This is a genomic window from Alteromonas sp. ABV4_515 (genome assembly GCF_056160345.1).
The window spans coordinates 230,686-288,356 of sequence record NZ_JBSWWZ010000005.1 but is presented as its reverse complement, the minus strand read 5'-3'; the positions used below and the strand labels follow the sequence as shown (position 1 = coordinate 288,356).

Here is a 57,671-nt window from a genome sequence, read left to right as displayed (position 1 = left end):
CCTGAGGCACATTTGGTGTTGTGGCACCTGGTTGGCTCACCACCACCTTGGTCGCAATATCGCGAATTTCATTTTCCATACTGGTTAATCGGCTAGCTAAGCTGGCGTTACGATTTTCCAACACGGAGATTTTATCGGTAAGATTTTTCACTGTTTGCTGTTGAGATGATTTGTCACTGGTGGCTTGTTCAAGCTGCAAATTCAATGCAAGAATTTCATCTGCAATGCCGCTTAATTGATTGTTCAGCGACGCAAGTTTGGTCTGCTCGGCGGTGACATCTTCAGTCACTGTGGTAATTGATTTCTTCAGGCTGTTTTCAGTGGCGTTGAGTTTGTCGCCCAAATCAGTAATTTCTTTCTGATTACGACGCCAGGCCGACGCCCAAAGTTTGTCCATTTGATCCCACAACTCTTCAGATTTATCGGAAAGTTCGCCTACCTTCACCTGCAGCGCAACGGTTGATTCACCCATTTCTTCGCCTGTCGCAGATAACTTACGCTCAAGTTGTGCAATACGCGATTCAGCATCGGCAGCGACTTCTTTTTGTAATTGAAGTTGCTGGAATAAATAATAACAACCGCCAATACCAGCCAATGCAACGACAGCGACCAGTGCAATCCATAAGCCGTTATTGCCACCGCTCGTCTTCGCCGGCGCTGATGTAGATTTGCCTGAAGTACTCTTGGAATCGCTCATTGGCGCTTTAATCGTATGACTGGAAGGCTGTTTTTTATGCTGGTAGTCGCGACGATCTTCCTCGTCTAATCGGATAGTCGGAAAATCATCGTTTCTGGAATCGTTGGACATACTTACTCTTTTAGATAACTAAACTACTGGACTCAGGTACGTATTCAAAGAATGGTACTCTCTACCTCATACCAATACCATTCTCTGGCTCAAATAACAATAAACAACTGCATAGAGCGGGCCAGACATTGTCTTTTCCGCTCTTTTTGTTGGTTTATACGGGCTATTTGTCTCCGAGCCACTGTACCCGATACAAATCTCTACGTCGATCCAGATAGTTTCTTACCGAACCTTCGTTTTGCAGTTTGGTAAGCTTATCGAGGTCAAGATCGACAATTAGGGTCATTTCTGTGTTAGGCGTGGTCTCAGACACAATAGCATCGTGTGGGAACGAAAAATCTGACGGAGAGAACACCGCAGTTTGCCCATACTGGATGTCAACGTTATCCACTTTCGGTAAGTTACCCACACTACCGGCAATGGCCACGTAGCATTCGTTCTCAATGGCACGGGCTTGTGCGCATCGACGCACACGCAGGTAGCCATTTTTGGTATCGGTCCAGAACGGCACAAACAGGATTTGCATTTCTTGCTCAGATTGCAAACGGGCCAGTTCCGGGAATTCCACATCGTAACAAATCAAAATACCGATTTTGCCGAAGTCAGTATCGAACACATTGAGGTCGTTACCTCCTTTCATGATCCAATCTTTTTTCTCATGAGGCGTCGGGTGAATTTTGTATTGGCTGTCGATAGTCCCGTCGCGGCGACACATGTAGCTCACGTTATACAGTTCTTCGTCTTCTACAACCGGCATAGAACCCGCAATGATGGTGATATTGTAACTCAACGCCAAGTTCGAAATGGCATTAAGAATTTCTTCGGTATAGCTGGCGAGGTGCCAAATGGCATCGATTGATTCCTGCGATTCACTCAATCCCATGAGTGGTGCGTTGAAGAATTCAGGGAACAATGCCACATCACAGCCATAGTCGGATAGGGCATCAACGAAATATTCTACTTGTTGCAGCAGTTCTTCAACATTTTCAAAATAACGCATCTGCCATTGAATACAGCCGATACGGGCACTGGATTTCTTGCCGCCGAACAAGCGCGGTTTGCCTGGCTCGTAGTAAATGTTGTGCCACTGCAATAGGGTGGCGTAGCCGCGAGACGCTTCATCCTCGGGTAAATACGCTTTGAGGATCTGTTTTACTTCGAAGCCATTAGACAACTGGAAGGTGAGAATAGGATCATAAATGTCTTTAGACTTCACCGCTTCGATATATTCGTACGGCGTCATTTCATGACTATGCTTGCCGTAGTTAGGTATCCGGCCGCCGGCCATAATGGACTGCAGATTGAGATTTCTGCACAGTTCTTTCCGGGCTTCGTACAGGCGTCGTCCAAGGCGTAAACCGCGGTACTCAGGGCAAACAATTACTTCAACACCGTAAAGAACATCACCGTTTGGATCGTGGGTTGTCAGGTAGGCATCACCGGTGATTTCATCGTAGGTGTGTTTGTCATCAAACTGGTCGTAATCGACGATAACAGAAATAGCAAAAGCCACTACCTTGCCTTTATCTTCAATACAAATCTGTCCGTCTGGAAAGGTGGTAACTTGCGCCTTGTAGTTTTTAAACGGCCAGGCGCCACCTACATTCGCATAAACCTTATCCATCAACTCTTTAACGTCGTTGTAGTCGTCGAGGGTTAAGTTGCGTAGTTCAAGGTGGTGTTCTGTTTCTTCAATATGATTTGGGTCGTGACTCATTAATGTGCCTATATAACGGGGTTTTACTTCTGACAGTGTATACACAATGACAGAAAGAAAAGATCCTTTCTAGCTACCTGTCGACGACGGTCAAACATGATGCGAATAGTGATTGCGCAGATGGCGGTTTGGGCGTATAAAGCGGCCAGTTTTTTTCACACCAACAATTCATCAATGAGTGCACTTTTAGCAACCCATCTTCCCACCGACACGAGCTTGTTTGCTCGCATCGCAGACGACATTTACCAGCAAGGATTCAGTGTTCAGGAATATGCCTTACCAGAAAGCCTGGCCAATGGCCTGTGGGAATATAATCGGGCCATGTCGGAGAAGCAGTTTCAGCAGGCTGGCATTGGTCGTAAAGACGATTTTCAGGAAAATGATTTTGTGCGTCGAGACGAAATTTGTTGGATTGATGGCACCAGCGAAGCAGGGGCTGACTGGTTGCACTGGACCAGTGAGCTGAAAACGTTTTTGAATCGAAGATTGCTACTAGGCTTGTACTCTTTTGAAAGCCATTTCGCGATGTATCAGGAGGGCGCATTTTACAAGCGGCATCTTGATGCATTTAAGGGCCAGGCAAACCGCGTACTTTCATTGGTAACGTACCTCAACCGTGACTGGCAAGAAAGCGACGGCGGGCAATTGGTGATGTACATGAATGAGAATGACACCACCGGCATTAAAGTGCTACCGCGGTTTGGCACTGTGGTTGTGTTTCTAAGTGAGGAGTTCCCTCACGAAGTGTTACCCGCCAGCCGTTGTAGAAATTCGATTGCCGGCTGGTTTCGGGTGAATGGCACTATTGGCGATATTATAGATCCCCCTCAATAGCCATCAATTTGGTGGCTGTTTTATAGTCGAGGTTCATCACCGCGTTAATAATTAGGGTGCTGTTTTCTTGTCCATAAGTGGCTTCCAGTAAGCCCCGATAAGGTTCGATATCACTGAGTCTCAGGTACTGGTGGCTTTCAATTTTTTCAACCAGCTCATGCAAGCTTACGTTTTGCTGCACCGGCTCCGTTTTCAAATGGCGTTCGCAGATTTTCAGGGCCTTTCCAATATGGCGATAGACCAGGTTAAATTCATTCTCCAGTTCCCGGGTTGAAGGTAAATTGCCGGCAATCAGCAAGTGTTCAGCCTCTTTTACCAGTGTTTCTAAGCGTACGGCTCCTATCGACATCGACATGCCTTTCATCGTGTGCAGACGGCGTGCTAGGGTTTCTGTGTCGTCGGGGGCTGAAATTTCACGTTCAAAATCACTAAAATGCAGATGGAAGTTTTTGAGCAAACCTAGGTAGGTATGTACGTCGTTGCCCAATCGTCCGATTGCGACATCAAGGTCGAAACCAATAAGTGTTGTTGCCAGCCCACGAAGAAGCGCTTCATCATCGGCGGCTTGCTCTTCATCATGTGGTTTTTGAATGGGTAAAGGCGATCTTTTCTTACCCAGTACGCGTTCGAGCAACGCATATAAATCCTCACGCACAACGGGTTTAGCGATATGTCCGTCCATGCCAACAGCCGTCACTTTTTCTCTGTCTGCATCCATAACGGCGGCGGACATGGCATAAATCGGTACCGTCTTACCTACAGCCAATTGGCGAATTTTTTCTGCCGCGGTATAGCCGTCCATATTCGGCATCTGTAAGTCCATCAACACCAGATCGAATGGATGTTTTTGAAATACCGTGATGGCTTCGTAACCATCTTCGGCCACCTTCACATCCAGACCTACTGCACTGAGTAACTCAATGGCAACAAATTGGTTTGTCGGGTGATCTTCAACAACTAACACCGACGCGTTGTTAAAAATGGGCATGGTCGATTTCGAATGGGTAGCGTTTAACGTTTGTTGCCTTTCCTGCAGACTAATGACAGAAGCCTCGAGATCAGACAAGAAAAATGGCGTAAGCAGCCAGGCAGAAGCCGTGTTAAGAATAATCTCGCTGGCGTTTTGGTGGTAATAGCCCTCTGTACTCAAAAAAATGATACCGCACCTGATGTTCGCGGTAGAGTGGGTGAGTAATGTTTCTACTAGGCGGGTTTTATCGACGTCGGTGAGTATGGTGGTGTCGACTATCACGATATCCCAGGTTTCAACCCCACTGGGCTCGAGACGATTAAGGTTATTATCCAGCGTTACTGTAGCTCGCATCGACTCAAAAAATTGTATCATCAATTCGATTTCGGGCGACATACTGCCAATCAATAAAATATCTTGATCATCCAATTCGCCATCAACAGGGGATTTGAGCGTTTTATCTGTGGTGAGGGGCAATACGAGATTAAATTGGCTTCCTTGTTCCACAACGCTATCAACGGTTATCGAACCATTCAATAGCTTTGACAAGTGTTGCGATATGGCAAGGCCCAAGCCCGTACCACCGAATCGGCGGCCGATGGAGCCATCTGCCTGAGAAAATGATTGAAACAATGAATCCAATTTAGCTTCTTCTATACCAATGCCTGTGTCAGCAACGGTGAAAGCCACTTTGTGTGTGCCAGAAATAGTACTCTGTTGGCTGGAGACCGTAAGTGAAACTGTGCCTTTTTCGGTAAACTTGATTGCATTCCCTAACAGGTTATTCAGTATTTGTGCTATCCGTGGGGCGTCGCCTACAACGAATCGTGGTACCTCTCTATCAATATGGCATTCTGTTTTCAGACCTTTCTGGTTGGCCGTAGTTGAAAATAGATGAATGGAATTTGAGAGCATTTTATAGAGGTCGAAAGGTTCATTAACGATTTCAAATTTACCCGCTTCGAGTTTCGAGTAGTCGAGAATATCGTTCAGAATTTGCAGCAATGAGCGCGACGAAGACTGTACTTTTTTCAAATATTCACGCTGCTTATTACCCATTTCCATTTTTAGCACCATATCCGTTAATGCGATGACCGCATTCATTGGCGTGCGAATTTCATGACTCATATTGGCCAAAAACTCACTCTTGGAATGGTTAGCATTCTCTGCTTTGTCTTTCAAAGAGAGTAAATTTTCCTGCATTCTTTTTTGCGGCGTAATATCAAGAAAAGAGCCTATAAGTTGGGTCGGCTTGCCTTTATTGTCACGTTCGAAAATTAAATCCTGCGCCATCAGCCAAAGCCAATGGCCGTTAGCATGGCGTACACGATAGAAAAGGGTGAATGCGCTGTTTTCATCTTCCCCTTTCATCAAGTGGGAAAAATGATTAATCACTTTTGATTGGTCATCATGATGAATAATTGAACTGATGCCGGTATCCAGATTATTGATATCGTTCAGGCTGTAGCCAGTAATGGTTTTAAAACGGTCATTAACAAAACGGTTCTTTCTCGTTGCAATATCAAAAATATAAACGCCAGCAATAGACGCATTGATTGCTCTATGAATAATGTTTTCACGCTCAATCAAGCCATCTTCAAACTGTTTTTGTTCGGTAATGTCTTCAAACATAATGGCCAGCTTGCCAGCAGAGATATAGAACAAATAAAGTTGAAATTCGCTATGGGATACTCCCGACGTTTTGAAGGGGACTTTCAACGTTTGGCTCTTTTCTGCGCAAAAAAGTGCCATCTTCTCTTTAAGTTGCGTGTCGGCCAGGAACGGGTCATCAGCATGTGCCGAAAGCAGAGTGTCGGCCACTGGGTTTTGATGCACCAGGTGAAACGCATCACCGTTTTGTTGATAAATACACACGCCAAGGGGAATGTGGGCAAGCAGGTTTTCCGTTGTTGCGACGCTACTGGCTAATGCTTCCTGGTGCTGAATACGTTCACTGATATCCAAAAGCGAAACGTAAATTATCTCGGGATCATGTTGTGCTCGGGTTAAACGTATTTCCAGAGGGACCGACTTTCCACTTTTAGTTACCCCATTTACAATGCGGTTTCTGGCCATATCTCGGGTTATTTCATCGCTGTTGATGAACTGCGCCATAAGCGATGTGTGAATCGCTTTAAATTCTGGTGAAACAAGCAGGTTGACGTGCTGATTTTCCAATTCTGATTTTTCATAACCAAATATCTGGCAAACAGCTTTGTTGGCAACTGAAATGATACCATCGCCAGTGATCACCAAAATACCCACATGTGCACTGTCTGTGCTGTCACGCAAAACCCGTTCTTGTCGGGCTTTGTTTTCTTGTTGTAGAAGCTTAATTTTGGTTTGATTCGCTTCTTCAACACTTTTTTTCAGCTGATCGACGGTAGGTAATTGCAGAGCGGCCGGAATAGAACTATAAACTTTATAAGCAGTAAAGCATGAAACGATTGCTGTAATTAGTTTTAGTATGCCATGGAGCCCATAAGCGCCGTTCCAGATGATAAATATGCTGACAAAGTGGGTAATGCCGCAGAGGGCGATAAACAAGGAGAAAAGCAGGAACAAGCCTTTGAATTTGAGATCGGTTCTTCGCCTTACAAAGTAGTAAAGTGCTATGGGAATCGAAAAATAGGAAGTGGCGATAAGTAAGTCAGCAAGAACGTTTAACCAAAGGACTTCTGGGATCCATTGATAACAAACGCCATGAGGCATGTAATCGGTTCTAAGCAGGTTTTCCAGGGATGAAGACATAAAATTAATTTTTGTTTGCCATGTGTCTCATAATAGAAAGGTTTTTGTTGAACTGCTAATTGTTGTTGAATAAATGAAACAGGATTTCAAAACATGTCTACACCACGCTCGCGAGTTTTAATTGTCGATGATGACGTTGCGACTATCAGACTTATCGCGGAAGCATTAGCGCCTGACTACGAAGTTATCATTGCCACCAGTGCTGAAGAGGGGTTGGAACAAGCCAAGTGCACTGAGCCGCAGTTGATTTTGCTTGATGTGCTTATGCCTCAAATTAACGGCTTCGCGTTATGCCGCAAATTAAAGTCTGATGAGCAAACGCGTAAAATTCCCGTCGTTTTTGTCACGGGCCTTGCGGAAGTGAGTGATCAGGCCAGAGGATTCGAAATCGGCGCCGTCGATTACATCACCAAACCCATAGAAGTTCCCCTATTACGGGCCCGCGTTAAAGCCCATATTCGACTGTATTTACAAAACCTGCAATTGGAATCTCTGGCGGCAACGGATTCTCTGACGGGCTTATCGAATCGACGCAAATTTGACGAGAGTCTCACCCACGAAATTGAGCGCTGTCAGCGAAGTCAAAGCGAACTCGCCTTGATCATGATCGATATCGATGATTTTAAAGCCTACAACGATACCTATGGTCATGGAAAAGGGGATGATTGCCTGGTAACCGTGGCCAATGTTTTAAAAAATAGTGCCAGACGGGGCACCGACTTGTGCTGCCGACTTGGTGGTGAAGAATTTGCCATTATTCTTGGTGAAACAGACCGCGTGGGTGCTATGGCATTAGGTGAAAGCATTATTTCGAAATTTCACGACCTGCAAATAGAACACGGCAGTGCTAGTAGTCATCCTTACCTTACAGTCAGTATTGGGGTGTCGGTGATGGATTTAAGAAGTGCGCTGAGAAATCGCGTTGAGGGAAGGGAGTTGGTCGATAAAGCGGATGAAGCCCTTTATCGGGCGAAATCCATGGGTCGCAACAGAGTTGAATTCACCCCTCTTAATTTTCCTATGGTTAAGAAGATCAGTTAGTCGCGCTTACCCTGAATACCAGGGATTGCCAGATACCGGGTATCCGTTTATTGTAAGTGATACTAAAGACGCATCGATGGATTAAGTTTATCGATTGCGTCTGCTATTCCTCAGATTGCAGTAAAAATGGACAGAACATTGGAAAAGTTTCCCCCCGTCACGCCTGTTGATGATTTAAAAGCACTTATTATTGATAATCAGGGGTTAGTCCATGAAGTGGTAAGTAATGCGCTGAAAGATGCGGGCATTCTTCGCGTCGACAGTGCATTTAATGCTTTTCATGCCATTCGGTTGTGTGATGAAAACGTGTACGACATCGTCATGATCGCATTCAATGTCAGCAGCGATAAAGACGGCTTCCATCTGTTTGAAGAACTCAAGCATTATCAGCATATTACTGATAAAACGACGGTTGTGTTTCTTAGTGCAGAAACGAGCCAGGCACTGGTCAATTGTATTGTTGAGCTTCAACCGGATGATTTTTGGGTTAAGCCGTTAGATAAGAAGCGTGTCACTCAGCGATTTCAATATCTGCTCAATATTCGTAGAAAGTTACATAAGTTGCTCTGCTGTCTGCAAAATCATGACTACTCCTCGGCAATTTATTACGCAGAGCGCCAGCTAACGGATAAAACCGTGAGTGAATTTCATCCACGGTTGAAGCGCATTATTGGTGAAAGTTACCTTGCACTGCGAGACTACAGCAAAGCGGAGTCCTATTTTCACGACCTGTTGAAACAGTACGATCATGCCTGGATACACATAGGTCTTGCCCGGGCGCTGCTACGGCAGCATAAAATGGAAGAAGCCGAAAGTTTGCTGGAAGACTTACTGGCGCGGGATGATACCCGTTTTATGACCTATGACTTGCTGGCGCAATATTACATCGAGAAAGAACAGTTTGATAAAGCGTATGAGCAAATGCGCGAGGCAAGTAAGCTAGCTCCCAGGAATATTGAGCGCAATAAACGGGTTTGGGACCTGGCAAGGCTGAATCATGACAAGTTGGGGCAACTGCTCGCCGTTCAAAATATGGCGAAATATGCAAAAAATTCTATCCATGATTCTCCCGAGCTAACACTCAATGTACTGCGAGCGACAGTCGATGTAGCGACATCGGCTAATGGGGCCGAAGCGGAGAAGTTAGTTAAGAAAGTTGAAACCGACCTTATTGAATTTGAGCGCCAACAAGGGTTAGACAAAGAACTCGCCGATCAACGCGCAGTGTTGCAAGCAAGACTGCTGTGCTTGAAAAATGACAAAAAGTCAGCTGAAGCCATCATGAAGACGAAGCGTCCGGATACCGACGGATTATCGATGGAAGACAATCTCGACAAAATGAAAGCATTTCATGAGCTCGGTATGCGTGAACATTGCTTATCGATGTTAGAGAAATTACATCGTCAGATTGCAGGTGATACTTTCACCAGTCAGGTGGTTGATGAATATCTCAAACAAGAATCCATTGAGAGAAAAGAAATCAACTTCACAACTCGCGAACTGAAAGAAATGGCGGCGGTGAATTACAAAGAAAACCGTTTTGGCCCGGCTTATCAAAATCTTAAACAAGCGCTGACGCTTTCTCCCGACAACAAGCAGATTGCGCTTAGTTTGTTGAAAATCATGGTACAACTAAATAAAAAAGAACCGCTTAACAACGCGCAAATCGAAACCGCGGTGAAAGCGGCAGTGTTACTGAGTGACGATTACCTGGGGCCTGCCCAAGCGGCGAAGCGAGATGAATACATTGCGCAGATGAATATCGCCGCGCAAATCCAGGAGAAAAAGACGGTTTCAGACAACCTGTTGAGTTAACTACTCCGGCTTTCAACAATCGCTCAGCATGTTGCTGAGCGTTGTCCTCGAAAGTAAGCTACCCAATCAGCATGGTCTGACTTAACTTGTTCTGCATACTCCATACTGATCCTGCGCAGCGCATCCCGGTTTGCTTCTAGTACCGTCAAGGCCGCTAATTCAAACTCCACAGAGCGGCGGTCTCCGCGACAATGTGCAAATGCCAGCGCTTCTCCGCAAACTTGCGCAAAATCCACAAATCCTCCGTCAATACTACGGTTACCCATACAGATATCTTCTGGGCTTATCCCCACTCGTGCGTGGTGTCTTGAACGAATAAGCCAGTGTTTATCCGACCATTCGGCTTCGTCGAGTAAGAGGTCTGGTCGTCGCTTCATTTTACGTTGACAGCGAGCGGTTAAATGGGCGGGGTTTAATCGGTTGACCGGTGATAAATCTGGATAATAAAACAGAGGAGCCGCTTCTCGCTGCTGCTTTACTTCGACAATATGGCAACGGGCGAAGGTGGCTTCATTATGGGGCTTGGCCGGGCCGACGAGAAAATAAAAGCGATCGAGGTTGTTTGAACCGGTACCAGCATGATTGCGCTGAACAATATCAATGACATCGTCATCCATATACGGGGCAAAGGCTTGTTTAACCGCAGTATAATAATGCGGAGCTAATGGGGTGAATTTGTCACTATTTTTGCGAAATGCCAAACCGTCATCTCGCATTTGCACGGCCTTGGCCAGCGCACTTTTGGTTAAAAATTCCTCACCGCCTGCAGCTCTGGCGCAAGCTTTATTGTAAAATTTGTGCAAACGGGTGCCGGGCATGATGTCTTCTACGGCATCATAAAGTGCTGTAGGGTCGTCAGCGACCCGTTCGCATACTGTGAGGTAGCCATCGAGAAAGGCGTCCATGGCGAGCTCAACGTGTTCACTATCGATAACGGCTTTAATCGTAACCTGCTTAGGCGATTCATATTTACCGCTGCGCACGCCTTCACAATGTTCTCTGGCAAGCTCAAGCGACACAAGAAAGCGAACAATATCCCATCCGGCATGACCTACGCAGGCATCGTCAAAATCATTGGGAGAAAAAATAATGGTATCGCCGTGAGAGCCTTCTTCGGTCATAAAGCCAAAGTTACTCATGTGACAGTCGCCTACCACGCACGTTAACGGCAAGGAGAGCAGGGCAGCGTCAAATTGTACATTTCCAGCCTTCCAGTCGGCGTAAAAAAGCTGGGCACTTCCACGATAGAACGTAAAAGGCGACTGTGCCATTTTAGCGTGCTTGATAAGCAAAGGATCGGGAGAGCGCCCATCGATTCGCAGAATGTGTGTATCGACAAATTGGTGTCGCGGACTCAGTCCGGCAAAGCTATTTTCTGTCATCATAACGTCACTTGAACTTATTATTTGAGTTTGTCAGAATCGGCCATTGAGTTTTTTCGCTCAAACATTGGCTTGGTAATCGCAAAAACTGATTGGACCGTTCAACATTACTAATTATCTTTTTAAACTCAGTGAGTTTAATCTTGTCTCAAGTCAACAGAACAGGGTTTGTTACTCAACACAGGGCAAACCAAGTTCTAAATTATTACGTAAATACCGTGTCACTTTGTCAGCTGGTGTAACCGGCGCGAAAAGACACAAAATAAACTACATTAATGGAGATTAACAATGGCAATTATTAACACTGCTATCAAACCTTTCAAAGCAAACGCATTTAAAGATGGTGAATTTGTAGAAGTAAGCAGCGAAGACATCAAAGGAAAGTGGGCGGTATTTATCTTTTACCCAGCTGACTTCACTTTTGTATGTCCTACTGAGCTTGGCGACATGGCTGACAAGTACGAAGAACTGCAATCACGTGGCGTAGAAGTATTCTCAGTATCTACTGATACTCACTTTACACACGCTGCATGGCACGCGTCTTCAGACACTATCGGCAAAATCAAGTTTGCGATGATTGGCGACCCTACTGGTGAAATCACGCGTAACTTTGATTGTATGCGTGAAAACATGGGTCTGGCTGACCGTGGTACGTTTGTAATCGACCCGGACGGTATCGTTCAGGCGATGGAAATCACTGCAGAAGGTATCGGTCGTGAAGCAGATGACGTAGTACGTAAAGTTAAAGCGGCGCAATACGTAGCCTCTCACCCAGGTGAAGTATGCCCGGCAAAATGGAAAGAAGGTGAAGAGACATTAGCACCTTCACTGGACCTGGTAGGCAAAATCTAAGCTTACCTAGCGTTCCTGATTGGGTGCAGGCCACTGCCTGCACCTTCTTAACACTGAAACAAAAGGCAGATATACCGTGTTAACTAAAGAAATTTTACAAGCATTGAAAGGCTACACCGCATCGATGCAGAAAGATGTAACATTCGTTGTACAAACTGGCGAACATGCCAAGCGCAATGAACTGGTTGAATTTCTGTCTGGCGTTGCAAGTGTAAGTGACAAAATCAAACTGGAAGAACGAGATACCGACGGCGTTCTTCGTAGTGCTACCAGTTTTCTTATAGAGGCTGACGGTGAAGACACAGGCATTCGCTTCTCAGGCGTTCCAGGTGGTCATGAGTTTAACTCACTTATCCTGGCACTGCTTCACTCATCTGGCACTGCATTAAAAGTCGATGAAAATGTACAAAATATTGTGAAGGGTGTAAATGAACCCCTGCACTTTGAAGTGTTCATTAGCTTAAGCTGTCACAACTGTCCGGACGTGGTTCAGGCGCTCAACCAGTTTGCGTTGCTGAATCCTAACATCACTTCAGAAATGATTGACGGTGGTGTATATCCGAAGTTGATAGAAGAACGTGATATTCAAGGTGTACCTAGTGTGTACCTGAATGGCGAGTTGTTCGCTAACGGTAAAGTAGATGCGTCTACATTAATCGACAAGCTATTAGAGCGTGACCCTAGTCTGAAAGAGGCGAACAAGGGTAAGAGTATGCCATTGCAAGACGTTACCGTTATTGGTGGCGGTCCGGCTGGCGTAAGTGCCGCGATTTACAGCGCACGTAAAGGCTTAAAAGTAACTATCGTTGCTGACCGCTTTGGTGGTCAGGTTAAAGATACGATGGGTATTGAAAACCTGATTTCGGTACCGAAAACCACGGGTCCGGAATTGGTTGGTAACCTCATGTCCCACATGAAGGATTACGAAATCACGCTTAAAGAGCACGTGAAAGTTGAAAACATCGAGCGCGGCGATATCAAGGTAGTTGCCCTGTCGTCGGGTGAAGAAATTCGCACTCGTACCATCATCGTTGCCACCGGTGCACGTTGGAGAGAACTCGGCGTACCAGGCGAAAAAGAGAACGTAGGTAATGGTGTGGCATATTGCCCGCACTGCGATGGTCCTTTCTTTAAAGGCAAGGATGTAGCGGTAATCGGTGGTGGTAACTCGGGAATCGAGGCTGCACTTGACCTGGCGGGTATTGTGAAATCAGTGACGGTATTTGAATTTATGCCGACGCTGAAAGCCGATGAAGTACTGGTTAAACAGGCAGAAAAACGCGACAACGTGACGATTCTGCGTAACGTGGCAACCAATCAAATTGTTGCTGAAAACGGTAAAGTAACGGGTATTGAGTACAAGAACCGTGAAACCGAAGAAGTTACAACGTTGCCACTTGCTGGTGTGTTTGTACAAATCGGTTTAGTGCCAAACAGCCAGTTCATACAAGGCGTGGTCGATATGACCAAGCATGGTGAAATCATCGTTGATAACAAGTGCGTGACGTCTGAAAAAGGTATTTTCGCTGCCGGTGACGTAACGACAGTACCTTACAAACAGATTGTGATTTCAATGGGGGAGGGCGCGAAAGCATCGCTGTCTGCCTTTGAATATCTGTTACAGCACGAAGTGCCAGAGTCTGAAAAGACGGCATAACCATTTAGTGTAAAACGACAAAGCAAACGGCACCCATCGGGTGCCGTTTTTCTATATGAATAGATGTGTGAATATCACCTGTTCGTCGCCGTTGCCGGCAACTCGACACGCTCTATTTTGCCAACAATGAACAAATACGAGAACACCGCCAGCGCCGCATTTGCTGCTACGTATACCAGCGCCCACTCAAATGAACCGGTCGCGGTGACAATGTAGCCAATAATGATGGGCGTGGTGATAGATGCAACATTACCGAAAGTGTTAAACAGTCCACCAGACAAACCGGCGATTTGTTTCGGTGATGTATCAGACACGACCGCCCAGCCGAGGGCGCCTAATCCTTTTCCAAAGAATGCTAACGCCATGAAGGCGATGACCATCCATTGAGTATCGATGTAGTTACAAACGAGAATGCTGGTGGAAAGTAACAAACCCACTACGATAGGGGTTTTTCTGGCGACGCTTAAAGAATAGCCCTTACGTAAGAATGTATCGGAAATCACGCCACCCAGAATACCGCCGATGAATCCGCAAATAGCCGGTAAAGAAGCCACAATGCCCGCTTTAAGGATGGTCATATTGTGTTCTTGCACCAGATAAACCGGAAACCAAGTGAGGAAAAAATAAGTAATGGCATTAATGCAGTATTGGCCGAAATAAACGCCAAGCAACATTCTGCTACTGAGCAAATATCGTACGTGAGAAAAAGTCGGTTTGGTTTTTTCAACATTTGGGGAATCCATATTAATTAGGCCCCCGTTGTTGCCAATGTAATCGAGTTCGGCGTCGTTAATACTGGGGTGGTTTCGGGGGCTGTATATGACTTTCAGCCAAATTGCTGAAAAAACAATGCCGCACGCACCCATCACAAAAAATACATATTGCCAACCGGCGGTGTAGGTTATCCAACCCATCAACGGGGCAAACAGCACGGTGGCGAAATATTGCGCAGAGTTAAACACCGCTGATGCCGTGCCTCGCTCGGCAGTAGGAAACCAGGCTGAAACAATTCTGGCATTGCCCGGAAAAGAGGGCGCTTCGGCAATACCCACCATGGCGCGTAAAATGAACAGCAAAACAACAACATTGATAAAGCTGAAATAACCCACGAAAGATTGCAGTAGGGTAAATAAGGACCAGGTGAAAATACTGGCCGCATACACTTTCTTTGAGCCAAATTTATCGAGTAGCCAGCCACCTGGGATCTGACCTATCACATAGGCCCAACCAAATGCGGAGAAAATATAGCCCAGGCTTACGGCGTTAATTCCCAGATCATCCTGAATACTAGAGCCGGCTATAGACAGTGTAGCTCTGTCGGCATAGTTGATCGTGGTGACCAGAAAAATCATTAACAGGATCTGATATCGAACCCGTGTAGGCTTTGCTGAATTCATTATTCTCTCTTTTCTATTCAGTGAACGTAAAATACCGGGCGACAGCATCTTACCGGACAACACGGGTACTGCAAATCGGCTTGCTGTACCCTGGTTTAATGCAGTGACTTACAATCCCAGATAACTGGTTTTCACTGTGGTATAGAATTCCTGCGCATATTTACCTTGTTCACGGGAACCGTAAGATGAAGACTTGCAGCCGCCAAACGGCACATGATAATCCACCCCTGCCGTAGGCAGGTTTACCATCACCATACCTGCGCGTGCGTTACGCTGAAAATGACGGGCATATTTTAATGACTGGGTAGCAATACCGGCAGATAAGCCAAACTCTGTGTCGTTGGCTAATGCCAAGGCGTGTTCATAGTCTGATGCCCGCAATACACTGGCTACTGGCCCAAACACTTCTTCGCGATTTATCCGCATCTCTGATGTTGTGTCGGTGAATAACGCCGGCGCCATAAAGTAGCCATCGGACTCTCGTTTTAATAACTCACCGCCAAGTGCCAGCGTCGCTCCCTCATCCTGGGCTATTTTTAGATAAGACTGGTTCTGATCTAACTGACTCTGCGAGACCACAGGTCCGATATCCGTTGTGCTGTCTAACGCATGACCGACACGAATCTTATTTAATCGCTGTTGCATTTTTTCAATGAACTGAGGATAAATTTTATCGGTAACGATAAGGCGGCTTGAGGCCGTACAACGTTGACCAGTGGAGTAATAGGCGCTTTGTACTGAGAGCTCAGCGGCTTTATCTAAATCGGCATCGTCGAGAATAATTTGCGGGTTCTTGCCGCCCATCTCAAGTTGCACTTTCGCCTGACGAGCGACGCATCGCGACGCAATATGGCGGCCGGTTTTTACACTGCCGGTGAAACTGATTGCGGCCACATCGGCGTGCTCTACCAGTGCGTTACCCAATACGCTGCCTTTACCCATTACCATATTAAACACACCATCAGGTATGCCTGAACGGGAAATTATTTCTGCCAGCGCCCAGGCACTTCCTGAAACCAGCTCAGCCGGTTTAAGTACCACACAGTTGCTGTAGGCTAGTGCGGGCGCAACTTTCCATGCCGGAATGGCGATGGGGAAATTCCACGGCGTGATGAGGCCCACCACGCCAAGCGGTTCCCGGGTGACGTTGATATCTATGGCAGGACGTACTGAAGGCAATATTTCACCACTCAGACGCAAACACTCGCCAGCGAAAAATTTAAATATCTGACCAGCCCGGTTCACTTCTCCGGTGGCTTCGCCAAGGGTTTTCCCTTCTTCTCTGGCTAATAGTTCGCCGAGCTCTGAGGCCCGGGCGAGAATTTCATTGCCGATGAAATCCAGCGCATTTGAACGTGCCTGAATATTACTTTGTGACCATGAAGGAAAGGCCTGTTTTGCCGCTTCAACAGCCTGATTAATAGTATGCTCATCGCCGCTAGCATAGTTGCCGATAATGTCGCTAAGATCGGATGGGTTTATATTTTCGCTAGTGGAAGTACTTTCAACCCAGCTGCCGTTTATAAAGTGCTTTTTGTAATCGTCCATTTGACGCTCCGTTATAATCTGTTATCAGTGAGAATTTATGCTTCCAGTTTATCGATGAGTGCAGCGAGCTTGTCCATTTCATCGCTATTCAAGTCGGTAAGCGGGGCTCTTACCGGGCCAGCGTCGCGACCGATGATTTTCGCACCGGCTTTAACAATACTCACGGCGTATCCCGGGCACTGATTTCTGATTTCGAGCAGTGGAAGGAAGAAGGTATCGATTAAATGTTCGGTTGTTGCGGTATCACCACTGGCCAATGCGTTATAGAACTTCATGGCAGTTGAGGGAATAAAATTAAATACTGCAGAGGAATAAACCGGTACGCCAATGGCTTTATAGGCGGCCGCATAGACTTCAGCCGTTGGCAGGCCACCCAAATACGACAGGCGATCACCAAGGCGTCGACGAATGGTAACCATGGGCTCTATTTGACCAAGGCCGTCTTTAAATCCGATAAGGTTAGGGCAGCGCTCAGCCAGTATTTCCAAACTGGTGGCGGTGAGCTGACACACATTACGGTTGTAAACAATAACGCCGATGTCGATAGCATCACAAACGCTACTGACATAGTTGATAAGACCTTGCTGGCTCGCTTCAGTGAGATAGTGCGGAAGCAATAAAATGCCCTGAGCGCCAACACGCTGTGCTTCCTGTGCCTGACCAATGGCGCAGGGCAGGGAACCGCCAGCGCCAGCAATAATGGGGACTTCGCCTCGACAGGTGTCTACCGCCGTTTTTACTACCTGACTGTAATCATTGAAGTCGAGAGAGAAAAATTCACCGGTTCCACCGGCTGCAAACAGTGCGCTGGCACCAAACGGCGCGAGCCATTCAAGTCGGCTGGCATAACTGTCTGCATTGAAACTGCCATCATTGTTAAAATCCGTCACTGGAAATGACAGTAAGCCTGATCCTATGGTTTTTTTGAGTGCGTCAGGGGACATGGGAAACTCCAATTATTTTGATTTATGTTGTAGGACATCGTACAACTCAAAAATAAGGAGAGTCAAGATCAAAAGTTAATTGTATGTAAAGTGTTTGATGTTTTGCGAGTGTGGCCAGCTTGTTTTACTAAGCTGGCGAATGATTAATGCGGGCGTTTGTCACTGGCTTGTGCAGCCATGTACAGGGTGCGGTGGCGCTCTTTACTGTTGGTTAAGTGCATTCTCATTGCTGCGCGAGCCGACGACGGATCTTGTCTGGCGATGGCGAGATAAATGTCTTCATGTTCCATATTCACCCGGTTGAGATAGGCCTGTTGATTAGTTTCAGAAATCGCTGTGCCTTTAATCCGGTTGCGGGGAATGATCACATTGCCGAACTGATTCAAAATATCAATAAAGTAACGATTGCCTGACGCTTTCGCGATTTGAGAATGGAATCTGAAGTCGAGTTTGGAACCTTCATCTTCCCTCGGATCCAGTGCTGTCAGGGCGTCCAGCGTTGCTTTGAGCTCAGCGAGTTGCGCTTCAGAACGCCTTTCCGCCGCTAATGCCGCGCTTTCTACCTCAAGGCTTATGCGCAGTTCGAGTATCTCAATAACGTCTTCTAATGTGTTTAATTCTGCTGCATCCAGAATGAGTGGGGCACCGCTGGAACTCGCTAAAATGAAGGTGCCTACACCGTGGCGGGTTTCAGCTAAACCTGCAGCTTGTAAACGGGAGATAGCTTCTCTAACCACAGTACGACTCACACCGTACTGCTTCATTAAAGAAGATTCCGTAGGCAATTTATCACCTGGCTTCAGCGAACCCTGGGCTATGAGGGCGGTTAGTTGGTCGACTAATTCCTGAGTCAGACTGGTGGTGCGTTTTTTTGAAGACGAAATCATAAGCGAATAATTTGTTGCTAAACTTTAAACTTTTGTTAACATAGTTGTACGATGACATACAACCTGGCGCTTGTACATTGTATTTTTTTGCCGATATTCAGGCACAAGTATAAAGCAATTGTATCGCAAGAGAAGGCTAAGCAGTGAATTCGCCCATGCCACTTACAGGCGGTTAGCAAGCGTTTGTCATGCAAGGTCAACTTGGTAATCAAAAAGGATTCTTCATGGGAATGAAAAAGGTAACACGGCTCTTTTTTAGTTTGGCAGTACTAGGCTGTGGTTTTCAGGCAATGGCTGATAGTGCTGTTATGCCTTCGGTAGAGAGTATTGTTAGAGAAATAAAAGCACCACAAATTCCCGCTAACGATTTTAATGTAAGTGATTACATTAACCACGATATGGCCAAAGCGCCTATCGACATTCGTGATGCAGTCATCAAAGCAATCAACGACGCTACTGATGCCGGTGGCGGCCGGGTTATTGTGCCGCAAGGAAAGTGGTTGGTGAATGGACCTATACACTTAAAAAGTAATATTAATCTGCATATTAGTGAAGGCGCCCATTTGCTCTTTAGCGCCAAACCCGAACATTACCTGCCAGTGGTAAAAACGCGCTGGGAAGGAACAGAAATGTTCGGCTACTCGCCATTTATCTATGCTCACAATGTGCATGATATTGCGATTACCGGTACAGGCATTATCGACGGCAACGAGAGCAGTGAATTTTTCTCCTGGCACCCGCAAGAAAAGCCAGACCAGCTGGCATTAAGAAAAATGGGCATTGACGGTGTGCCGCTTTCGCAACGTCAGTTTGGTGAAGGGCACCTCTTGCGCCCCAGTCTTATTCAGATATTCGGCGCAGAGCGCGTGTTGCTTGAAGGGTATGAAACCCGCAACTCCCCATTCTGGGTTAATCATTTGGTGTACACCACCCATGCCACCGTGCGAGATCTTAAGGTGAACAGTCATCACGCGAACAATGATGGCGTGGATGTAGATTCAAGTTCCTGGGTATTAATTGAAGATAATGTCTTTCGGACTGGCGATGATTCTATAGTGGTTAAGTCGGGAAGAGACCGGGATGGCAGAGACGTGGGTGTTCCCTCTGAGTACATTGTGGTGCGCAATAATGATATGGGCGGTGAAGACGGTATTGCACTAGGTAGTGAGATGTCGGGTGACATTCGTTATGTCTGGTTTACCAATAATATCCTTCGTTCAGGTGTGTCTGCGGTTCGCTTTAAAGCCAATATGGATAGGGGCGGTGTAGTGGAACACATTCGGGTGAGCGATCTTCAGGTTGAAGCGTTCGAAAGCCTGTTTTGGTTTCAACTGAATTATCCCGGCGAGTTAGACGGCAAACACCCTTCCAGATACCGCGATATCGTGTTTAACAATGTGACGGTGGAAAAAGCAGGGACGTTTCTGGAAGTTCACGGGCCAGATGAAATTCCCGTTGAAGACTTAGTGTTTCGAAACGTAACGGTGACCACGGTAGAACATCAGATGACATTGGAAAATGTGAAAAACCTGGTTTTCGATAATGTCAGTGTGAATGGCCAGCGCATTAACGGCGCTCTCGACTGGCACAAGTGAAGTTACGGTAACCAGATAAAATTGTTGGACGCAAAAATGAAATTATTTAGAAAAATCATTACCACGTTTACCTGCACATCCCTTCTAACAGCATGCGTAGCAATACACAGCAATGCGGACGAATTGTCGTGGGTAGAAAAAGTCGCCAATACCACCATGGCGCGTAGTCCTGAGGCCTGGGCGATGCGCCCACACAAAGGGCTAACAGAGCCAGATTGGTCTTATACCTATGGTTTAGTATTACTCGGCTTCCAGCGTTTGTATCAGGAAACCGGTAATGAGGCCTACCTCAATTATGCCAAAACCTGGGTAGACTCGCTCATTGACGAGAATGGCAATATTAAAGACTACGTGATTTACGAATTTAATATCGATGATATCAATGCCGGTAAATTGCTGTTTATGTTCTACGAGCAAACGCAAGATCCCCGCTATCTAAAAGCCATGCAGCAATTGCGTCGGCAACTCGATTGGCAGCCGCGAACCCGTGAAGGTGGATTTTGGCACAAGCGCATTTATCCCTGGCAAATGTGGCTAGACGGACTGTACATGGGCAGTGCGTACCTTGCTCAATACGCCCACACTTTCGGCGAAGACAGTGCTGTGTTTGATGATATCGCGTTGCAGTTCACCTTAATTGAAAGCAAAACCAGAGATGAGAAAACCGGCTTGTTGTTTCATGGCTGGGACGAAAGTCGCCTGCAACAGTGGGCCGATGAGGAAACTGGGTTGTCACAGCATTTCTGGTCACGTGCCATGGGATGGTATGCCATGGCGCTGGTAGACACGCTGGAAGTGATGCCTGCTGATCACGGTAAAAGACAACAACTACTCGGTATATTCAAGCAACTGATGAACGCCCTTAAACCTTGGCAACAAGCATCGGGTATTTGGTTACAAGTGACCGATCAGGTGGGTCGGGAAGGCAACTATGAAGAAGCCTCTGGTACTGCCATGTTTGCCTATGCTATCGCGAAGGGGGTACGGCTTGGGTATCTCACCAAAGATTGGACACCTGTTGCACAAAAGGCGTTCGATGGCCTGACTGAAGAACTCATCGTTACAGATAGCGACACCGGCCAAGTGCATCTTACCAATATTTGCGGCAGCGCAGGACTGGGCGGGAACCCTTATCGTTCAGGCAGTTTTGAGTATTACGTAAATGAAGCAAAAGTGACCGATGACGCCCACGGTATTGGCCCGTACATTTTGGCGGGTATCGAACTAATTAAATTGAAACAGAAGTAACCGGTGCAGCAACGCAGTAAGCCTGTATTCAACAGAGGCTGCGCCTTGCGAGTACCCGTTAAAACCAAGACTTAAAGGAATGCAATCATGCCAGATGTAATACGACATATAAATTTGTCACATGTAGTGTTACCTATTGATAACCCGGTGAGCGATGCCAAGGTACTTACCGGCAAACAAAAGCCACTGAGCGAAATGGTGATGTTGTTTGTGGAAGTGCTGACTGAAGATGGTTTCCGCGGCATGGGATTCAGCTATTCGAAGCGTGCGGGTGGACCTGCCCAGTTTCGTCATCTTAAGGAAATTGCTGAAGTCGCTATCGGTCAAGACCCTTCTGATATCGCCAAAATTTACGATACGTTGTTATGGGCCGGTGCGTCCGTTGGGCGGTCAGGTGTTGCAACGCAAGCCATTGCAGCACTGGATGTTGCACTGTGGGATCTGAAAGCCCGCAGGGCAGGGTTGCCGCTGGCAAAGCTACTTGGCGCACACCGCGATTCTTGCCGCGTTTACAATACTTCAGGGGGTTTCTTACAAGCCTCGGTGGATGAAATTAAAGACAAATCCACAGCATCGTTAGAAGCCGGTATTGGCGCCATTAAAATTAAAGTTGGGCAACCAGACTGGCGACTCGATTTAAAGCGGGTTGCAGCCATTCGTGAACACCTCGGAGACGTGCCATTAATGGTTGATGCCAATCAACAGTGGGACAGAGCCCGGGCAAAAAGAATGTGCCGCGAGCTGGAACAGTTCGATTTGGTATGGATTGAAGAACCGCTAGATGCCTGGGATGCCGTGGGCCATGCGCAGTTGTCGACCACATTTGACACACCTATCGCCACCGGCGAAATGCTAACGTCCGTTAGCGAACATATGGCGCTGGTCAATGCCGGCTATCAAGGAATTGTGCAGCCAGATGCCCCTCGCATTGGTGGTATCACGCCTTTCTTACGCTTCGCGACTCTGGCAAATCATGCTGGACTGGCCCTCGCACCGCACTTCGCCATGGAAATTCATTTACATTTAGCGGCGGCGTACCCAACAGAGCCATGGGTAGAGCATTTTGAATGGCTATCTCCCTTATTTGAAGAGCAACCAGAAATTCGCGATGGACGTATGTGGGTGCCTGACCGTCCGGGATTGGGCTTCAGCCTAACGCCTAAGATGCGTCAGCTAACCCGTGAGTCAGCATCCGTTGGACGGTCATAATGGCGAAATCACTACGCTGACATGTGGTACTAACTAAATAAATTTAGTTGTTATTGCTACCGGTGGCAATTTTTCGTTTTGAACGTGCCTTTATCACCTCCAAGCGATGAAACTCGCCGCCAGTAATAAAATAATAAATCCACGGAATACCTGCCGTTTGCTGCCTAGGTAGGGATCTTTGTACCCCGAGTTAGCCTGATTTTTTCCTTAATTTAATTGTTAAAATAAAGAAAAAATTGTTTGCCACCGATAGACATTTTGAGTAATGTGTAAACTCAATGTTAACCAAATGTTTGTAGTGGTTGGCGTTGAAGAAGGTGTGATTTGTTACTTCATCAGCAAGCTGTAACAACGAAGCATGTTCTGAAAAGTGCCGGCGATAAATAGGTCGCAGGTCAAAGTAATAACAAACAGGCGAAGCACAGCCTACTGAATCGCTTTTTAACATAGCAGCTGGTCAACGTACGCCCTTTATCGTTAATCAGTAGCCAGAGAAGCGACGTCAGAACCTTGGAAAAGCACAAGGTGAGAAGAAGATATCAAATTGACATATCTCCGACCTTCTACAAACAGGCTTTTCCGGATAAAAACGGAGAAACAACAATGTACCCTAAGAAAAAGCAACTCGCAGCACTTGTAACACTCGCGCTTTCCGGCGCTCAACTTCACGCCCAAGAGGTGTCAGAAAACCAGACCACTGGTGCAGATGATATGGAAGTGATAGAGGTTTCCGGCTTCAGAGGCTCACTGAACAAATCTCTGATGGAAAAGCGTACGTCGGTAAACAGTAAAGAATCTATCGTTGCTCAGGATATTGGTAAATTTCCTGATCTGAACATTGCCGAGTCTCTGCAACGTGTTCCCGGTGTTGCTATTTCCCGTGAAGGAGGGGAAGGTCGCCAAATCACCTTACGTGGCCTGAGCCCATCATTTACCCGCACCACACTAAATGGCATGGAAGTACCTGCAAGTACAGACGGCACCGATTCCGGCGGTGGTGTTAATGGCGGTCGTGGTTTCGACTTTAATATCTTCGCATCTGAATTGTTCAACCGAGTAGACATTCAGAAGTCTCCCACCGCTTCCATGGAAGAGGGCGGTATTGCAGGTACAGTAGACATGTATTCTGCGAAACCGTTTGATTACGATGGCTTCAAGTTTGTGTCGTCGCTGCAAGGTGGCTATAACAATATTGCTGATGAAGTTGACCCGCGTGCTGCATTTATGGTGAGCAATCGCTTTGCAGACGATAAAGTGGGCGTGCTGTTTTCAGCTGCATTTTCTGAGCGAACAGTGAGACAAGAAGGTTACGGTACTGTGCGCTGGACCACACCGGTTCGCGATGGCGGCGGTATTTTTGCAGACACGTCTAATACCGTAGTGACAGGCTCACCGGATGTGGGCGATTGTCAATATAATGATGAGGCGGTTGATCCCGTAAACTGCTTATGGACACCACGTCTTCCGCGCCCGGATTATTTCGGTAACGATCAAGAGCGTACAGGTTTCACAGGCTCACTGCAGTGGGCACCAAACGATGATCTAACGCTAACCCTCGATGGCTTGGTTTCCAAACTGGAAAACACGCGGACAATGTATAACTTCTTCCACATGTTCCGTAGTACCTTCAGTGAAATTACCCCAACCGCGATTACTGTGCATCCAAATGGACAACAAGTGGTGGCCGGAAGCTACGACGGTATCCGCTCTCGTATAGAAAGCCGTCTGCAAGAATCATCCACCGAGTTCAGCCAGTTTGTATTGTCTGGTAAATGGTTTGTGAGCGATAACATTCAACTGGATATGATGGCAGGTACGGCTGAGTCGGATGCTCGCTCAGAACAGTATCGTTACAACATGACTCTGCTTGAAGACACCAGTTTTGGTTTCGACTTCAGCAACAATGCGAATGCGCCAACCGTCACCTATGGTTACGATATCAACGACCCGGCGAACTACAATTTAAGCGACGGACGCTTGCGTGCTACAGATGTACTGCGTGAAAACGACACCGTTAAACTTGATGCAACTTTCCTTGCTGACGACGTAACCGTTAAAGCCGGCTTGGCCTATAACGACCGAGTTGTGTCTTACAGCGAAGAACAAATTAATGGTTTCCCTGATCAAGACTCAGCCGTTGGCTTTGCTCACATGATGCCCGTTGATGACTACGGCAGTGGTTTCGATGGCCCGCTTGAGCCGTTCCTGGTAGCCGACTTTGGCGCAATCAGCGACCAACTGCTTACTGTTAACTGGTCGCCACGTACTGCGCAAAGCTGGCAGGTGGGCGAACAGACCACCGCCGCTTATGTTGAAATGAACGCTGGCTACGACATCGCTGATATGTACCTGCGCACCAATTACGGTGTTCGCTATGTGAAAACAACCACGACTTCCGAAGGCTTTATTCAGGGCGAAACGGTAGAAATTGAAAACGAGTACAATAACTTCCTGCCAGCCGTTAACCTGGCGCTGGAAGTGAATGATGAACTGATTGTTCGTCTTGGACTTACCCAGTCAATGACCAGACCGGGCCTGAACTCGCTGAACCCAGGTAATCCTTCATTCGATTACACCAACGGTTCAGTAAGCGTAGGTAATCCATTCCTCGACCCGTTCACGTCGAGCAACGTAGACTTTGGTGTGGAATGGTACTTTGATGACGAAGCGCTGTTCGCAGCAACCGTGTTCTATAAAGATATCGAGAACTGGATTGTTCGCTCATCAGAAGAGCGTCTGGTTGATAGCGCCTATTATGGATTTATCGATAACGACCCGCAGTTCGACCCGGTCATCGCGCTAGACCCTCGTACTATTCCGTACGAGCACAGTAGCCCAATTAACGCGGAAGATCGCAGCATCAGTGGTTTCGAGTTAATTTACCAGCAGCCATTTAATTTCCTGCCTGGCCTACTGAAAAATATGGGGGTTGTTTCAAACTACACCCATGTGAATGCGGATAACGTAGAAGGGATGAGTGAAACGTCTTATAACTTTACGCTTTACTATGAAACAGACGTTTATGGCGCACGTGTATCAGTTAACAAGCGCGATGATTATCTGACCGACTTCACCGGCAGCAACGGTAATGCGGAGCATGGTACCACGGGCCCAACCCAGGTAGATTTCTCTTCATTCTATAACGTGAATGATGAACTGACGTTAACCTTTGAGGTTATTAACCTGACCGATGAATATGAGCGTTTATTCACAACTGGTGACGGTTCGCTGAATCTCATGCGTGAATACAATCACACAGGCCGACAGTTCTTCTTAGGCGCGAGATACACGCTGTAATTAACGGATTAGTTTTTGGCAACCCGGTGGCATTAGGTTTTTCACGGTGCTCCGGGTTTTTTCGTTGGTTACCAATGAAGTGGTGAGTATCACGCTTTTCCCGCGCTTAACTCCGCCATACCCAGTCTTCATGATGTAAACCCAGTAACGCAATAAAGTGCTCGTAGTCTTTTTGTCCCATCGCCATCGCCACCGTTTTGAACTGTGTTTTTGCCCGGGTAGATTTGGTTTGCAGTAGATGCAGGCGCTTCTCTGAATGGGTATCAAAATAATCATCCAGAATGCCGTGAATTTTGGTTTGCGCATCCCAGTATTCCAGCACATAGCTAATTAAACGCTGATAAATACCGATCAGAATTTTGTCTTTAAACGTGTGTTCTAGCCCGGCGCTTTTTACCGCGTTGTGAAAAGAGGCAACGGTTTCGTATTCCGCTTTTTCATTTAACACAGCCAGTGCTTTCTCAAGACTACTTAAAAGCCGAATGTGCTCAGGTGAGGCATAGGCATCATGCTCAAGCATTTCGATGTCTGAGAGCAGAATGTCTATATTAACTAATTGCCGTTGCGTGGTTGCAATCATAGCCGCGAAGAAATTCAGATAAAACAGTAAACAGCAAGAATACACGAATCCGCCCTGGTTTGTGAATCACACCTGTTTGTAATCTCACATTTACTGATCTGTAGCGTTAAATGCAGATCTCTATTTGACAGCGGCAGCAATTTACTATAAAAACCGACCGGTTGGTTTGTAATTTTAGTGGAGTGCGCATGTCGCAATCAAAATCAGATTCATCAAGAAAGCGAATTCTCGATGCTGCAACACAAATTGCTTTAGAGCGAGGCCCGAAACAACTGACGTTAGATAACGTGGCTAAGCAGTGTGGTATGAGCAAAGGTGGCCTGATGCATCATTTTAAAAATAAAGATGCGCTTTTGGCGGGCATGGTCGAAGCCATGATTTCACTGTTGATGACAGACACAGAAGAAACACAGCAACAGCATGATGACGGGTTAGCCATCACCACATTATTGCGTAGCAGGCAGCGCCATCACGAAAAGATTGCCATGTATCAGGCAAAAATTCTGCTGGTTGCCGCGGTAGAAAATCCAGACCTGCTAAAACCCATGCAGGAACTGATGAAGTGTAAGAAACAAGAAATTGAAAGCCAGGATGCCATTGATGAGAGCACCTTACTTTGGCTAGCAGCAGATGGTCTAAGCTTTCAAGAATTAATGGAAATCAGTCCGTTTGATGAAACAGAGCGAATTGCCATTCGTCAAAAACTGATAGCAAAAGCGGTTGCCTTAGAGGAAGCAAAACAATGAAAAACCGGATCAGCATTAATCGTTTAATGACAGTAATGCTTACAGCACTTGTTGCACTAAGCGCTTGCAGCGATGACAAACAAGGCGAGCAGCAAAAGCAGCCACCTCTGGTACAAACATTTACAGTAAGTGCCAACGATCAAACCGTTGTACGCCATTTTGTTGCCCGGGTCGATGCATTAAGCACGGTTGATTTATCTTTTCAGGTTGCTGGCCGCATCAACCGTTTAGCTGAGCGTCAGGGCGTTGTGATCCCGAAAGGAGATTTGCTGGCCGCACTGGAACCGCAGGATTACGAATTATCGCTTAAACAGGCTGAAGCCAGCTTCCGCAAGGCAAAGTCTGATTTTGAGCGTGGCAAGCAACTGCAGCAAGACAAATATATTAGTCAGAGCGATTTTGATGGGCTGGAAACCGCCTATGAAAATGCCGAGTTGGCGGTGGAAAATGCCCGATTGAACATTGAGTACACCGAATTACATGCCCCTTTCGATGCGTTGATCACCAATCGTCTGGTTGAGAAGTTTTCCTATGTGCAGCCTAACCAGTCGGTGTTGCGGGTACAGAATATTAATTATTTGCGGGTTCATGTGAATGTACCGGAACAATTGATGCGTTATGCCGTTGAAGAAAACCCGGTATACCAGGCTTTTCTCGAAGATGAGAACGGCGAACTGATCACCAATGAAAACGACAAGCCAGTTACTTTAAGTTATCTGGAACACAAAACGGAAATCAATGCCGCCACCCAAACCTATCAGGTGACATTTAAACTCCCTCGACTGGATTCCATGGATTTACTGCCGGGTATGGCACTCACCGCACGCATTGTGGTTGCCAATCCGGTTGGGCCCGCAGGCTTCTGGGTACCATTGTCGGCAGTCGATTCTTCGGGAAATGCACCCTTTGCGGTTTGGCTAATAGAAAATGACACGGTTCATTACCAACCTGTTGAAGTGGGCATCATGCGTGATGATCAGGTGCAAATCGTCAGTGGCCTTCAGCCGCAAACCAAACTGGTAGCAGCAGGTGTTGGCAGTTTGAAAGACGGTATGTCGGTGCGTGAGTTTACTAACCGGAACAACGCGCTATGAGAATTGCCACTTACTCAATAAACAACCCCGTAACCGTCTGGTTGCTAATGGTCATCTGCCTGGTTGGCGGTGTACTTGGCGTGATTAATATTGGCAAACTGGAAGATCCGGCATTTGCGGTGAAAACCGCTATTGTTACCACAAATTACCCTGGGGCCACGGCAGAGGAAGTTGAACAGGAGGTGACAGAACCACTGGAATCGACGATTCAGCAGTTGGCGACACTGGGCGATATTACGTCGCGCTCGTTGCCCGGCCAATCGCAGATAACGGTAGAAATCCGCGACGATTTTAACTCTGACAACTTGCCGCAAGCCTGGGACGAATTGCGCCGTAAAGTCAGTGCTGCTGCCATGCGGTTGCCTTCGGGCGCTAACTCGCCGGTGGTGAACGACGACTTTGGTGATGTGTACGGCATGTTCTATGCGGTGGTGGCTGAAGGCTACAGCAACCGCGAGAAGCAGCAATTGGCAACGCGATTGCGCAGAGAAATTCTGACTGTGCCTGGTGTCACGCAGGCTCAGCTTGCGGGTGTGCCAGAAGAAACCATTTATGTTGAAGTGTCGCAGGAAAAACTGGCGAGTCTGGGCATTTCTATGTCGAGCATTGCGCAGGTTTTCCAAACCGAAAGCGCCATTGCCAATGCGGGGAGCATGCGTCTGGGAGAGCGTCGGGTGCGTTTGGTCATTCCCGCCGGTGACGATTCTGAAGAAACGATCCGTAAACTGAAATTTGGTGTGCCTGGCACCACAGAACAGCTGCATGTTGGCGATATTGCCCGGGTGTACCGGGTAGAGTCTGAAACGCCTTCTCAGGTTGTGCGTCATAATGGCCAAGAGGCGTTCACGCTGGCCATTGCCGGACGAAGCGATCAAAACATTGTGGATATTGGTCATGCAGTAGAAGACCACCTGACTGAACTTCGTGAAACGCTGCCGTTGGGCGTGGATATTCTGCCCATTTACGAGCAGCATATTGTGGTCGATACCGCAATCAGCGACTTTTTGGTGAACCTTGCAGCGTCTGTTGCCATTGTTGTCGCGGTATTGCTTTTAGTGATGGGATGGCGTGTAGGCGTAGTGGTGGGCAGTACCTTGTTGTTGACGGTACTTGGCACTGTGCTCCTCATGTGGATTTTTGAAATTCAAATGGAGCGAATATCCTTAGGCGCATTAATAATTGCCATGGGCATGCTGGTAGACAACGCCATCGTGATCGCCGAATCCATGCTGCTGAATATGCAAAAAGGCCAGGCGTCTACGGAAGCGGCAGAAGATGCCGCACAGCAAACGCAGTACCCTCTGCTGGCGGCCACGGTCATCGGTATCCTTGCCTTTGCAGGTATTGGGTTGTCGCAAGATACAACCGGCGATTTCATGTTCTCGTTATTTGCCGTTATCTGTATTTCGTTGTTGCTAAGTTGGATTCTGGCCGTTACCGTCACGCCGCTGTTAGGCCACTATTTCTTTAAGCAAGCAACAAACGGTGACAATGGTGAGATGTATAACTCAACCGGCTACCGTTTTTATCGTGGCCTGTTAGGCTCGGCACTGCGGTTCCCCAAACTCACCGTTTTGTTGCTGGTTATGCTGACAGGGCTTAGTGTTGTTGGCTTCGGGTTAGTGAAGCAGTCGTTCTTCCCACCATCGAATACGCCTATCTTTTATATCAATTATACTTTACCTCAGGGCAGTGATATTCGGGCGACAGAAGCCGATATCGCCGCTATTGAAAAGCAAGTACTGGCCCAAGACGAGGTTGTGAACGTATCGAGCTTTATTGGTATGGGGGCAAGTCGCTTCATGTTGACTTATTCGCCGGAATTACCCAATCCTGCGTTTGGTCAGCTCATTGTACGTACTCATAATAGAGACGAAATTCCGGCTGTAATGCAGCGGTTAAACGAAGACATTCGCCAACAACATCCGCAGGCTGAAGTTTTCACTCAACGGTTGTTCTTCGGACCTGCAACGGGCGCGAAAATTGAAGCACGCTTTAAAGGCAGCGACGATGAAATCTTACGCGAATTAGCAGCTAAAGCAGAAGACATCATGCGTTCGACCCCATCGGTAACTGATATTCGTCAGGACTGGCGTCAGCGCGAATTTACAGTGTACCCGGTTGTGGATGAACAAAAAGCCAAAATTGTCGGTTTGTCTCGTACTGATATCGCTGATGCGACTGAGTTCGCCACCGTGGGTAAAACCGTTGGCGTGTATCGTGAAGATGAGCAACAAATCCCCGTGGTTATTCGTCCGCCCGTGTCAGAGCGTCAAAGTATGCAATGGCTGAAAGACCGTTTGATTTGGAGCGAGGTGCAGCAAGATTTTATTCCCATCACACAGGTGATTAAGTCGTTTGATGTAGAAGCCCACAACGGCGTTATTAAACGTCGAAACAGAGTGCGAACCTTATCAGTGTTGGCGGAACCAGCCGATGGCTTTACTGCGGAAGAAGGTCGTAAACAATTGGCGCAGGCGCTTGCTGAGCTGGATATGCCCGCGGGATATGAACTGGAGTGGGGCGGTGAGTACGAAAGTTCTCGTGATGCACAAGCCGCACTTGGGCAACAATTGCCGGTAAGCTTTCTGTGTATGATTTTGATCACCGTGCTGCTGTTTAACGCGGTTCGTCAGGCGCTGCTTATCTGGTTCATTGTGCCCATGGCCATTTGTGGCGTAAGCGCGGGCCTTATTCTTACCGGATTACCCTTTAGCTTTACTGCACTGCTCGGTTTGCTGAGTCTGTCTGGTATGCTGATAAAAAATGCCATCGTGCTGGTGGATGAAGCCGATTTGCGCAGAAAAAAGGACGGCCCTATTCGTGAAGTGATCGTAGGCGCAAGTCTCAGTCGTGTACGACCAGTTATGCTTGCCGTGTTAACTACCGTACTCGGTATGATCCCGCTGCTGTGGGATGCATTCTTTGCCAGTATGGCAGTAACGATTATGGCGGGATTGACTTTTGCCACCTTACTCACGCTGGTGGCGGTACCTGTTCTGTACGAATTGTTTTTCAGTAGTAAGTCTGAACCAGCAGAAAAAAGGGCATAAAAAAACGGCCGTGATGAAGTAAATCATCACGGCCGTTTATCCACGTTTATACCCCAGTGTTATTGCTGGCGGGAACGCGATTTTCCTGGTCTTCCCGGCTTTCCGCCACCGGCGGTTACCTTTTTACCATTGCTGCTACCATTGTTGTTTCCATTACGATTGCCGTTACGGTTCTGACGACCTTCGCCGTTGCCGTTTGCCCGTGTTCCGTTACTGCCTGAGGAAGGCTTTTTACCTTTTCCTTTGCTGTCGCGAAAACCTTTCGGCGGCAAACCCGTGTGCTTTGTCAGTGCCCGTTCACCGCCACGGCCTTTCTTCGCTTTCTGGCGTTTCTCATCTGCCGTTTCAGGCGGAACCAGATGCTGTGGACCACGACCAATCAAGTCTTCGCGGCCCATTTTGCGCAAGGCTTCGCGGATCTGCGCAAAGTTCTTTGGATCATGATAACGCAACATAGCTTTGTGCAGACGGCGGTGAATTTCACCTTTGGCCGACGGCACGTCTTCGCTGTCTTTGTTCACCTTACGCAGCGAGTTCACACCCGAATGGTACATGGTAGTGGCCGTTGCCATCGGCGACGGGTAGAAGTTTTGCACCTGATCTAACTTAAAGCGGTTCTCTTTCAGCCAAATCGCCAGATTCAACATGTCTTCGTCGGTGGTACCAGGATGAGACGCAATAAAATAGGGGATCAGATACTGCTTCTTACCGGCTTCTTCTGAGTACTTATCGAATAACTCTTTAAAGCGATAGTAGCTGCCCATGCCCGGCTTCATCATCTTACTCAGCGGGCCATCTTCAGTGTGCTCAGGGGCAATTTTCAGGTAGCCGCCAACGTGGTGCAGTGCCAGTTCTTTTACGTATTCCGGATCTTCCACGGCCAAATCGTAACGTACACCTGAGGCTATCAGCACTTTCTTCACGCCAGGCAGTTCCCGTGCACGGCGATATAAATCGATAGTGGGTTTGTGATCGGTATCCATGTGCGCACAAATTGACGGGTACACACAGGAAGGACGGCGACAGGTTGCTTCCGCTTTCGCGCTTTTACAGCGCAAACGATACATGTTTGCCGTAGGGCCACCAAGGTCGGAAATCACACCCGTAAATCCGGGGACTTTATCGCGGATTTCTTCAATTTCACGAATGATTGAATCTTCGGAACGGCTCTGAATGATGCGGCCTTCATGTTCTGTAATCGAGCAGAACGTGCAGCCGCCATAACAGCCACGCATGATATTTATCGAGAAACGAATCATGTCGTAAGCCGGAATTTTAGCGTCACCGTAAACCGGGTGAGGCACACGCTGATACGACAAATCGAAAACCGCGTCCATTTCATCGGTTTCCAGCGGCATGGCCGGTGGGTTTATCCAAATATGGCGGTCGCCGTGACGCTGCATTAACGCGCGGGCACAACCTGGGTTTACTTCCTGGTGCAGAATGCGTGAAGTGTGGGCGTAAAGTACCTTGTTGTCCTTTACCACTTCATAGGCAGGCAGTTTCACATACACGTGTTCCCAGGGCTTTCTGCGTTCTACCGGTTGAATAACAATGGGTTTCGCCTCTGGTACTTCAGAAGACGTTTTATCTTCTTTGTCACACTCAGGTAATTCCTGATAGGGCGAGTGAATAGGATCGATTTTGCCTGGGCGATCTAGCGACGTGGAATCCACACCTTGCCATTCAGGTAAGGCTTCTTTCACAATAACCGCGGTGCCGCGAACATCACGGATGTCGGTAATGTCTTCACCTGCTGCCAATCGGTGGGTAACTTCAACCAGTGGACGTTCGGCGTTACCGAAAAACAGCATGTCGGCTTTAGAGTCGAACAATACCGAACGGCGCACCTTTTCCGACCAGTAGTCGTAGTGAGCAATACGGCGCAGGCTAGCTTCAATGCCACCTACAATAACTGGCACGCCTTTAAAAGCTTCACGACAGCGCTGAGAATACACGGTTACCGCGCGGTCAGGGCGCTTGCCGCCCACGTTGCCGGGCGTGTACGCATCGTCGTGACGTAACTTTTTGTCTGCCGTATAACGGTTAATCATGGAGTCCATGTTGCCGGCCGTCACACCGAAATAAAGGTTCGGTTTGCCCAGCTTCATGAAGTCGTTTTTGTTGGTCCAGTCAGGCTGAGAAATAATGCCTACACGGAAACCGTGGGCTTCTAGAACCCGGCCTATGACGGCCATGCCAAAACTTGGGTGATCCACATAGGCATCGCCCGTCACCAATATGACATCGCAGCTGTCCCAGCCAAGCTCATCCATCTCCTCCCTGGACATGGGTAAAAAAGGCGCAGTGCCGTAACATTGCGCCCAATATTTCGGATAAGAGAAAAGGCCTCGATCAGCCTTGATGGTAGCTTGCATGACAATCAACCGATGACGACGTAAAAAGGGGAATTATAACAGTTCCAACGGGGGCGCGGATAGTTAAAACTAAAAAAGCGTGCCGCGGTTGGGCACGCTATTGCCGTAAAAGCGGCAAACACTGTCGGTGGTGGGCAACATCGGCGAGCACGACATACAACGGTGAAGCGCTTACGCCTGAGTATTAATACCAATGCTCGCGGTGAGCTGATCAGACAACTGGCTGCTTGCCGCGCCCATTTTTGCCGTATTGGCGTAGGTATCGGCGGGGGCTTCAGCAGGACGCAGCGGAGGCTGTGAGGTATTCGATTTCATCGACTGAAACTGTTCATGTTTCTGCTGTAAAAATTCAGCCAAATCAACACCGTTTTCTTCGGCAAACGCTTGCATGGAAGCCGGCGCCGACGCGGCGAGGGTGGCTGCATCGAATTCGCCGGATGCTTCCATCTCCATAATGCTTTCCATAAACGCTTTTACTTCTTCGCTTTCTCCAGATTCCCCCATGTATTCAGACAGTTCGTCTTGAGGGGGCGGTGGTGGCGGTTGACGGTTAATGCCATTGGTACCCGATAGGTTGTTAATTGAAGTGCTTTGCATTGCACTGTTAAAGGATGAGATTTCCATAGCTTTGCTCCGGTTGTCGTGCCTCTATTGACACACCGTAAAGGTAGCAACCCACATTCCTGCTACTGTCAGGATTACGTAAAGCTTTGCAAAGGCGCAATTGACGTAGGGTTTAGCCGCCGTTGGTGCTTCTGTGGTAACATCGCGACAAGAAAAACGAAAGAGAAAAAATTATGGCTTATTGGCTATTTAAATCTGAGCCTGACGCGTTCGGCATTGATGATCTTGCTGCCCGGCCAGAGCAGACAGAACCTTGGGACGGGGTACGCAATTATCAGGCGCGTAATTTCATGCGTGACGAGGTGAAAGTGGGCGACAAGATATTTTTCTATCATTCGAGTTGCAAAGACGTGGGTATTGCAGGTGTAGCTGAAATTACCCAAGCTGCTTACGCCGATCCCAGCCAGTTTAATCCGGAAAGTAAGTATTTCGACCCCAAGGCATCGCCCGACAATCCGCGTTGGGTGTGCGTGAACGTCACCTTTGTGGAAAAATTTAAACGTGTGCTGCCATTGGCAAAAATTAAAACCATGCCCGAAATCACCGAACTCGGCGTGGTGAAAAAAGGGCACCGACTGTCCATTATGCCGGTTCAGCCTGAAGAATGGGATGCCTTGTATCAGGCGGCGAAAGGCTAGGGCATAATCAAATCTCGGTACGTATGTAACGTTCGAAACTAAATCGACTGGATGTGGTAATGAAAAATAGTATTTTATTCATCTTACTGATGTTAATCGCTGCGCCTTCTTTTGCAGCCACGGGTACGACTTATATCGGTATGATTATTGTGGTGGTATTCGTCACTGTCATGCTTATTCTTTATTACATGGTGGTGTACGGTTCAGACAAAGGGGATGCTGACAAAAAAGACGGCGTTTCAACTGATCAAGAAAATAAGTAAATAATGGCAATGCGCGAATGGATGAGCGCAAATAAATAGGATGCAAAGAATGGACTCTTCAACAGGATGGTGTGGCACATGGAAAGCATTTTTCGATGTGGATGAAAGGGCTTTTTTAGAGCAGCTTGTTCGCTTTCATTCCAGCTTGTCTTGGACAGAAACCCTCGGGGAGCCTCAGAAAAAGGCGTGGCAGACAGAGCACCACGTAATGAAACGCACGCTAACGCATGTTTGCGAAGCGTGCGGTTTTGCTCCTGATAAGGCATGGATTTCATTTGAGCAGGAGCTGGTGGGTGAAGGAGGCAAGCGTGCTGCAGACGTAAACCTTGTTCTACCTACGGGTGATTTGTTCGTTGTTGAATTTAAACATAAATCTTCAGCGAGCGAGCATGAGATATGGCGAGCTCAGTATGATCTCAATACCATGCTTCGCTTTCACAGCGAGTCTATTGGGTTAAAAGGACATTGTTTTTTAGCTTTGACTAAGAAAGGTGCCACACGGTTCCAAAACCAGCAAGTCGAGTGTGATATAGCCGAAAACGGGTTTTTACCTGTGCTATCTGATGCATTGACTAGCGCGCTTCGTGAACCCCATGACGCCTACGATATACATCAATGGCAAAAAGGCGACTTCTACCGACAGCCCAGTATATTGCATGGCACAGTCCAAGTGTTCTTCAACGAAACCCTGCCAACCTTAAAAACCAATGCGGGTAGAAATATTGAAGAGGCGAGGGATAAATTAAAGCAGCTTTATGAACATGCAAAGGAGCACCGCAAACGGTACGTGGTAGTGGTACACGGCAGACCCGGGGCAGGGAAAACCCTGTTAGGTATAAGTGCCGTTGCCGACTTGATTAACACGTATGGAGCCGAGTGTTGCAAACCCCTTTTCCTTTCCGGTAATGGACCTTTGGTGCAGGTGCTGCAATACACATTAGATTTTCATGGTAAGCATATAAATAAGGACACGCCCCTTGATGGTCGCGTGCTCATTCAGGGGTTAATCAACTTTAAAAAAAGATTGAAACAACACCCGCGGCGAAACGAAATTGAAGAGAATTTTGTGGTATTCGATGAAGCCCAGCGTGCCTGGGAAAAAGTGAATAGCCGCGATGACAATGCGGAATCAGAGCTTCACCTTTTTTGTGATTGGTTAGCAACCAAAGAATTTGGTGTACTCGTGCTGCTGGTGGGCGACGGCCAGGCTATTCATCAAAACGAAATGTCGCTGGAAAACCTGTTGTCAGCACTGGATGACGCGCTTTACCGGCATCAAGATAAAATTACCGCCATCGTACCGAATCTTAATGCGCACCATTTAAAAAAGGTGCAGGTCTGTGAAAGAGACGTTTTCAACTTAAAAACGCCAATTCGTCAGGCTTACACAGAAGATCTCGATCGTTGGATTGAGGCTGTGCTAAACGGCAATGCGTCGCAAGCAAAGGCGGTAGCGCATTCGCTTATCTTGGATTACCCGCTCAAGCTCACAAAAAGCCGATTAGATGCAGAAACCTTTGCTCGTGAACATATGCAAGTTCTGCATCAAGACAATAAAAAATCAGATGCATTCCGAATGGGATGGCTGATGTCGAGCAAAGGCGGCAAATTTCTCCCGGAGGTTAAAGCAAAAGATGCAAACCTGGTTGGCCCCTGGTATGTGGAACCACCGACGTCCAAACACTCATGCTGTCAGCTAAATTCAGCCTGCACTGAATTTGCGAGCCAAGGGCTCGAACTTTCTCTCGCCTTGCTCAACTGGGGGAACGACCTCGTTTTTCGAAACGGCCAACTCTCACTCTCTCAACAACAGCGGCATCGCCGCGAGCACGATCACTATACCTATGGCAGCTACCGCGTGCTGCTTAGCCGCGGTAGAAACGGCTTAATCATTAAATGCGATGACAATGAGACGTTTGAATTCTTACTTACCTGCGGCATGGTATTGTTGGAAAAGCAGTGATTTTGTTGAGTGGTTATTTCTGCAGATAAAGAAAAAGACGCCCTAGGACGTCTTTGACTTTGAATTGGTGGGCTGGCGTAAGTTGAATTAATCCAATAAGTGATTGTTTTAAAATAGTTATATGCAACTTGATTTATGTCTGTGTACCCTTCGGTGTACCCATGATTTAGCCTTATCCGTATTTTTTTCAAAGTTACCTCTTATTTCTGCCATAATTCCGCACTCTGCAATTCGGCTGTGTATCGCTCGTGCTCTGGTATCGACTACTACGATTGTTGTAGTTCGTGTTAGACGTGCGGTGTAGTAGCTTTCGACAAGGTTTTTCATGAGCAAATTATTAAAACTAAAAAAATATCTCCCTCTTACTGATGCGACGAATTATTTGTCCAACGTCTTAGAGGAGCAGGTTTCATTGGCAGACTTATATGGGCTTGCATTAGATGGTCATTTGGCAATCTCAATACGCTTTCCTGAGCAGACTTTCGCTACGGAAACGAATCTGGTTTCAGATAAAGATTCCGGAGCTAAACAAGCTAAGGCGGAGACTGTTCTATCAGCTAGCACTGAAAAACGGATTCACTACATTAATGGGGCCTATGACCTGGCGATGGTTGGGTTAGAGAAGTATGAAATCAGGAAGCTTCATCAGCTGGAAACCGGTGGCCCAGTTCCAGCGCTAGCTGAAATGAACGGTTACTTTATCAAAGATGACGGTCACGTATATCAATTACTGGATTCTCTTCCTTTATCTAAAAACGATGAAATGCAGAATGCCGTTGAGAAAGAGCTTGAAGCCCTGCTGATTTCTAAGGGAACTTCAGTTCAAAGTTTGCTCGAAAATCCTAGCGCTATATTTGAGCATTTCGATAGTGAAGAGATTGAACAAGTAATGGGACTTCTCAATCCTTTCGAAGTGGAGCAGGATGGCACTTATCTGTTTTCACTAGAAGATACTAACCATCAATTTGTCATTAGGCGTGAAGAACTAGATCGTTTTATCGTTTCACTAGACCAGGCACAGGTGGAGATGACGGAAGAAAAGGGAGTACATCCGCCAGAAAAAAGAAGTTATCTCAAGTTTATCGGTATTCTTTTACATGCTCAGAAGATAGATCCAACTCAGAAAGGGATTTCGTCTGCCGTCAGACTCATGAGTCAGCAAGCGGGAATCAGTCTTTGCGACAATACTATTCGGAAAATCCTCGATGAAACTACGGATGTATTGGACTGAGATGACAGGTTAGTGAATGCATGGCAGATAAAAAAAAGCAGAACTGGTAGGCTTTAACAGTTCTGCCCTTATGAGCAGATAAAAAATTCAGTATTAAGCTTAAGCCATGTGCATTATGAAGACATAATTTGATTGCTGCGACCAAACTGATAGCGTCTGCAACCCAATGCTAAAATGGAAATGCCAAACAACGCCAAGGTCGCTGGAGCGTTCACAGTCACCGCGTTTGACATGCGTTCTTGGTTAGTTAAAACAGCATTGCCATAGCCCCAAATCCCACTAAAGTTAAATATGTTCTCATCTCTGAGCTGATAGTTCTGATATTCGAAATACTGTGTGTATCCCTCTATACCAAATGATACCGTCACAGGATATTCTGCAAGAAAATTGGTGAAATCTGTAAGAGTAGATGCGGTTGGATCTTCAGCATCTAACATGTCGAAATATTCATGTGCACTGAAACTAAAATACGTGCTGTATAGCTTCTGAGTCTCAGTATAACTCCCAATATTAGGGTCACCAGATATTGTCGATTCTGTAATAGTAGTAACATTTACGTTGAGATTTGAGCCGTTCTCTATCATATCTATTCGGCCTTCGGGCTTAAGGTCGAAGAGAATATCAGTGAAATAAAGCCTTGATGATTCATTAGCACTTGGAGAATGGAAGCTCATTATTTCATCTAGCAAAATACTATCATATCCATATGAGAACGAGTTAGAGTCAAACTGTGTGTTTGTTGATACGTACCGAGAAACTTCGTCTTCCATATCTACATTTGAATAAAATTCGCCGTTTGCCAGATTTAAATCATAAATAAGCTCGAACTTCATCGGCCCAGGGAATGCGTTGCTATCTATGTAGGTGAATTCGTTTCCCTGATGATTTAAAGAATAATTGTTTATTGTAAATTCTTGAGTGAGTAGGTCAGCATGCAGACCAGATGACGTCAGCGTCAGTGCAAACAAAGAAAAATTACGCATTAATTTCGCTCCAAACTACGCTCAGCCCTTAAAAGTGGCGGCTGAGTACATCCATGAAAGTCGCACTATTGTGGACGTAAAGATTTTGCAAATCAACTTGCTATACCTTCACTTCTAATTCCTCGGCCTGATCTAAGTCCGTTTGTGCGGCGCTCTATTTTGTCATTCATAAAAACTCATATGAGTTTTTGCTTTTCTCATATGAGTTTTTGAGCCCGACTTTCGTCGTAACCTCTCGGTCATCCCATAACAGACAAAGAGGACTCACTATGTCTCATAAAATCATGCGGTTACCGGAAGTCATTCAGATAACAGGTCTATCGCGAAGCACAATCTATTTACGTATGGCCAAGGGAAGTTTCCCGCAAACCATTTCACTGGGAGAGCGCGCAGTTGGATGGCTGCTAAGTGATATCGAAGCATGGCTTGATGCTCGCGTTGCTGCGTCTAAGGTGGTTGATCATGTCTAGACGTAACACCCCCAGCCGAATAAAAAGTAATCGTAACTATACGGTTATTGATGTTAGCGAAACGCTCGGCGTTCATCCTAAAACGGTGCGAAATTGGATTCGTGTTGGTCTACCAGTTGTAGATTCAAAACGTCCGCTCTTGATAAATGGTTCCGATCTGAAAGTTCATTTTAAGCAGAAGCGCAGTGCGATCAGATTCAACGTTGCTAAGCATGAAATGAGCTGCTTTCGATGCCAGGGTGCTATGAGACCTAACATTGAATCTGTTCAGTTTGTTGAGCAGCCTGCAGGAATGGCTCTCATGAAAGGTGTCTGTGATGAGTGCGGATGTCGAATGAATAAGTATGTCTCTTGGCGAGATGTTCATGAAATCTGGCTAGAACTCAAGGGTAAATTACCGATAGCACAAAAACACATAATCCTAAGGGAACAAAACCTCTTAAATTATCCTTTTGACGGAGTTTCTACCGATGAAAAATAATAGTACAAATAATGCTCGAATTATCTATGAATTTACTAAGTATCTTAAGGAAGCTAAGCGACTGGATGACTCGACAATAGATGGTGCACTCAAATCGATTAATCGCTTTGAGGAATTTACTGGATACATCGATTTCAGGAAGTATCGGGCCAAGCATGCCATCGGCTTTAAGAAACACTTACTAAATAAAAAGTCTCTTGTTACAGGCGAAAAGCTGAGCAAGGCAACAGTACTCACAGCGACTCGTCATATGAAGATGTTCTTTCAATATTTGGTAACGCAAAAAGGTTACCGGACTAAGATCAATTACAGTGATATTGAATACTTCAACTTGTCTGAAAAAGACACTCGAATCGGTAACACGAAGCGAAAAAGAAATGTTCCAAAGATAGATCAGGTTATGCAAGCTCTGGAAGGTATGCCCAGCTCAACGGCCATTGAAAAACGAGACAGGGCTTTACTGGCTTTTGTGATTCTTACGGGAGCAAGGGACGGTGCGGTAGCATCAGCTAAGATAAAGCATATTGATATCGAAGAGCAGAGTTTTTATCAGGATGCGAGAGATGTGAATACCAAGTTTAGTAAAACGTTTATAACCTACTTTTTCCCAGTCGGCGAGCTAGCGTTCAACATTCTGAAAGATTGGATGGACTATTTAGTGCTGGAGCTGGGGTACAAACAAAATTCACCATTGTTCCCGAAAACTAAGCTAGCTCACAATGCTAGTCAGCAATTTGAAGCAGTAGGTTTGCTGGAGGAACATTGGAGTAATGCTAACCCAATACGCAAAATATTTGGGCAAGCTTTTGAAGCAGCAGGGCTACCTTATTTTAATCCACATAGTTTCCGAAATACTTTGGTGCGGCTCGGAGAAAAATTATGTCGTACACCAGAGGAGTTCAAAGCGTGGAGTCAGAACCTAGGACATGAAAGTGTTCTCACCAGTTTCTATAGCTACGGAGATGTACCTGACTACAAGCAAGCAGAGTTATTGCGGAAATTGGCTGAACCAGCAGAAGGAACTCCATCAGACATGGAAGAACAGTTCAGGCAATTTATGCAGTTTCAGGAAATGAAGAGAAGCGCGTAAATTTCCGAAGAATAACGTTATTTGGCTGGTATCAATAAACATTCGTATATTGATACCAGTATTTTTATGACTGAAAGGGTATCATTAAACTAAGGTTGTTGCTTTGTGATACCAAAAGTATATGATACCTCAATAGTTGATACCAAAATTCAAAATGAGTAGCTAATGCGCATATTTGCCTATTGCCGAGTTTCAACAACAGAGCAAACGACTGAAAACCAAATCATAGCCATTCGTCAGAAAGGATATGAGGTTTTGGATTCTAGGGTTGTGAGCGAAACTGTATCCGGTTCTGTCGAAGCCATGAAACGAGAAAAATTCAAGATGCTTATCAACCATCAGATGGAAAAGGGAGATATTCTGGTGGTGTTAAAGTTAGACCGCTTGGGTCGGGATAATATCGATGTTCAAAGCACCATAAATTTACTCACTGAAAAAGGTGTGAGGGTGGTGTGTTTAGACTTACCAGTGGCAGATCTTTCAAGTGCTGAAGGGAAATTGATGCTACAAATGTTTTCCGCATTTGCTGAGTTTGAGCGTAATCGTATTCGTGAAAGAACGAAGGAAGGGCTAGAACGAGCGAAGGCTCATGGGAAAAAGCTTGGAAGACCTGTAGCAAAGGGAACAACAGCATCCGTACAAGCAAAAAAAGCAGAAGGACTATCTCAGTCGAAGACTGCTGAGGTGTTAGGATTAGGGATTGCCACCGTAAAAAGGCATTGGAACAATTAGATTTAACGCTTAGAAAATATCTTCAGTAAAATTCCAGTATTCAATGTCGCGCTTGGCTTTAATTTCATAGTCATGGAAATACAAGTTTTTATTATTTTAAAAACAGCGATTTGGCTTTGGTAGATAAAAAAGGACAATGTTTTGAGTGATTTTTTAATAATTAGAGGTTTACGTGGCTGATCTGCGATTAATGTGCGGCGATTCTTCTGCTATAAAGCATGTCATTTTTATTCATGGCCTTGGAGGTAATGTTGAGAACACTTGGCAATCAAATAATTTAGAAAAAATATTCTGGCCGACATGGTTACATGAAGATTTAGAAAATATATGCATATGGTCTGTGGGTTATGAGGCACCTAAATTATCTTTCTTAGATAAGGGGATGGGGCTTCAAGATAGAGCGCAAAGCATCTTGGAAACATTATTAGCAGAATCGGCGTTAGGTGAAGGTGAGCTGTTATTAGTTGGGCATAGTTTAGGAGGGCTTATAATCAAGCAGTTACTCAGATTGGCAAGCGATCAGACTGGGCGAGAGGATACGTCTAAACTTATAAATAGAGTATCTGGAGTAGCCTTTCTGGGGACACCTCATACTGGTGCAGATATGGCTCAAACAGGTAATTCTTTAACAGCTCGATTACTATTAAAATTTTTGTTGCTTAAACCTTCAGCGGCAACAGCGTCACTAGAGCGCAATGATTCCAATCTTCGGGCATTGAACACTTGGTATAGAGGGTGGTATCACGAAAAAGGTATCCGGCACTTAGTTTTATCCGAAACAAAGCCTTTTTTAATATTCGGGCAAATTGTTAAGCCTGATAGTGCAGATCCGGGGTTAAAGGATAGGGTTATTCCTATTGATGCACATCACATAAATATAAGTAAGCCGACTTCAAAAGACGACGTTATTTATAAACACATTAAAAATTTTGTTGCTAAAAAAACGTTAACCAAACAAGCGAGATGGCTTCAGGCCAATTTTGGGAAGGATCATAGCGGCTGGATTGGTTATGGAAATTGGGCGAATTCCCCAAAGGGCGTAGAAGAGGAATATATAATAGATAGCTCTGCACGCCTTCATCGTTCATCCTCCAGTGATTCAAAAGGTTTAACGACAGTCGAAGCATTGAATCATCTTCGAAACGTTTTATACAAATCGGGAGCATCTGTTCGGTTGGTCGGTCTGTCAGGTGTAGGTAAAACTCGCTTTGCCCAAGCTTTATTTGATGAGAGAGTAGGAGAAAATGCGCTAAATAAGGAAACTGTCTTTTATTCAGACATTAGCCTAACCCCTTTACCCACTCCAACTGTATTAGTTGAGCGACTTGTGAAAGAGCAAATTGAGTCAATTATTATTGTGGATAATTGTGCCCCTGACCTGCACCGTGAACTTACAAATCTGTGTAAATACAGCAGTGCGGCTAAAATTTTAACGGTCGAATATGATGTCAGAGAAGATTTGCCAGAGCAAACAGAAGTTTATAATTTAGATTCGAGTTCTAGTGAACTTATAGAAACTATGATTTCATCTAGGTTTCCACAGTTTAGTAAACAAACTGCTGCGATAATAGCTAACTTTTCTGGGGGAAATGCCAGAGTTGCTATCGCTCTAGCCTCTAACATTGAACATGATGAAAACCTTTCTAGATTAAAAGATGAAGAGTTATTTAAGCGGCTATTTCATCAGCGTCATGATTCTGATACCGGCTTAGAAAAGGCGGCTGAAGGCTTGTCACTTGTGTATTCGTTTCTAATAGAGTCTGAAGATGACTTTAGTCATGAATTGAAACTCTTAAGTGATATAGTGATGATGCCTCCTAACGAGATGTATAAGTTTGCGAAAGAACTGAAACGACGAGGCTTAGCGCAAGAGCGCGGTGTCTGGATGGCGTTGCTACCTAATCCTATTGCCAATAAATTAGCCAGCTTAGCATTGCAAAATATACCTTTTTCTAACATCGTAAAGTTCTTTAACAGTAAAACTGAACCAAGACTGATTAAGTCTTTCTCACGTCGCCTTGGTTATCTTAAAGGTAGTAGAGATGCAGCTAAATTGGCATCTTCGTGGATAAGTTCAGATGGAGTAATAGATTTGCTTTTTCGCAGCCGGCAGGAAGACTTAGCTTGTACCTTGTTAGCTAATATTGCTCCAATCATTCCTGCTGAAGTGCTTTTCTATATAGAGAATAAAGGAAACTGCGACCAGTATTTTTTGAGCAGAGACAATCCTCATTACGCCTCAATAGCAAGGCTTCTTCGTTCTTTAGCGTATGAAAGCCAACTATTCTGTCGATGTTTTGAATTACTTTGTTGCTTTGCATTATCTGAGAAAAAAGATGAAGCAAATAACTCTGTCAGAAGCCTACTAAGTAGTTTTTTTCAGCTTTACTTATCAGGTACACATGCAACACTTGAGCAAAGAGTTAGCTGCGTGAAGAAACTTATTTACAGCTCAGATTTAAGTGAGAGAGAGCTAGGTTATGAGTTATTAGATAATTCACTTAATACGCAAGGCTTTTCATCAAGTTATGGATTTGATTTTGGAGTGGAGTCTAGGGACTTTGGCTCCCAGCCTAAAACTAACAAAGATATTCTTTCTTGGTACCGTGAATTTCTACTTATTATTCATGATATCGCTTTGTCTGAAAAAGTAGTCGAACAACAAATTAAGGATGTTTTTGCTGGTCATATTAGAGAGTTATGGCGAATATCTTCTCTACATAATGAGATAGCGACAATATCTAAAAGTCTTAGTAGAAATGGAGGCTGGCCTGGAGGTTGGACTGCTTTCGGGGAGATCTTGAGATTTGATTCCTCATTAATGACGAATGAGCAAAAAGTCCGACTTGAAACTCTAAGAGCATGCATAGAAGTTCAGGATTTAGATGGACGAATGGAACTTTATGTATTAACCAGTCACCATGATTTCTTTTACTTGGATGAATTAGATGACGAGGGGGAAACTGTTAGGTGGGGATACGAAAAAGCTCTAGAGATGGCGAAGGAATTAGGTGAGTACATCGTTCAGAAACATATTGAATACCTGTATGAAAAACTAGAGAAAATATTATCAACCAAGAGCACAACCAATCATCTAATTTGGTTTGGTCAAGGGGTCGCAAGTGGGCTTGACGACGCTGAACAGTTCTGGAAAGTGTTAGTAAATCAATTGGAAAATTTAGATGTCGATAAGGTAAATACGAATTTCTTGCAAGGTTTTATAAAACACACATATGATATTCAATTTGATAAATCACAACTTATTTTGGATGATTTATTACACAGCGACAAGATTAATAAAATATTTCCATTAGTACAGTCATCAAGCCCAGTAGACGAAAGCGCAGTAAGCCGACTCATTATATCGTTAAAGAATCGAACTTCTCCGAGTTGGATGTACCTTCACTTAGCTAGTGGGGGGCGGCATGAGTTGGTATCCGACTCTGACTTAATTTCAATCTTAAATTTGCTATGGTTACTGCCAGATGGTCACTTTGCAGTTTTTCAAATACTTACTATGCGATTTCATTCTTTGGATTCAAAGCCCTCGTATACTCCAAGCAAGAATTTTTTAAAAAAATGCAGAGAATTCTTATTGATTTATGGTTATGGCGAAAAGCAGGCAAACGATGGAAGGCTCGAACATTCTTTAGTACAAGTAGCCAAAGCGGTCTTCACTGAAGCAGGCGTTGAGGAAGAGGCTAACGCATTGTTCAGGAAATTGTCTGAAAGTATTGCCACAAACCAAGTTTATGCGTTTAACTATGGGAAATTTTTATCCACTGTTATCACACTCCAGCCAACTCAGGCCTTAGAAGTTTTTTTTCAAAATGAATATGTCTTAAAGCAAATTACAACAAGTAATATCTCTCAAGAAACGAGCCCATTTTCAAAGCTTCCTTGCGATATAGCCATAGAGTGGTGTAAAGAATTACCTATTCAAAGATTTAAAACTCTTGCATCGTCAATCACCCCATTTGAAGAGCACCATCAGCATACCAAATTAACCGTTTTGGCAAAGGCTCTAGTCAACGAATGTCCTGAGCCTCGTTCCGTAATTGAAGCATTTGAAAGGACTATAAGCCCAATGTCTTGGAGTGGTTCTCGTGCATACATAATTGAACAAAGGATGAATATTTTTGAAGAACTTACCTCACATCAAAACCCTGAAGTTGTTGAGAGCTCAAAAATAGTAATCAGCAGGATACGTAAACGCATTATGGAAGAAAGGGCTTGGGAAGAATTGAATGCAAGAACATCAGAAGAGCGTTTTGAATGGTGATCATCTAAGGTGTTCTAGCTCAGATCTGATCTGACAGTTACCCAGTTTTCTGGTTCCAACGTCAGATTAGATTTGTGCTAAATTAATTCTCAGTAAATTCAGTTTAGACTGCTTCTTGAAAACGCTCACTTTACTAGTTCATTATGGAGCGGCTTGTTTAAAGAAGTGAATTCTTAAGTGATAATTTCGACTTCTTTGCAATCACGGCTTCTTTATTTAGAGAAGTGCTTACCAGACCTAGAAAGACAATATGCTATAGTTACATGCTTACCGTTTTGCAACTTCGCCGTGCTTATCGAAATATGGTTTTAGACCTATAGGGATATAAGCTCTCCTCTTTGCTCTAGTGACTGCCACATATAAAACGCATAATTCATCATCAAGCTGTATTTTTGGTGTCTCTAATAGGTATAGGTAATCGCTTGAAATTACGATTGTGTCCCATTCACGGCCTTTCAACGCGTGAGTTGTACTGATTAATCTGGTAGTTTCTGATTCTGGTTGATTAAGAAGTTCGACTTGGTCAATAATATTTAAAACCTCTTTGCCAAATCTTTTGTATAATTTAAGTGCAAAATATACATCGCCATCAGGATAACTTTCTAACTCAGTTTCCAAATTACTTAGTGAGTAGCATTTTGCAATAAATTGGTGTTTAATTTCATTATATTCTTTTTCAGCTAGAGCAATAATATTGTGACATAAAAACCTTATGCTATTGAACTCAGTCTTAACACTAATAGCGTGCCCTTGTTCGATTTCATTTTTAGCGATAGAAATGATTTCTGTTCTAGTTCTTGTAAGAATGGCTCCAACGTCTTTTGGGAAAGGCTCATTTGGATGGTAATAAACAATTTTTGATTCTAGATCTTGATTGCCCGTTATTAAGGCACTTGGTGGTTCGCTGTGCTTTGCTAAAATATTGTTCGCTACGTTAGCAATACTCTCACCAAATCTATGTGACATAGTTAATGATTTTTTAGGTAACTTAAACATAGTCATAGTGTTTATTGCTCCTCGCCATTGAAACAATTGCTGGTGGCGATCACCTATCACTACAAAATTACGGTCAATGTGATTTTGCATTACCTGATAGAATGCACCGTTTGTATCTTGAGCTTCATCTACTATGATGTTTGAAAATTCGTGCGGTAGCTGGATATCAGGTCTAAGCGCCCAGAACTTCATAAGATGAGGGAACTTAATTATATGCTTGTCATGCGTTCTCGAAGAAACTAGAAAATCCCAGTACGCAGTCGACCAAAATTTAATTTTTTCAGCCGCTTGCGTTGAAAAAACTTGCTTGGGAACATGAGCTATAGAGACTACATCTTCAGTACTGTTACAGAAATTATACACAGTTTCTTGTATAAGTCTTGAAAGGACATAAGACTTAATAGTCTTTCCTCCTATGTCCATTTTTACTGGTAATCCTAAAAGAATCTGAAGCGCTGTAGCCTCTGAATGCTTCTTTGATAGCTTAGGGTTCAAAGAGTCTTTAAACGGTGAATGTTCTAGAACATAACGGTAAGCTAGCGCGTCTTGTGTATAAGCTTGTTCGGTAACTCGCTCCCGTGCTTCACTAGCATTTTCCTTTAAAAATGCAGTGTATAACGTTTTTTTATAGCCAAGCTTTTCGGCTGCCTGACCCGAAAAAGTTGTCTTGCCCGTGCCTGCATAGCTATTAACTAAAATCCCATCATTACAGAGGTCTAGAGCTTCTTGTTGTTCTAGTGTAGGTTTTCGAACATTGAATTTTACAGAACTGGTATAGGTTTTCTCCGAGGGACAAAGTTTGCTTTGAAAACTTATATTCGAAGAAGAGATAGGTTCACTGGTTGAGTTATTGACTCTAACGCCACCGATGAACTCTTTTTCTTTGTCGTTAAGGTTTCTCAATGGTTTTAGAAACTCTGTGAGCAAATTGTCATCAAAGTTAGCAGTTTCTTTGACTTGTTCAGAGAATGTTACTAAAGCATCATCGATATATTCTGGAGCTGATGCAAACTCTATTTGTTCTGTAGGAAAAGAAATGTAATTTGCTATGGAGCTTAGTAAATGCTCTTTGTCATTTTGCTCTAGAAGCTGTAGTAGCCTATATTTTTGAGTCTGCTGCAAGTTGCAAAATTGAAGCAGTTTGCTTTTTTCTATTCTCATTGAATTCTCTCTGAGTGTTGGAATTCGTTGGCTCGTCTTATTTAAATAGTGGACTTTGCTGTATCTAACACCAATGTTCCTTTTCTACCACTAGTTTGTACAGTTCAACTTAAGTATTTAATATTTTCAGAAAGTTGGCAAAATACGTGGTTTTTAAATACTGTTAAGAATACACTTTTAACTGTTTAACACTAGTAACAGAAAAACAGCCAGTAGCAGCTTCTTCAATATGCTCACTCCACCAATTCATCATAGGTCTCCGGCGGTTGAAATAATCAGTTCGGTTGTAAGCACTACGTACTTGGTTATCATCAACATGCGCCAATGCAGACTCAATTAAATCTCTATCAAAGCCTTGCTCATTTAGTGTTGTGCTAGCCAGTGATCGAAGTCCGTGACTAACTAAGCGTCCGGCAAAGCCCATGCGCTTTAGAGCCATATTTGCAGTCTGGCTGTTACATGGCTTTTTGGGATCACGGTCAGAAGGAAATATAAACTCACGATGGCCACTAATAGGCTTCATTACTTCAAGGAGAGCCAGCATTTGGTCAGTGAGGGGAATACGGTGGTCTCTGCGTTTCTTCATTCGCTCTGCAGGGATTGTCCAGATCTGACTATCCCATTCGATTTCTTTCCAATTTGCGCCAGATGCTTCGCTAGGGCGTGTCATGGTGTGAAGTTGCCATTCAATTAGGCAGCGAGTCGTTCTTTTGATACTGGCATTAGCAATTGCAGCCATGAGTTCCGGCAGTTCTGCAGGTTTGAGTGCTGCCATATTTTCTTTCTTAGGCTTTTTAAATGCTGCTTTGATTCCAATTAATGGATTAGCCTGTACCAGTCCACAATTGGTAGCGAAGTTCATAATCTCGTTAAGGCGTTGAGACAGACGCTTCACGGTCTCCAAACTGCCTTTTGCTTCAATTGGCTTCAGTAGTTCAATAATTTGCGGTGCAGTGATAGAACTTACCGGGACCCCAGAAATAGAGGGGAAGATGTGTAATTCCAGAGAGCGCCAAATATCAACGGCATAATCTGGTGTAACTTCGTCCTTTTTTATTTCAAACCATTCTTTCGAAACGTTAATAAAGGTGTGCTGGTGGACTGATTTATGTTCTTCTTGCTGGCGCTTGCGGTCTTCTTGAGGATCTATTGATTGGGCTAGTAGCTCGTTGGCTTCAAGCGTCATCTTCCGAGCATTTGCCAGGGATAGGTCAGGGTACTTGCCAAAGCTCAAGTTGGCTCGCTTACGGCTAGTGGGACGATAGTAGTTAAAAATCCAATGCTTTGAACCATTCGGTTTAATGCGTAACCGCAGACCGTCACCATCAAACAAGTTATATTCTTTATCGCTTGGCTTTGCTGATTTGATTTCTTTATCGGTAAGCCGTGTCGTTACTTTTGCCATGTTGGGTACACCAAATTAATCCAGTTTTTGCAGTGTACCCAATCGTGTACCTATAAATCAAAGAAGCCACGGGAAGCTAATGAACGTTAAAACACGCTAAGTCATTGATTTTACTGTTCTGCAGATAAAGAAAAAGACGCCCTAGGACGTCTTTAAACTATGAATTGGTGGAGCTGGCGGGATTTGAACCCGCGTCCAGAAAATGTCTACCTTTGGTACTACATGCTTAGTTTGTCTTTTATTTAACTACTTTGGACCCCGACAAACAGGGTTCCTGGTAGCTGTCCTGATACTATTTCGCGGTTCAACCTCAGGAGAGTTTCCCTCGCTAGTCTACTTATATGACCTTCCAAAATCCTGGCTAGCAGACAGAGCTTAGGTGGAAGGGCCTATACCGGTTATTAAGCGGCTAGTGCGTAGTTTTCGTCGTTTGCGACTATTTAAATGCGGCTTTTTAAGAGGCAAACCGCTCCTCTGCATGCACCTCCAGCTTCCTAGATCCTGTCGAATCCTAATCAGCCCCGGCGATCGCCTGTTTCCAGGTTATTCAATAACCTTAAAACATGTTATTGAATATTGGGTGGAGTCTAACTTATTCAAGTGTACGCCACAAATTATTTCACCTTTTGTACGTCTGTTTGCTCAAAAAGTTTACGATAGGTAAAAGACCGGCATTTTGCCGGTCTGAGTTTTGATTTACTGTGGCGTTGTTACCACAAATAAGCAGGGAGCACGGCTACCGATTCTGGTGCGGTGAAAGTTACGCTGTAATCGGGCGTTACATCGCCACTGGCGGCATTCATAATGTCGTCGAACCGCAAGAGCATGCCATTCGATTTTTCGGCCACATACACGTTACCGTTGCTTACCATGATGTCTACCGGGTTACCCAGCATACTCATTGGGCCTGCAATGTTCACCGTCATGTTGGTGATTCCCTCTGCCATACCCGCATCAGGCAAGACATACAGTTTACCGTCAGTTGCACTGTCGGCACTGCCCACATCGGAAAGTACCAATGCATCACTTTCGGCATCGTAATCAATACCGTGTATGTTAGTGGGTGCCGCGACGGCAGTGTCGTTCATTGCCGGTATGATTAAACGGTCTTCGCCGACAATTTCGCTGGTGCCGCTCATTAGCTTGCGTGTCACTTCGTCAAATACCGCCACGGTTCCGTTGGTTAAGGCTAAGAAGGCGCGGTCCGTTTCTGCGTCATAGTCTACGTCCCATGGGCGGGCGCCGTCAGAGGCGGTAAGGGTCAAAAGTGGCATTACATTACCTGCAGCACACCCTGAGAACACGCGAACGGCTGGCGTTGTTTCATTAAAGTCAGCGACAAACACTAAATTGTGCTCACTGTTTACGTCCAACCCTTTAGGCGCAACCAGGCCGGTCATATCGCCCATGATTTCACGGTCTTGCGACACACTGAACATGCCGTCATCGCGCATGGAAGCCAAACGGTTCACAACCAATAATCCGCCCATCGCCGTATCGGTATCGTCATAAGTGACAAAGCCATCGCCATTTACTGAATAAGCTACGCTTTCAATACTCATGCTGGTATCAAACATGGCTGTTTGACTGCCCAGCGGGGCATCAAACTGTGCAATCATACCGGTGCTGTCGCCTTCGGTGGCTGGGTTGCTGCTTACACTAATGCCGCCAATGGTGCTTTCTGCCAGTGCCATGTCAGAGAAGTCCATCAGGTCAGGCATCGCTTTCAACTCTACCAGGGATTCTGGTTTTACTGATGCCGTTGAAAGTGTGGGCGCGATGTCGCCACTCTCGCCGCTAAATATTTCGGTATAAACTAAAATCGCATCGTTAGACTTTTCTGCCACCCGAAGTGTAGTGCCAGAAAGGATAATATCAACCGGGTTACCCAGCATGGTAGAAGGGCCTGCAATGGTGCGTGCAGGCTCTACCGCGCCATCTGCCGTTGAGGCATCGTTAATAACAAAAATCTGTCCATCATCAGCAACGCTCGCATCACCCACATCGGAGACTACCAAACGGTCAGAATCGGCGTCGTACACAATGCCGTGGCTGTTTATTGAGATTTGGTCGCCATTAGCATCTGAAGGTACAATAATGCGCATGACTGATGGCGCAAAATCAGAACCCATCACATTGTCATACACTGCGATAGTACCGTCGGTCAGAGCAACATACATGCGGTCAGCATCTTCATCGACGGCTACGTCCCACGGTTGAGCTGGCAGCATAATTTCTGCCACGGGCATTACGTCGCCTGCGGCTGCGCTACCAAATACGGCGATACGCATGGCATTAAAGTCGGCCACATAAATCATGCCGCTGTCATCAGCCAGGGCAATCCCTTTTGGATTTGTCAGACCAGTGTTCGCGCCCATAATTTGAGAATCGATAGACGACATCATCATACCGTCTTCACGTCCTGCGATACGGCAAAACGCGCCGAGCATGGGTTCGCCGCTGTCTCCAGCCTGATAAAGCGTGCCTGAACTCGACAGCACGACACCTTCGTTTGCGCCGGTTTCAAAACTGCTCAGCGTTTCACCATCCTGATTGATCCAATCAACAGTGCCGCGATTGTCATCGCCGTTATTTGCGCGGATAAAAGTGCCTGTGGTAAGTGCTGGCGTGCCGTCCTGACCGTCAGAGCCATCCATACCGTCAACGCCGTCCATGCCATCATCGCCATCGCTGCCGCTGCAGCCCGCAAGTGAAACGGCGAGTAAACTGGCTAAAAGAGAATATTTAAATGGTGCGTTTTTCGTCTGTGTATTCAGCATTGTTGTCTCCATCTGTGACATGCATATTCAAAGACGCGCCTACTTTTCTGCGTCCGTACATGAAGCCAAACGACTGACAGATCTATCTGGATGCAAAAAATATAAATATTTTTAAATTTTTAATATTTAGAAATTTAACAGTGTAAATGGTGGGGCGTGAGAAAACCCGCGCAAAGCCTGATTAACAGGCGTTACGCGGGTGGCTAACTAGCGTAAATGCTACACAGAGAAAATATTGGTGTGATACAGCACATCGGTTGGTGAACCATTGGGCGAACCACCTAGAGGTTCCAAACTCACTGCTAGTACGGTGACGTTTTTGTCTAACAACATCTCGGGAGGAATGCGGGTAATATCCCCGTTTTTAGGCAACAGACCTAGTGATATGGGGGCGCCGCCGTCGGCTGGGGCCATCCATAATTGATAGTCTTTGTCTGATACCGCCGCAAGGGCGTCGGTTACTCTCACGTTTAAGGAATCCCCGGAGATCTCAATAATCCACAAGGGTTTGTTTTCTGTATCGCTAAAAATAGCGACCCGTTCGATGGGGGCGACAACAGGTTCACTTAGCGTAACCAGCAACACGGCCATCATGAGTGCGGCAGCTGCGGCTACACCAGAGAACAGTCGCCATTGTTTTCTTCGCTTACGTTCAAAGGCAACAACATTGTCGTCAGAGGTGCCGTCTGAAGAAGAGGGCAAAGCGGTGCTTTCAGTTACCGATGCAGGATCGATTTGCGCACAAATTGCTTCCCACACGCGGGGAGGGGGCTTCACTGGCGGAACACGTTGATTCAGCCCGCCCAGGTATTGCTCCCAAAGTGCGGTGGTTTCAGCAATCAGTTGATACTGCATCATCAATTTTTGATAGCGAACTCTGGCCTTACCGCGCAGTGTGCCAAGCACATACTCCGCGGCCAGCGCGTTTCTTCGTTGTTCATTTAGATAGTTCATAATGACAGACACCTCTGCAAACTTTGTAATCCGCGGCGGATCCAACTTTTGATAGTGCCGAGAGGTGAGGCCATATGCGCCTCTACTTCTTGATGAGATAAACCGTTAACATAAGCCAAATGAATCGCCTGTCGCTGTGAAGGCTCAAGCTCTCCCATACAGGCTTCGAGCTTTTGCAGTTCCGCATCGGATAAGGCGGATTCATCTGTAGAAACGGGGGAATGGGTGTCTTCCGACAAGTCCACTTCATTGCGCACTTTGTGGTAGCGCATCAAGTCCAGTGCACGGTAGCGAGCGATGCTAAGCATCCAGGTAAACACCGTGCCCTTGCCACGCTGATATTGCCCGGCGTTGTGCCATATTTTTATATATGCATCCTGAATGGCTTCATCAGCCAATTCCGGTCGCTTCAGCATTTTTAACGCCACTGCGTACATTTGCGCACTGGTTAGGTTATAAAGTTCCGCAAATGCTGTTTTATTCCCGTTCGCCGTTTCACACAAAAGTGGAAACAATGTTTCGTGCTCCATGAAATCCCAGTTCCCGCTTAGGTCGATTATTTACACAGTATTAACGTTTTATCTCTTCACTATCAAGTTAAACATTCAATAACCAAACGATTCATCGGCGACTTTGGATGCACTTTTTTGACAAACGAATTGAGACGGCACTACTCACAAAACGTTTCGATATACAACGCCTCGACTTTCGCTCTTGCCCATGGCGTACGTCGCAAAAATTTAAGCGAGGATTTCACTGACGGATCGTTATAGAAGCAGTTTACTTGAATGCGGTCATGCAGCCCGTCCCAGCCGTAATGTTCCTGAAGACTTGTCACGATTTTCTCAAGGGTAAGGCCGTGAAGAGGGTTATTGGGTTGCTGCTGGCTCATAAAAGCGTGGTCCGATAATAGCTGAAAGGGGCTATTGTAGCAGAACTGCAAGGCTGTGCCTTAGGTGGCTGACGGCCCAAACATAAAGGGCTTATCCTTTACAGATAAGCCTTTAGAAAATGACGTTCGCCAAAGTGGGCTAGGGCAACTTAACAACACGCACAATTGCGTTTTGTTTTTTCCATTTTGCCCACACCAGGGTTAAAGGTATTGGTGGGGTCGAGACTACGATAAAAATCTTGCAGACCGTCTTCAGCTTTATACAGGTGGCCCACGTTGTGTTCTGCCGGGTATTTAGCGCCGCGGGTATCGAGCAGTTCAAGCATGTCCGCTTTTACTTTTTTGGCGTCGGCGCCTTTTTTCAAAATGTAATCCTGATGGAAGACATAGCAGAAAAAATGACCGTAGTAGAGCGACATTTCAATATTATCGGCAATGTGCGGTGGCAGCTTTTCCACCCAATCGACGTCGTTTCGGCGCAGTGCAATGTCTAACGCGAGAATGTCACCCACGTCTTTTTGATGCAGTAATTCATAACGAATCGCGGCCCCGGCGGCTGCAAAGCGGTGCAGAAAAGCGGCACTGGATTCATCGCCATCACAGGTAAAGTAATCACCGGCCTCCGAGTTCCCGCCAAAATACTGTTTGAGGTACTGCTCGGCTTCGGCAATGCCTTCATCACTCATTTTAAGCAGTAAGTGATGTTCGTATTGGTTACGAAAAGCCATCATTCGGTCGGGTAAATGCTGCGGAAACAGTTTCGCTATGCCTTGCATTACCCGATCGGTAAGAAATTTAGGTAACCAAGACTGCTTATTGAGCAATGCATCAATTCGGCCTTTTAATGCGAACATTTTTGGAAGCTTGTCGGTACCCAAGTGTTTTACAGCCAAAAAGGTGTCTTTTCCGTACTCCCGGGCAATATCGAAAATGTCTCGATGAAGATATTCGCCTACCTCTGGCAAATTCTGAAAGTTACTTAAGATGTCACGCCGAATGGTGGTTAGGGTATCTGGATTATTTGTCCCGATGTAAAACGTTTTTTCTTTACCCGATACCGGATACGTATCTAAACGTACTGCAAACACCGCGAGTTTGCCGGCGCAGCCGCTAGCCTCATAAAGGCGAGATGTATCAGCATTGAAGCGGCTCGGTGTGTCGGCATTAATATCGCGAACACGCTGCTGATAGTCGGTGGCACTGGCTTTCTCGGTGTGTTCGAGAGTATCTAGCTGAAACTTTTCGTTTTCCAGGTTTGTCAGCATTTCCTCTGGTGAATCGCCAAGCTCTACGCCCAGGTGATTCACGATTTCGAGTTTGCCGTGCTCGTTCACCCGGGCAAATATCGAAAGCTCGGTATATGCCGGCCCTCGCTTAATCAGTGCACCACCCGAGTTATTGGCGACACCACCCACAATAGATGCGCCTAAACAGGACGAGCCGATGACAGAGTGAGGCGCGCGATTAAGGGGCTTTAATGTCGTTTCAAGTTTATACAAAGTAGCGCCTGGAAACGAAATGACTTGCTCGCCGTTGCCCAATACTAACAACTTGTCCATGGCGAGGGTGTTAATAACAACCACGTCGCGGTCGTAATCGTTGCCGCTCGGCGTTGAGCCTTCTGTTAAGCCTGTTTTAGCCGCCTGCATAATGATAATGCAATTATGGTCGACGCAGATCTCCAGTACCTTCCACAACGCGACCAGCGATTGAGGAAATACCACTGCCAATGCCGTTCCCTGACCAGAGCGCCAGCCTGAACGATAGTGTTCTGTTCGGCGATCGCCGGTAGTCACATATTCTTCAGTTAACAGGTGAGTCAGTTTGTCGACAACGGGGTGAGACATAAATGCTTCTCCTTGTGCTCCGGCCGTTTGCCGGAGGCTATGGTTGAATCTTATTGAAAAACGCGTGAGTTCGCCAATGTGGTTGCAAATCAGATCATTGTGCCAGCGGACCGGTTAAGTTCATCACGTAAACGCCGCGGTTTCTTCCACCAAGGTCTCGTCGGTACGCGGGTCGCGAACGATGTCATTCACCATAGCTGCAGCAGCATAGCGGCCTAAATCACCCGTTGATACCTGGAACCGCAGATCATCTTTACCGAATGTAGGAACGGCGCCTGACATCATAAATGCCGTACCGGTTTCGTCGATGCCACCCTGATCGATAATACGAACCAGTGCGCCAAATGACAGGCTTCCCCAATCTTTATTCAGGTTGTAACGAGCAACGAAATCCGGGGGTATCTTGATCGGGATCGGCTTGATCGCCGGTTAAGCCCAATGCGCTTGACGGTGCGCCAATATCACCGTCGCCCCAGGTTTCAGGGTTTTCAATAGCAAATTGCCAATTGCCCGTGGTATAGCGAACCTGAACCGCGCGAGAGAATACTTCGCCTACGTGTGGCCCGCCAAAGTCTAATGCTTCTGGCAGCGCTTTCAACGGCATGAAGGTTGCCCAATTCTGACCAGCTATCCAATTTTTATATTTGATGTAAAAATGGCGCAGTCGAATGTTAGATGAGTTACTAACAATCTCATTGCCGTCACCGCCATAGAAATCTATTTCCATATAACCGGTCACTTTACCGTGTTGCACCGTCATGCTCAATCGCGATTCTTTTACGTTAAAGCCAGTAGTAGATGTATCCGTTGGTTCGCCGCCGGGGAAATTACCAACCCAATAAGCCTGATAGGCGATATCACCGTTTACATGACGAACATCTACCTTGGCATAGCCGCCGATAGATACTTTGGTGATGTCGTCGCCAGAACCGGATGAATACAGTTCTATTGCTTATAAATTTGAACTTGTAAAGAGACCGCAAAGGGTGATTGATAAGAGCGTTGGCTTGATGAGATTTTTCATTTTTATACCAAATTTCGTTAATGGAAAGTTGGCGATGTAATTTACGGGTGAA

At 45.8% G+C, this 57,671-nt stretch carries 42 protein-coding genes and 1 other RNA gene (1 of these 43 running past the window's edge); 21 read left to right on the top strand and 22 right to left on the bottom strand.

The features are described from left to right. Together ACXAGX_RS13465 and ACXAGX_RS13460 are read right to left on the bottom strand one after the other, a co-directional pair. Positions 1-808: the 5' portion of a hypothetical protein gene (locus ACXAGX_RS13465; RefSeq protein ID WP_474838936.1), read on the bottom strand. Its footprint begins 8 nt before the window's first position; only the first 808 of its 816 coding nucleotides appear in the window; its start codon is at positions 806-808; its stop codon lies off the left edge, out of view. A gap of 163 nt (positions 809-971) precedes the next feature. After that, a complete protein-coding gene (locus ACXAGX_RS13460; protein ID WP_474838934.1) occupies positions 972-2,525 on the bottom strand; it encodes a GNAT family N-acetyltransferase in 1,554 nt (517 codons plus the stop codon). 174 nt (positions 2,526-2,699) lie between these two features. Between ACXAGX_RS13460 and ACXAGX_RS13455 the strand changes: the two genes are divergently transcribed. Next, entirely contained in the window at positions 2,700-3,359 is a 660-nt protein-coding gene (locus ACXAGX_RS13455; RefSeq protein ID WP_474839129.1) for a 2OG-Fe(II) oxygenase, read from the top strand. On the opposite strand, the gene ACXAGX_RS13450 is transcribed toward ACXAGX_RS13455, so the two are convergent. Further along, positions 3,340-7,080 carry a PAS domain S-box protein gene (locus tag ACXAGX_RS13450; RefSeq protein WP_474838932.1) on the bottom strand — a complete coding sequence of 1,247 codons (3,741 nt, stop codon included), beginning with the start codon at positions 7,078-7,080 and terminating at the stop codon, positions 3,340-3,342. The two genes, ACXAGX_RS13455 and ACXAGX_RS13450, sit on opposite strands and share 20 nt — an antisense overlap. Before the next feature lie 93 nt (positions 7,081-7,173). Between ACXAGX_RS13450 and ACXAGX_RS13445 the strand changes: the two genes are divergently transcribed. After that, positions 7,174-8,121: a diguanylate cyclase gene (locus ACXAGX_RS13445; RefSeq protein WP_474819629.1), complete on the top strand. Its 948-nt coding sequence runs from the start codon at positions 7,174-7,176 to the stop codon at positions 8,119-8,121. Positions 8,122-8,247: 126 nt separating this feature from the next. Further along, positions 8,248-9,936, top strand: coding sequence for a response regulator (locus ACXAGX_RS13440; protein ID WP_474838930.1), 1,689 nt, complete (start codon positions 8,248-8,250; stop codon positions 9,934-9,936). Between the two features lie 23 nt (positions 9,937-9,959). Here the strand turns inward: ACXAGX_RS13440 and ACXAGX_RS13435 are convergent, their stop codons facing one another. Next, positions 9,960-11,321, bottom strand: coding sequence for a DUF2252 family protein (locus tag ACXAGX_RS13435; protein WP_474819634.1), 1,362 nt, complete (start codon positions 11,319-11,321; stop codon positions 9,960-9,962). A gap of 291 nt (positions 11,322-11,612) precedes the next feature. Between ACXAGX_RS13435 and ahpC the strand changes: the two genes are divergently transcribed. Together ahpC and ahpF are read left to right on the top strand one after the other, a co-directional pair. Then, entirely contained in the window at positions 11,613-12,170 is a 558-nt protein-coding gene (gene ahpC / locus ACXAGX_RS13430) for an alkyl hydroperoxide reductase subunit C (RefSeq protein ID WP_474820364.1), read from the top strand. A 76-nt stretch (positions 12,171-12,246) separates the two neighbouring features. Further along, positions 12,247-13,827, top strand: a complete 1,581-nt coding sequence (gene ahpF / locus ACXAGX_RS13425; RefSeq protein WP_474838928.1) for an alkyl hydroperoxide reductase subunit F — start codon at positions 12,247-12,249, stop codon at positions 13,825-13,827. 74 nt (positions 13,828-13,901) lie between these two features. On the opposite strand, the gene ACXAGX_RS13420 is transcribed toward ahpF, so the two are convergent. From ACXAGX_RS13420 to ACXAGX_RS13405, 4 genes are all read right to left on the bottom strand, one after another. Continuing rightward, positions 13,902-15,224 (bottom strand): MFS transporter, encoded by a 1,323-nt coding sequence (locus ACXAGX_RS13420; RefSeq protein ID WP_474838926.1) that lies wholly within the window; start codon positions 15,222-15,224, stop codon positions 13,902-13,904. A gap of 108 nt (positions 15,225-15,332) precedes the next feature. Then, a complete protein-coding gene (locus ACXAGX_RS13415; RefSeq protein WP_474838925.1) occupies positions 15,333-16,772 on the bottom strand; it encodes an aldehyde dehydrogenase family protein in 1,440 nt (479 codons plus the stop codon). 35 nt (positions 16,773-16,807) lie between these two features. Further along, the gene (gene kdgD, locus ACXAGX_RS13410; RefSeq protein ID WP_474838923.1) at positions 16,808-17,716 is read right to left on the bottom strand and encodes a 5-dehydro-4-deoxyglucarate dehydratase; all 909 of its coding nucleotides are present in this window, start codon (positions 17,714-17,716) and stop codon (positions 16,808-16,810) included. A gap of 143 nt (positions 17,717-17,859) precedes the next feature. Further along, positions 17,860-18,603, bottom strand: a complete 744-nt coding sequence (locus ACXAGX_RS13405; RefSeq protein ID WP_474838921.1) for a FadR/GntR family transcriptional regulator — start codon at positions 18,601-18,603, stop codon at positions 17,860-17,862. A 230-nt stretch (positions 18,604-18,833) separates the two neighbouring features. Here ACXAGX_RS13405 and ACXAGX_RS13400 point away from each other — a divergent pair, with 230 nt between their 5' ends. From ACXAGX_RS13400 to ACXAGX_RS13385, 4 genes are all read left to right on the top strand, one after another. Then, entirely contained in the window at positions 18,834-20,198 is a 1,365-nt protein-coding gene (locus ACXAGX_RS13400) for a glycoside hydrolase family 28 protein (protein WP_474838919.1), read from the top strand. 36 nt (positions 20,199-20,234) lie between these two features. Next, positions 20,235-21,446, top strand: a complete 1,212-nt coding sequence (locus ACXAGX_RS13395) for a glycoside hydrolase family 88/105 protein (RefSeq protein ID WP_474838917.1) — start codon at positions 20,235-20,237, stop codon at positions 21,444-21,446. Positions 21,447-21,533: 87 nt separating this feature from the next. After that, entirely contained in the window at positions 21,534-22,655 is a 1,122-nt protein-coding gene (locus ACXAGX_RS13390) for an L-talarate/galactarate dehydratase (RefSeq protein ID WP_474838916.1), read from the top strand. 603 nt (positions 22,656-23,258) lie between these two features. Beyond that, the gene (locus ACXAGX_RS13385; RefSeq protein WP_070125228.1) at positions 23,259-25,952 is read left to right on the top strand and encodes a TonB-dependent receptor; all 2,694 of its coding nucleotides are present in this window, start codon (positions 23,259-23,261) and stop codon (positions 25,950-25,952) included. Positions 25,953-26,058: 106 nt separating this feature from the next. Here the strand turns inward: ACXAGX_RS13385 and ACXAGX_RS13380 are convergent, their stop codons facing one another. After that, entirely contained in the window at positions 26,059-26,577 is a 519-nt protein-coding gene (locus ACXAGX_RS13380) for a hypothetical protein (protein WP_474819670.1), read from the bottom strand. A gap of 143 nt (positions 26,578-26,720) precedes the next feature. On the opposite strand from ACXAGX_RS13380, the gene ACXAGX_RS13375 reads away from it, so the two are divergent. The 3 genes from ACXAGX_RS13375 to ACXAGX_RS13365 are packed head-to-tail and all read left to right on the top strand — an operon-like array spanning position 26,721 to position 31,425. Continuing rightward, positions 26,721-27,278 carry a TetR/AcrR family transcriptional regulator gene (locus tag ACXAGX_RS13375; RefSeq protein ID WP_474819674.1) on the top strand — a complete coding sequence of 186 codons (558 nt, stop codon included), beginning with the start codon at positions 26,721-26,723 and terminating at the stop codon, positions 27,276-27,278. Further along, the gene (locus ACXAGX_RS13370) at positions 27,275-28,372 is read left to right on the top strand and encodes an efflux RND transporter periplasmic adaptor subunit (RefSeq protein ID WP_474819677.1); all 1,098 of its coding nucleotides are present in this window, start codon (positions 27,275-27,277) and stop codon (positions 28,370-28,372) included. The genes ACXAGX_RS13375 and ACXAGX_RS13370 overlap by 4 nt, the downstream gene beginning before the upstream one ends. After that, positions 28,369-31,425 carry an efflux RND transporter permease subunit gene (locus tag ACXAGX_RS13365; RefSeq protein WP_474838913.1) on the top strand — a complete coding sequence of 1,019 codons (3,057 nt, stop codon included), beginning with the start codon at positions 28,369-28,371 and terminating at the stop codon, positions 31,423-31,425. The genes ACXAGX_RS13370 and ACXAGX_RS13365 overlap by 4 nt, the downstream gene beginning before the upstream one ends. 59 nt (positions 31,426-31,484) lie before the next feature. Here ACXAGX_RS13365 and ACXAGX_RS13360 read toward each other — a convergent pair whose 3' ends face one another. Next, entirely contained in the window at positions 31,485-33,803 is a 2,319-nt protein-coding gene (locus ACXAGX_RS13360; RefSeq protein WP_474838911.1) for a YgiQ family radical SAM protein, read from the bottom strand. 171 nt (positions 33,804-33,974) lie between these two features. Further along, positions 33,975-34,427, bottom strand: coding sequence for a hypothetical protein (locus ACXAGX_RS13355; RefSeq protein WP_474838909.1), 453 nt, complete (start codon positions 34,425-34,427; stop codon positions 33,975-33,977). A gap of 173 nt (positions 34,428-34,600) precedes the next feature. Here ACXAGX_RS13355 and ACXAGX_RS13350 point away from each other — a divergent pair, with 173 nt between their 5' ends. The 4 genes from ACXAGX_RS13350 to ACXAGX_RS13335 all read left to right on the top strand — a co-directional run bounded on the left by ACXAGX_RS13350 (position 34,601) and on the right by ACXAGX_RS13335 (position 38,522). Then, positions 34,601-35,065, top strand: coding sequence for an EVE domain-containing protein (locus ACXAGX_RS13350; RefSeq protein WP_474838907.1), 465 nt, complete (start codon positions 34,601-34,603; stop codon positions 35,063-35,065). Positions 35,066-35,124: 59 nt separating this feature from the next. Beyond that, positions 35,125-35,328 carry a hypothetical protein gene (locus ACXAGX_RS13345; protein ID WP_474819693.1) on the top strand — a complete coding sequence of 68 codons (204 nt, stop codon included), beginning with the start codon at positions 35,125-35,127 and terminating at the stop codon, positions 35,326-35,328. 49 nt (positions 35,329-35,377) lie between these two features. Beyond that, positions 35,378-37,291 (top strand): DNA/RNA helicase domain-containing protein, encoded by a 1,914-nt coding sequence (locus tag ACXAGX_RS13340; protein ID WP_474838905.1) that lies wholly within the window; start codon positions 35,378-35,380, stop codon positions 37,289-37,291. 325 nt (positions 37,292-37,616) lie between these two features. Next, the gene (locus ACXAGX_RS13335) at positions 37,617-38,522 is read left to right on the top strand and encodes a hypothetical protein (protein ID WP_474838903.1); all 906 of its coding nucleotides are present in this window, start codon (positions 37,617-37,619) and stop codon (positions 38,520-38,522) included. Positions 38,523-38,635: 113 nt separating this feature from the next. On the opposite strand, the gene ACXAGX_RS13330 is transcribed toward ACXAGX_RS13335, so the two are convergent. Continuing rightward, entirely contained in the window at positions 38,636-39,505 is an 870-nt protein-coding gene (locus tag ACXAGX_RS13330; protein WP_474838901.1) for a hypothetical protein, read from the bottom strand. 269 nt (positions 39,506-39,774) lie between these two features. On the opposite strand from ACXAGX_RS13330, the gene ACXAGX_RS13325 reads away from it, so the two are divergent. From ACXAGX_RS13325 to ACXAGX_RS13305, 5 genes are all read left to right on the top strand, one after another. After that, positions 39,775-39,975 carry a helix-turn-helix transcriptional regulator gene (locus tag ACXAGX_RS13325; RefSeq protein ID WP_474838899.1) on the top strand — a complete coding sequence of 67 codons (201 nt, stop codon included), beginning with the start codon at positions 39,775-39,777 and terminating at the stop codon, positions 39,973-39,975. Beyond that, positions 39,968-40,456 carry a helix-turn-helix domain-containing protein gene (locus ACXAGX_RS13320; protein ID WP_474838897.1) on the top strand — a complete coding sequence of 163 codons (489 nt, stop codon included), beginning with the start codon at positions 39,968-39,970 and terminating at the stop codon, positions 40,454-40,456. The genes ACXAGX_RS13325 and ACXAGX_RS13320 overlap by 8 nt, the downstream gene beginning before the upstream one ends. After that, positions 40,446-41,546, top strand: a complete 1,101-nt coding sequence (locus ACXAGX_RS13315) for a tyrosine-type recombinase/integrase (protein ID WP_474838895.1) — start codon at positions 40,446-40,448, stop codon at positions 41,544-41,546. Before ACXAGX_RS13320 ends, ACXAGX_RS13315 begins: the two co-directional genes overlap by 11 nt. Positions 41,547-41,711: 165 nt before the next feature. Next, positions 41,712-42,278: a recombinase family protein gene (locus ACXAGX_RS13310; protein ID WP_474838893.1), complete on the top strand. Its 567-nt coding sequence runs from the start codon at positions 41,712-41,714 to the stop codon at positions 42,276-42,278. 172 nt (positions 42,279-42,450) lie between these two features. Then, complete coding sequence (locus ACXAGX_RS13305; protein WP_474838891.1) at positions 42,451-46,560, top strand: esterase/lipase family protein; 4,110 nt, start codon at positions 42,451-42,453, stop codon at positions 46,558-46,560. A gap of 267 nt (positions 46,561-46,827) precedes the next feature. Here the strand turns inward: ACXAGX_RS13305 and ACXAGX_RS13300 are convergent, their stop codons facing one another. The 10 genes from ACXAGX_RS13300 to ACXAGX_RS13255 all read right to left on the bottom strand — a co-directional run bounded on the left by ACXAGX_RS13300 (position 46,828) and on the right by ACXAGX_RS13255 (position 57,496). Beyond that, positions 46,828-48,717: a UvrD-helicase domain-containing protein gene (locus ACXAGX_RS13300; protein ID WP_474838889.1), complete on the bottom strand. Its 1,890-nt coding sequence runs from the start codon at positions 48,715-48,717 to the stop codon at positions 46,828-46,830. A 163-nt stretch (positions 48,718-48,880) separates the two neighbouring features. Next, positions 48,881-50,122: an integrase domain-containing protein gene (locus ACXAGX_RS13295; protein ID WP_474838887.1), complete on the bottom strand. Its 1,242-nt coding sequence runs from the start codon at positions 50,120-50,122 to the stop codon at positions 48,881-48,883. 165 nt (positions 50,123-50,287) lie between these two features. Then, positions 50,288-50,645: a transfer-messenger RNA gene (ssrA, locus tag ACXAGX_RS13290) on the bottom strand. A 187-nt stretch (positions 50,646-50,832) separates the two neighbouring features. After that, positions 50,833-52,902, bottom strand: coding sequence for a hypothetical protein (locus ACXAGX_RS13285; protein WP_474838885.1), 2,070 nt, complete (start codon positions 52,900-52,902; stop codon positions 50,833-50,835). A gap of 219 nt (positions 52,903-53,121) precedes the next feature. Continuing rightward, the gene (locus ACXAGX_RS13280; RefSeq protein WP_474838882.1) at positions 53,122-53,856 is read right to left on the bottom strand and encodes an anti-sigma factor; all 735 of its coding nucleotides are present in this window, start codon (positions 53,854-53,856) and stop codon (positions 53,122-53,124) included. Further along, positions 53,853-54,386, bottom strand: a complete 534-nt coding sequence (locus ACXAGX_RS13275; protein ID WP_070126176.1) for an RNA polymerase sigma factor — start codon at positions 54,384-54,386, stop codon at positions 53,853-53,855. The genes ACXAGX_RS13280 and ACXAGX_RS13275 overlap by 4 nt, the downstream gene beginning before the upstream one ends. A 140-nt stretch (positions 54,387-54,526) precedes the next feature. After that, complete coding sequence (locus tag ACXAGX_RS13270; protein WP_070126175.1) at positions 54,527-54,748, bottom strand: VF530 family protein; 222 nt, start codon at positions 54,746-54,748, stop codon at positions 54,527-54,529. A gap of 149 nt (positions 54,749-54,897) precedes the next feature. After that, on the bottom strand, positions 54,898-56,595 hold the full coding sequence (gene dld, locus ACXAGX_RS13265) for a D-lactate dehydrogenase (RefSeq protein ID WP_474838880.1): 1,698 nt from the start codon (positions 56,593-56,595) through the stop codon (positions 54,898-54,900). Between the two features lie 123 nt (positions 56,596-56,718). After that, on the bottom strand, positions 56,719-56,880 hold the full coding sequence (locus ACXAGX_RS13260) for a hypothetical protein (RefSeq protein ID WP_474838878.1): 162 nt from the start codon (positions 56,878-56,880) through the stop codon (positions 56,719-56,721). 79 nt (positions 56,881-56,959) lie between these two features. Then, positions 56,960-57,496 (bottom strand): DcaP family trimeric outer membrane transporter, encoded by a 537-nt coding sequence (locus ACXAGX_RS13255; RefSeq protein WP_474839127.1) that lies wholly within the window; start codon positions 57,494-57,496, stop codon positions 56,960-56,962. Positions 57,497-57,671: the final 175 nt, after the last annotated feature.

Coding starts and splice junctions, on each gene's coding strand:
- ACXAGX_RS13460 (WP_474838934.1), bottom strand. CDS start 2,525: ATGAGTCACGACCCAAATCATATTGAAGAAACAGAACACCACCTTGAA.
- ACXAGX_RS13455 (WP_474839129.1), top strand. CDS start 2,700: ATGAGTGCACTTTTAGCAACCCATCTTCCCACCGACACGAGCTTGTTT.
- ACXAGX_RS13450 (WP_474838932.1), bottom strand. CDS start 7,080: ATGTCTTCATCCCTGGAAAACCTGCTTAGAACCGATTACATGCCTCAT.
- ACXAGX_RS13445 (WP_474819629.1), top strand. CDS start 7,174: ATGTCTACACCACGCTCGCGAGTTTTAATTGTCGATGATGACGTTGCG.
- ACXAGX_RS13440 (WP_474838930.1), top strand. CDS start 8,248: ATGGACAGAACATTGGAAAAGTTTCCCCCCGTCACGCCTGTTGATGAT.
- ACXAGX_RS13435 (WP_474819634.1), bottom strand. CDS start 11,321: ATGATGACAGAAAATAGCTTTGCCGGACTGAGTCCGCGACACCAATTT.
- ACXAGX_RS13420 (WP_474838926.1), bottom strand. CDS start 15,224: ATGAATTCAGCAAAGCCTACACGGGTTCGATATCAGATCCTGTTAATG.
- ACXAGX_RS13415 (WP_474838925.1), bottom strand. CDS start 16,772: ATGGACGATTACAAAAAGCACTTTATAAACGGCAGCTGGGTTGAAAGT.
- kdgD (WP_474838923.1), bottom strand. CDS start 17,716: ATGTCCCCTGACGCACTCAAAAAAACCATAGGATCAGGCTTACTGTCA.
- ACXAGX_RS13405 (WP_474838921.1), bottom strand. CDS start 18,603: ATGATTTCGTCTTCAAAAAAACGCACCACCAGTCTGACTCAGGAATTA.
- ACXAGX_RS13400 (WP_474838919.1), top strand. CDS start 18,834: ATGAAAAAGGTAACACGGCTCTTTTTTAGTTTGGCAGTACTAGGCTGT.
- ACXAGX_RS13395 (WP_474838917.1), top strand. CDS start 20,235: ATGAAATTATTTAGAAAAATCATTACCACGTTTACCTGCACATCCCTT.
- ACXAGX_RS13390 (WP_474838916.1), top strand. CDS start 21,534: ATGCCAGATGTAATACGACATATAAATTTGTCACATGTAGTGTTACCT.
- ACXAGX_RS13385 (WP_070125228.1), top strand. CDS start 23,259: ATGTACCCTAAGAAAAAGCAACTCGCAGCACTTGTAACACTCGCGCTT.
- ACXAGX_RS13375 (WP_474819674.1), top strand. CDS start 26,721: ATGTCGCAATCAAAATCAGATTCATCAAGAAAGCGAATTCTCGATGCT.
- ACXAGX_RS13370 (WP_474819677.1), top strand. CDS start 27,275: ATGAAAAACCGGATCAGCATTAATCGTTTAATGACAGTAATGCTTACA.
- ACXAGX_RS13365 (WP_474838913.1), top strand. CDS start 28,369: ATGAGAATTGCCACTTACTCAATAAACAACCCCGTAACCGTCTGGTTG.
- ACXAGX_RS13360 (WP_474838911.1), bottom strand. CDS start 33,803: ATGCAAGCTACCATCAAGGCTGATCGAGGCCTTTTCTCTTATCCGAAA.
- ACXAGX_RS13355 (WP_474838909.1), bottom strand. CDS start 34,427: ATGGAAATCTCATCCTTTAACAGTGCAATGCAAAGCACTTCAATTAAC.
- ACXAGX_RS13350 (WP_474838907.1), top strand. CDS start 34,601: ATGGCTTATTGGCTATTTAAATCTGAGCCTGACGCGTTCGGCATTGAT.
- ACXAGX_RS13345 (WP_474819693.1), top strand. CDS start 35,125: ATGAAAAATAGTATTTTATTCATCTTACTGATGTTAATCGCTGCGCCT.
- ACXAGX_RS13340 (WP_474838905.1), top strand. CDS start 35,378: ATGGACTCTTCAACAGGATGGTGTGGCACATGGAAAGCATTTTTCGAT.
- ACXAGX_RS13335 (WP_474838903.1), top strand. CDS start 37,617: ATGAGCAAATTATTAAAACTAAAAAAATATCTCCCTCTTACTGATGCG.
- ACXAGX_RS13330 (WP_474838901.1), bottom strand. CDS start 39,505: ATGCGTAATTTTTCTTTGTTTGCACTGACGCTGACGTCATCTGGTCTG.
- ACXAGX_RS13325 (WP_474838899.1), top strand. CDS start 39,775: ATGTCTCATAAAATCATGCGGTTACCGGAAGTCATTCAGATAACAGGT.
- ACXAGX_RS13320 (WP_474838897.1), top strand. CDS start 39,968: ATGTCTAGACGTAACACCCCCAGCCGAATAAAAAGTAATCGTAACTAT.
- ACXAGX_RS13315 (WP_474838895.1), top strand. CDS start 40,446: ATGAAAAATAATAGTACAAATAATGCTCGAATTATCTATGAATTTACT.
- ACXAGX_RS13310 (WP_474838893.1), top strand. CDS start 41,712: ATGCGCATATTTGCCTATTGCCGAGTTTCAACAACAGAGCAAACGACT.
- ACXAGX_RS13300 (WP_474838889.1), bottom strand. CDS start 48,717: ATGAGAATAGAAAAAAGCAAACTGCTTCAATTTTGCAACTTGCAGCAG.
- ACXAGX_RS13295 (WP_474838887.1), bottom strand. CDS start 50,122: ATGGCAAAAGTAACGACACGGCTTACCGATAAAGAAATCAAATCAGCA.
- ACXAGX_RS13285 (WP_474838885.1), bottom strand. CDS start 52,902: ATGCTGAATACACAGACGAAAAACGCACCATTTAAATATTCTCTTTTA.
- ACXAGX_RS13280 (WP_474838882.1), bottom strand. CDS start 53,856: ATGAACTATCTAAATGAACAACGAAGAAACGCGCTGGCCGCGGAGTAT.
- ACXAGX_RS13275 (WP_070126176.1), bottom strand. CDS start 54,386: ATGGAGCACGAAACATTGTTTCCACTTTTGTGTGAAACGGCGAACGGG.
- ACXAGX_RS13270 (WP_070126175.1), bottom strand. CDS start 54,748: ATGAGCCAGCAGCAACCCAATAACCCTCTTCACGGCCTTACCCTTGAG.
- dld (WP_474838880.1), bottom strand. CDS start 56,595: ATGTCTCACCCCGTTGTCGACAAACTGACTCACCTGTTAACTGAAGAA.
- ACXAGX_RS13260 (WP_474838878.1), bottom strand. CDS start 56,880: ATGATGTCAGGCGCCGTTCCTACATTCGGTAAAGATGATCTGCGGTTC.